Below are 55,456 nucleotides of genomic sequence, written 5' to 3' on the forward strand. Positions count from 1 at the left end.
TTACGGGGTAGTCCAGGTCGACCGGTTCGTCGGTGCCCTCGACGACGGCACGACTGGGTTCGTGGTTCGCTCTGTTGCTCATGCCTCTTCGCCGATGTCTTCGAGCCACAGGTCTGGTCGCTCCGCCAACATGCGTTCCATCAGTCGCACACAGTCGGGGTCGTCGATGACGTCGACCTGAACCCCATACTCGCGTAGCAAGCTTTCCGATTTCTCGAACGAGCGGTTCTCACCGATGACGATCCGAGGAATTTCGTACAGCAGAGCGGTTCCCGCACACATGAAGCACGGAGACAAGGTGGTGTACAGGACGGATTTGCGATAGATCGATGCGCGGAGCCGTCCCGCCTGCTCGATGCAGTCGGTTTCTCCATGACGGATTGCACTGTCCATCTGGACCCGGCGATTCCGACCCACCGCAAGCACTTCACCGTCGTGGACGAGTGCCGCGCCGATCGGAACGCCGCCTTCGTCCCAACCGATCTGTGCTTGCTCTATTGCGAGTCCGAGGAAGTACTCATCGGTGCGTGCGGAATCGGTCACGGTTCCTCCTAGGTGACTACGAACTACGAATGTGGTCCGTGTCGGTCGACCAGGAGTCGAACAGATTGCCAAGGGGCGTGCAGCCTGTTTCAACGCGGATCGAGCGGTGGCACAGGATTTCCAGCCCGAGTGTTCGGCTGTCGACGGCGACAAAACGTCCGGCGACGTCGGCGCGGTCTCGGTATCGCTCGATGGGCTCGAGTCGACGGTCGCCACAGCGGTGCTCGACGCGGCCACAACGGAACAATCGATGCTGTTGGCAGAGATCTACCGCCGGGGGAGCGGTTGGCGCTTTCGACCCATCGGCCAGGGCTACGACGACGGATTGGCCGAACTGGCTGTGCGATACGGCGTGGAGGTCGACGAATAGTCCGAAGCGGGAACCTGTCAGTCTTCGCTCGTCAGATCCACGACCAATCGGATCACGAGTTCACCGTCGACGACTCGTGTTCGTTGCTCGCAGATGGTGTTCATCAACGACGTGCCCTCGTCGATTCCGCGTCGATGGGTGAGAAGTTCATCGATCGAGTCATCGGTTCCGGTCAATGCCGTTGCCGCTGCGGTGAGTTGGCCGTTCGTGACACCCCGGTTACCCGTCAGAGCCACTCGCTGAGAGCCGCGGGTGAACGTCGTGACCGCGGGCGGCGTCGGGCCACCGGTGTTGGCCTGCCGAACTCCGGCGATGTCCACACCGGGGAGCAGGTCGGACGTCGCTTTGGCCGGCACACCACCGATCGGGTGTACCGCCACCACTCGATCGCCGAGACGTCGCAGAGCCGCATCGATGGACGCCACCGTCCCGGCGCGGTGGGTGGCTACCAGCACTGCGACCGATCCGGTGAGGTGCCGCTCCCACTCGTCATCGGTGGAGAAGTTCCTTACCGATGGTAGATGGTTCGCGGTCCATTTCGAGCCCAGTTCGGTACGGTGCACCATCGCGACCTCGACGGTGGGGAAGAGTGCTGACGGCGCGAGCGTGGCGGCGAGATGACCGATCAAGCCGTCACCGAAGATCAGAAGCGTCTCCGGGGTCTCCCGTGCCAGGCACGAGAGCGCATAGCGCACCACTGCATACGGCTCGACGAGAGTCGCTCGGGCACTGGACAGTTGGGGCGGAAGCAGCGACACCAATCCGCCGCTGACAGCGGACGCGCCGATGACGACCCGCTGCTGGAACAACCCCTCGACATTGTGACCGAGTAGAAACGACGAGTCGTGCGGGTGCGTCGGATTGACGACGACACGATCACCGACGGCGAATTCCGACACCCCGGTGCCCACCTCGACTACGCGGGCCGCGCCCTCATGACCGACGATCGGGGACGGATCGTCCCGATCACCGCGCACGATCTGAATATCGGTTCCGCACAGCGAGACCGATTCCGGAGCAATCAGCAACTCACCGGGTGCTGGTGACGGCGTCGGACGCACTTCGACGGTCGAGTGGCTGCCGTGCCGAACTATAGCCCGGTGCGTCGAATATGTTGTCATAGCTCCTCTTTCAGATCTTGGTCACGCGCAGATAACCGTCGGCGATGGCGTCGGCACCGGCCAGGGTGTCGATGTCGCCGGGCTTGCAGAGATAGATGATCTCGGCGACACGCTCCGAGGTGAGGGAATCGGCGTACGAGCGCGTCTCCACGAGTTGCCCCTCGAGCTCACGTCGATAGAACTCGCACAGCCCCTCGGCTACGCCACCTCCGATTCCGATGCGGTCCAACCGTGGGTCGAGCGCGAGCATGGTTCTTATCAACTCGGCGATCGGTTCCACCACTGTGCGCAGCAGCCGGGTCGCGTCTGCATCGTCGGTCGCCAACGACGCGGCGAAGGTATCGACGTCGTAGCGTATGTCGAGCGCGTGCGCCACCGCCTGCACTGCGGGACCGGACGAGATGGACGAGACGTGACCGATTCCTCCGCACGCGCAGCGCAACGTCCGTACTGCTTCTGGAGCGGAGCTCGATGCTCGGAGATGACCGACCTCGCCCTGTAGACCTCGGTGGTCGACCGGGATGGTCCTCTCCGTGAGAAGCGCAGTGCGCGCCGCGATTCCGCTGCTGATCGTGAGGTAGGCGATGTGACGATCGGTAGGTCGAGCGAACCGGAGCGCGAACGACGCCAACCCGGCCGTCACGTCGTTGACCAGCCTCCATCGCACATCGGGTCGACGGGAGGACAGGACGTGGAGCAGTGGAATCTCACCGGTCGGCGCTCCGCCCCACAGAGGCCCGGAACCGAGTGCAATTCCGTTCTGTTCGTCGAGCGCAGCGCCACACGAAATGTTGGCCGCAGCACCCTGTGGCACATGACGATCGAGGGTATCCACCAGTTGTTGCAGTAGGTCGTCGGGCGACGTATCGGGCTGTCTGAGTGCGCTGGGTGACGGCAGCCGCGCGGTCGTGTGACCGTGGCGAATGCGCAACCACGTCCCGCCGAGATCGACCGAGACGATTGTGCTCACGGCACCGGTTCCACATCGACCACCAGCGCCCCGTCGTGCACCGCGACCCGCAACGACTCGAAGTCGTCGACTCGGGCAACCTGCGGACCGGACTCGTTGCCGATCGCGATGCACCGCGCGCCCGCCGCGTGAGCTGCGGCTATACCGGCGTCTGCGTCCTCGAAGACGACGCACGACTCGATGGAGACACCCAACTGCTGTGCGGCAGAGAGAAATCCCTCGGGATCGGGCTTGCCGACGGCCACGTCCTCGGCGCAGACAGCAACGTTCGGCGTCGGAAGGCCGGCCGCGGTGAGACGTCGCACCATCATCGAGCGCGACGCCGACGTCACCACCGCCCACCGGTCCCGAGGCACCGACGCGAGAAACTCCTTTGTACCGGCGATAGGCCGAACCGGCACCGGACTCTGGTGCTCGCGCTCTCGAATCCATCGGAGTGCCGCGCGCAGATCGGCCGTGGGTCCGAGGACACGGAGAATGATGTCGGCGGCCAACCGCCCCGGTAGTGCCTTGGCCATCACCGCCTTGTCGACTCCGTGACGCTCGGCGAACTCGAACCACACCGCCTCGATCGACGCGTGCGAATCGACCAGCGTCCCATCCATGTCGAACAGGAATGCGGTAGCGGTGACTGATCGACGAATCCGACTGGACTGCAGACTCATACCGTTGCCTCCGCACGCATTCCCAGCACGTCGCCGGCGTATCGGACGAGTTCGAGATCGTGATCGGTGGACCGGCGCAGTCTTTGGTCGCCCGGATCGGTGTCGAGAACCACGGTCTCGGTGCCCAATTCGGTGAGAAACTCGATGTCGGCGCGGATCTGTTCCACGGTCCCGTACCCGAGGGGACGGTTGGTCGACTGCACCGGAGTATCGGTGGGGAGGAAGTAGATCCTCGGAACGAACTCCTTGCCTTCGTCGAGTGCGCGGGATCCCGCGACGCACAGTTGCCGCGATGGGTGCAGGGGATGCCAACCGGTACCGAGGGTGTTTGCCCGGTCGAGTGCGGCGGGACCGTTGCCGCCGATCCACAGCGGCGGATGTGGGGCCTGCACCGGCAGCGGTCCGCCGTGTACTCGGCGAGGCGTGCCACTTGCTCCTGCAGTCTCGTACGTCTCCGACAACCATGCCGCACGCAGAGTTTCGAGCGTGGCGTCGGTCAATCGACCCCGACGGTGGAACGGGACGCCCAGCACGTCGAATGCCTGGGCCGTCCAACCGACGCCGACTCCGACGATGAGTCGCCCACCGCTGAGACGGTCGATCGTTGCGGTGGCATGAGCGAGATACGTCGGATGACGGTGGCTGCCGATCAGTACCCCGCTGCCGAGGCGAATCGATTCGGTCTGACCCGCGAGCCACGACAGCGTCGACAGGCATTCGTAGAACGGTGCGGGGGAGCGGACATGGGCGTCGTCGGTGAGCACCACGTGATCCGAGAGCAAGATGTTGTCGAAACCGGCGGATTCGGCAGTCCGTGCCCACGCGAGGATTCCGTCCGGATCGATCTGCGGTCCGAAGTTCGGGAGATTGATTCCGTATTTCACAGCGCACCGGGAAACAGTCGAACGGAACCGGAGTTGTTCTGAGCAGTAGGAAGAGTCAAGAAGTTTCCTCCGTTCGAGGTCAGCGACCGCGCGCCGTGCTTGCGCCCGACGCGGTGCTCGAACAATTCGATGTTGAGTTCACCGACCGACACCATGGCCATCCGGGAGGTTCCGGCCACATCCAGATCGAACTGCGCAAGCATGAACTCGCGGTTCGCTTCGATCTCGGTGCGGAGCACCTCGGTTGCGGAGTGCGAGGACACCAGCCGAGCAATGGTGGCATCGAGATCTGTGACGCTGTATCCGGAGTGGTCGAGTCCTCTGCACGTCGGCAGTAGCGCGGACGGAATATCCTCGCGTCGGTGATGCAAACGGGCGTCGGTGTCGCCGAAATAGGTCGGCGTCTCGGGCCACTGCTGCAACTCGAACAGGGTGCCCCACGGAGATCTGAAGTAGATCCACCTGTTGCCGGCAATCGGACCCTCCGGCACGGTGATCACATCGCCGAGGACCGAAACATCACCGCGCGCACCAAGGTAGCTCGCTGCAGCGTCGATGTCGCCGACTGTGAAGCACAGGTGATTGGTGCCGACGTCCACCAGCCGCGGCGGGGTCTGATCCGCGTCGGCCGAGGACGTGAACTCGACGGTTGTGTGGCCCGAGACCGGCACCGAGGCACCGTCGGTGGCCGTCGCACCCAGGAGCGATGCGACGAAGTCGGCGGCCTCGTGTGCGTCGGGGACGGTGATTCCGATCGTGGCGAGGGATGTGTCGATATTCGAGATGACGGTCATGGGATCAGCAGTACCTTTCCTCGTGTTCCACCGGCTGCGAGCAGGGAATGAGCCTGCGATGCTTCGTCGAATCCGAATTCGTGCGCGACCGGGACGGTGATCGTGCCCGCGGAGACGAGCGAGACGAACTCATCGAGACCCGGTCCGTCCTCGTTCACGTAGCTCTTACCCGGCGTGATGCCGCGCTGAAGTTCCGGTTGATCACCGTCCTCGATCGAGACATAGGCACCGCCGTCGCGCACGGAGTCGATGGTCTCCACTACGCCTGCGGTGTCGACGACGGCGTCGTACCTCCCTTGTTGCAGATCGACAGGCTTGGTGAATACCTGCCCTGCGCCGAGAGCGAGCAAATTCTCGGTGTCGGATTCTCGCGCGACGGCGTCCACTCGATGACCGCGGCTGAGCAAGATCGCTGACGCGATGCGGCCCACCGCTCCTGCAGCGCCGGTCACCAGAACCGTGGATTGTGCTGCGAGGCTGATCTTGTCGAGCTGTTGCACCGCAGTGAGGGCCGCGAGCGGGATTGCTGCCGCATGTTCGAGAGAGATACCGGTGGGTGCATGTGCGAACAACGACTCGTCGGCGACAACGCGCTCGCTGTACGTGCCGAAGCGATGTGCCGGCTGCGCAATCATGCCGATGACGGTGTCGCCCGGTGCAAACCGAGTCACCGACTGTCCGACGTCGATGACCGTTCCCGAGACATCCCAACCGAGAACTGCGGGAAACGTCAAGTCGATGGGCAGGAATCCCGAGCGGGTTTTGAGGTCGACAGGATTGACGGCGGCCGCGGCCACCGAGACGGTGATGTCGCCGGGCCCCGCCGTGGGTTCGTCGATGTCGGCAACAGTCAGTACATCGGGATCACCTTTGGCGGTGATGATCACGGCTTTCATGCAATGTCCTCTCGTCGGGCGGCAGGGACCAGTTCGCCCGCATATCGTGCGTTCTCCTCGGCGGCGGTCAGTACGAGTCCACCGTCCACGGTGATGGTGGTGCCGGTGAGATAGCTCGAAGCCGATCCGGCGAGAAAAACTGCGGCCGCGGCTACTTCGTTCACTCCGGCAGGCCTTCCCATGGGAATGGCCGGACGCGCAATGTTCGCGTACGACGATTCGTCGGCGACGCCGTTCATCGCGGTTGCGGTTTCTCCGGGAGCTACCGAATTGACGCGGACACCGTGCCGCGCGAATTCGAGCGCGAGCACCTTCCCCGACGCCGCCAGTGCTGCCTTGCTGGCGCAGTAGATCGCGCCGCCGGTGATCGGGATCGAATCGTGAACGGAGGTGATGTTGACGATCGACCCCGCGATACCGTCGGAGATCATGCGGCGACCGACCGCCGATGCCAACGCGAGTGGAGTGACGGTGTTGATCGCCAGGACGTCCTCCATCCGTTGGATATCGAGCGCATCGGCCGACGACCGGTCGTTGACCCCGGCATTGTTGATCAGGCATCGGATCTCACCGAGCTCGCTCACCGCGCCCTCGACCGCGGCGACCGTGGCACGCGCGTCACGCAGATCGAGTTGGAGCGCAGTCGCGTCGACGGGATACGAGGCTCGAATGTCGTCCACCAGTCGGCTGATTCGATCTGCACCGTTTCCGTACCCGAGGATCAGATTGTGCCCCTCGTTCGCGAGCGCCAGCGCGATCGCGCGACCTATTCCGCTGCTCGCGCCGGTGACGACGGTGTAGCCGGGCCTACTCAACTGCGATCACCACCTTCGGTCGCGTTCTGCGGCTTTCGAGGCGATCGAATGCCGCTTTGACATCGGACATCGGGACCACACTGTCGATGAGCGCCGCCAGTGCGGGACGAATCAGCGGAAAGAGCGCTGCTGCACGGCGATAGTGATCGACACCGTGACGTATTCCGATGATCGAGATTCCCGCCAGAGCGACCGCTCCGGGATCGATGGACTCCGAGTGTGCGGCGACGCCCACGAGAATGCACTTACCGCCGGGGCGCAGTACGCCGATCGCCGTGCTCAGCGCGCCGACGCCGCCCGATGCCTCCACGACGACGTCGTACGGCCCGCTGAGGTCACCTGCCTCGGTGTAGCTCCGAGTCACTGCGCTCGCGCCGAGGTGTTCGACGCATCGCGGTTCGAGAACGTCGACGGTGACGGGGTATCGAGACAGCATGGCCACCGCGAGACTTCCGATGGTTCCCGCGCCGAGAACGAGGATCCGATCGCCCGGAGACACCGACGCCGCGTCGACGGCCTCGAGCACGGTGACCAGCGGTTCGATCAGGACGTGTTCCGGTGCGGCGGGCACGCGACCGAGCGAGACCACGGCGCGGCGGGGCATGACGAGGAATTGTGCTGCTGCGCCGCCGTGTTCGTACAGTCCTACCTCCCGGAGGTCCGAACACTGGTTACGTTTGCCCGATCCGCAGGCGGTGCAGGACTGGCAGAAGAGCATGGTGCTGCCGGTGACGGAGTCACCTGTCTCGAGGTCGCGCACGCCGCTGCCGGTCCGGTCGACGACTCCGACCCACTCGTGTCCGAAGTGGTGTGGAAAGGTCGTCTTCCCATCGGTCAGGTACGAGGATGTGCCGTGCAGCAGTTCCAGATCCGTGCCGCACAGTCCGACGTAGGAGATTGCGACGACGACGTCGTCCGGGCCGCAGACGGGGGCGTCGAGCTCGACGATCGATACCGAATGCGGCGCGTCGATCACGGCGGCTCTCATCCGGCCACCCGCGACGCGCGACGACTGACGAACAGCAATACCACGGCACCGACGGCGAGAGCAGCTCCGATGGCAGGAAGGACCGAGACACTGGTGCCGCCGGACAGGGCGATGGAGCCGATCCAGGCCCCCGCTGCGTTCGCGAGTTGGAATCCGGCGATGTTGACGGTGGCTGCGAGGTGGGGAGCTTCACTGGCCGCGCCGATCAGTTTCGACGCCAGCGGCGGAATGATGGAGAATCCCGCTGCACCGAGAACGAACATCCACGCGAATGCGAACCACGGTGTGCCACCGAAGAGGAACAGTACGACCAGGGAGACCGCCAGGGCCGTCAATGCCGTGTAGAGCGTCTTGTCCAGAGCTTTGTCCGCGAAGTAGCCGCCGAGCTGATTGCCGACCACCGAGCCGACGCCGAAGACGAACAGCACAATGGTGACGGTGGACGCGGAGATGCCTGCGTGATCTGTGAGGTACGGCGAGATGTAGGTGAACACCACGAACAAGGCAGCCTGGCTCAGGGCGGTGAGACCGATTGCCCACAACACCGGGCCGCGCGTGAACACACTCAGTTCCGAGGCGACACTGCCGGTCTGGTGCGAGGGCGCGGCGTTCCGAGTCGAGGCGATCAACGCAGCGGTGACGAACAACTGGAACAGGGCGACGATGGCGAAAGACCAGCGCCAACCCAGCTGCGAGCCGATCAGCGTGCCCAGCGGAACGCCGAGGACGGTGGCCAGGTTGAGACCGAGCGTCACTCGAGCGATCACGCGGCCCTGAAACTCCGGCTCCACCAACGAGGTTGCCAACACCAGGCAAAGTGCGAAGAACGTGGCGTGGGGGAGGGCGGTGATGACGCGGAATATCACGAGTGTCGCGAAGTTCGGGGCCAGCGCGGTTCCGATGTTGCCGATGACGAACAGGGCCATCAATGCGGCGACGAGAGGTGTTCGAGGAACACGGGTGGTGGCGATGGTGAGCAGTGGTCCGCCGATGACGACTGTGACGGCGTAGATCGTGATCAGCAGTCCTGCAGTCGAATTGCCTACGCCGACATCGGAGGAGATGTCCGGCAGAACTCCGGCGACGAGGTATTCGACGGTTCCCACCCCGAATACTGCGAGCAGCATCCAGATGATGGCCGCGTTCGCGTTGACAGCGGGCGCTTCGTGGCGTGTCTCGGTGACCATTTCACTATCCCTTCGTGGTGTTGTCGTGGCCGGTGTATTCGACTACTGCGCATCCCCAGGTGAACCCGACACCGATGCCGGTGAGCATGATTCGGTCGCCGGGCTGCACTGTTTCGGTGCGGCGAAGCAGGTCGAGGCCGAGCAGTGGGTCTGCGGCACCGGTGTGGCCGATCGTGCGACCGAGCTCGACCAGCGTCTGATCGGGTCTGATCTTGAGAGGCTCGAAGCACTGCTTTCGGAGCAGCACATTGCCGAAGTTGGGCACGATCCACCGGGCTATCTCACCGTGATGGGTCGACGAGTCGCCCAACGCCGTTTCGGCGCAACGACTCAGGGCGGCCGCATTGCGAGACCAGAACTCGTCGATGGTGTGCGTCTGGGTGAACCCGCCGACGCGCGCGCGTAGATCGATGGGACCGTCGGTGCCGTAGACCGGCATGTCCAGTCTGTCGTGGCCGCGGTGCATCTGCTCGAGGTGTGCATCGGTCACCACTGATGTGGACAGCACGCGGAAGGGGCCGGGATCGGGTCCGACGACGGCGGCAGCTGCACCGTCTCCGTAGACCAGTCCACTGTCGGACTTCCACCGGTCGAAGAGCGGCATGCGCCACGCGTCGGACGCGGTCACCAGCCCCTTGCCGCGTCCGTCGAACCAGCGACCGATCATCTCCATGCCCACGATCGCGCCTGCGCATGCGGTGCGAATCTCGATGGGCAGGCAGTCGTCGATGCCGAGTTCGTTCTGGATGTAGGCACCGCAGTTCCAGGCCTCCAGGCCGTTGTGCAGGACGACCGCGTGGACGAGTAGATCGATGTCATCACTGTTGATTCCGCTGTCCTGCAGCGCAGCTCGGCCCGCCAGGATGGCCATGTCCGGTGCGGTCTCGCCGAGTTCCGGGTTCGAGACCGCCGCCGATATCTGCCCGGTCTTCTGATGTTCGACTTCCTCGAACCGCCCTTCCTCGATCATATCGGCTGCCTGCACTCGAGCTTCGGGCAGATAGGAGCCGAAGCCCTCGATGTACAGGCTCTCCCACTTCATGACGCGACCTTCGTCACCGAGACGTCGCCCGTCAGAAGCCCGGTGTTCTTCCGCGCGAGGAGAGACAGCGCGGACGCGATCTCGTCCTGCGTCACGTCGTTGGCGAAATGGTGTCCCCCGATGCCGACAGGGAGCGGCAGTCGCTGACGTCCGTCACGATGGCGAACGGTGTCTGCGAGTGCGACGTCGAGTACGCCCTTTCTGGACAACACCTCGTTCCATACGGGGAGGCCGAGCTGCTTCATCACCGTCAGGATGCGATCGAGGTCGTCACCGCTGAGGCTCCCGCGCAGGAATCCCAGCGCGGAGGTGAGTGCCATGTCGATGCTGACGGCCTCGCCGTGCAGCAGAGCGGGCAGCGCTTCCATCTCGAGTGTCGGTGAGAATGTGTGGCCGTAGTCCACGCACCGCTCGAGGCAGGACTCCCACAGATTGGGTTGCAGCTCTTCGAGCATGAGGTGGATCGACTCGGCAATGACTTGTTTTGCAGCAGTGTCGAGTTCGGCAGAAGAACCCTGAAAGTTGTCGCCGATCAGGCGTTGGCCGTACGTCTCGAGCAGCTCGAACAGATCGATCGACTTGATCAACGCCATCTTCAGGATCTCGGCGAGGCCGTTGGACAGGTGCCGGTCGTCGAGGGTGCGCAGGAATGCACGATCCACATAGGTAGCGATGGCCGGGGCGTACGTTCCGAGGCGGTTCTTGCCCATGCCGTAATTGACGCCCGTCTTGACGCCCACTCCGGCGTCGACGAGACCGATGAGAGTGGTGGGAATTCTGATGTACGGGGTACCGCGCCGATAGACGCTCGCGGCGAATCCGACGACGTCGAGCAACACTCCGCCGCCGATGGCGATGACCGGCTCTCGGCGTCGGTCGATACCGAACCCGTTCATGGCGTCGACAACTCGGATGACCGAGCTCCACTCCTTCACCGCTTCGTCGGCACGCATGGCCACGAACGATGCGGTCACGCCGTGGTGCTCGAAGTATTTTCTGATGCGATCGCCATGTATGCGATCGACATTGGTGTCGATGACGATGAGGCGCCTGTCTCCATGGGTCAACGGTGCTGCGCTGCAACCGTCCAAGAGCTGAGTGTTGTTCGGCGCAAACAGATCCCGCGCGGCAAGGACGTGGTATTCGATCTGCTTGACTGCTTGGACTTTCCACGCCGAGTCGGTGTCTGCACTGTGACTGAGTCCGAGCTTGAATGAAGCGGCACTACGCATGTGTATCCCCCTGGACGGTGATGTGCACTCTCGGGCTGTGTTCACTCTCTGCCGTGCTGTGGCGAACCGAGGTTCTTACTGGAGCGTAGGGTATTCGTTTATCGATCGCTACAGGAGTAGACTAGATCACAACTGCGGGAAACGGTTGTGACGAAACACAGGAGGGTCTATGGCAGGCGTGCCGGGTCAAGGGCGGAAATTCGATGTCGAGACCGCGCTGGATCAGGCAATGCTCGTGTTCTGGCAACACGGGTACGAGGGGACCTCTGTCTCGATGCTGACGAGCGCTATGAGCATCAACCCGCCGAGTCTCTACAGCGCGTTCGGTGGCAAGGAGGGTTTGTTCTTCGCGGCGGTGGATCGCTACCTCGCCACGAGCGGAGACTTCATGGACCGAGCATTCGCCGAGGAACCCCATGCCGCCACGCTCATTTCGAGGCTGCTGTACGACGCGGCGGCGCACTACACCGATGAGTCCTGTCCGGGCGGCTGCCTGATCATCAGCTCGGCCGTCGGTGTCACCGAAGCCAACCAGACCATCGCAGATCGATTGCGCGACATGCGCAATGCCAACGTGTCACTACTGGCGAAGCGGATCTCCGACAACGTTGCCGACGGGGTGTTGCCCGTGTCGTGGGATGCCGTCGATGTAGCCGAATTCATCGGCGTGATCATTCAGGGCATGTCGCAGCGCGCGCGAGACGGGGCATCTCGCGCTCAGTTGGAACGCGTTGCCGACATGACTCTCGCCTCGTTGGGGCCGGCGCACTCGCTCGCGCGCTGACGGTGATGGGTGTCGCGTCACACCAGCTCGATGACGTCCAACGCTCCGTCTGCGTGTGAGCTCCGCAGCCTCTTCTTGTCGTATTTGCCGACGCTGGTTTTCGGGACCTCGTCGATGAAGGTCCAACGCTCCGGCAACTGCCAATGCGCGACGCGACTGTCGAGGAACTCTTTGAGCTCCTCTGCCGTCACCGAAGCACCCTCGCGGACAACGACGGCCACCAGAGGCCGCTCGTCCCACTTCGCGTCCGGCACACCGATCACCGCGGCCTCACGCACGGACGGGTGGCCCATCACCTGGTTCTCGAGTTCCACCGACGAGATCCATTCGCCACCGGATTTGATGATGTCTTTGGTGCGGTCGGTCAGTCTTAGGTAGCCGCCTTCGGAGATGGTGCCCACGTCACCGGTGCGCAGCCAACCGTCGTCGAACTTGTCGTCCGCATCGGCGCGGTAGTAGCTGCCGGTGATCCACGGGCCACGCACTTCGAGTTCGCCGACGGTCTTGCCGTCCCACGGCAACACCTCACCGGCATCGCCGACGAGTCGTGCTCGCACTCCGGCGACGAATCGTCCTTGGGTGCAACGCAAGTCGAACTCGTCCTCCGGGGACAGGTCGGCGTCGGGCTTGCCGGAGGTGCCCAGTGGCGAAGTCTCGGTCATGCCCCATGCCTGGGAGATGTGCACGCCGTACTTGTCGTGGAATGCCCGCATCAGACTCGGCGGGCACGCGCTGCCGCCGACCACCACATCGCGCAGACTCGACAGATCCGCCGGGTGATCCTCCAGATGCACGAGCAGGGCCTGCCAGATCGTCGGAACCGCGGCAGCGGCCGTCGGCCGCAGCGTCGACATCATCTCGGCCAACGGAGCCGGCTGCAGAAATCTGTCCGGCATGATCAGGGACGCACCGACCATCAACGCCGAATAGGGCAGTCCCCACGACATCGCGTGGAACATCGGCACAATGGCCAACACTTTGTCGGACTGCGCAATTGCCATGGCGTCGGTCATGCAGCCCTGCATCGAGTGCAGATAGATCGACCGATGCGAGTACACGACGCCCTTGGGATCGCCGGTGGTGCCCGAGGTGTAACACATTGCGGCAGCGGACCGTTCGTCGAGCTCAGGCCAGTCGAATTCTTCCGGCTGACCCGCCAGCAAGTCCTCGTAGCCCAGTACTTCGATACCGTCGGGCGCAGTGACCTGCGCCGGGTCGACCCCGACCACGATGAGATGACGCAAGGTCTCGAAGGTCGGCAACAGGGGCGTCAGCAGGGGGAGCAGGCTCGCGTCGGCGATGATCACCTGATCCTCGGCATGATTGACGATGTACGTGAGCTGCTCGGGAAAGAGTCGAATGTTCAGCGTGTGCAGCACCGCGCCCATCGCAGGAATCGCCATGTAGGCCTCCATGTGCGGGGCGTTGTTCCACATGAACGTGCCGACGCGCTGATCGTCGTCGATGCCGATCGACCGTAGACCGTGCGCCAGTTGTGCTGCCCGCCTGCCCAATTCTCCGAAGGTCACCGTAGTGGGGCCACTGTCGGTCCAGGTGGTGATCTCGGCCGAGGAGTGAATGGAGGTCCCGAATCGAACCAGCTGGCCGATGGACAGTGGGGTGTCCTGCATGGTGCTCTTCATCGATCTCGCTCCTGAAGTCTCGGCCTACACGTCGTTGTGCTGCGCGTCACACCATGCACGATACGGACTTACTCGGACGCGTGGTCTCGGGTACCTCGGATTCGGGCATCGACCTCGCGAACGGTGTCCCGATAGATGGCCGACGTGGGATCGATGACCGCGAAGTGACCACCCGGTCCTTCGAGGTAGGCAACCGAATCCGGGCCGGCCGCAGCGGCGGCGTAGTACGCCCTACTGATCTCGAGCAAGTTGGGGTCATCGGAAACCGCACTGACCACCAGATGCGGGACACCGAGCGGAAGCCTCGAGATCGGAGAGGATGCCTCGTACGTCTCCTGCGCACCGGCGAATCGCGCACCGATCGCATTCGATACCGCGCCCTCGCCGAGCCAGCGCTCGTCGCCGACCCTCAGATCGAGTACACCGGCGAGGCTGACCGCAAGGGCAGTTGTGACCGGCTGTCCCACGGAATCGGCCGCTACTCGCAGTGCGAGTTGACCGCCCGCCGAATGGCCGAACAGAACGACGCGAGACAGATCCAGATCGCCGGGTGCCGTCGCCAACGCTGCGAGCGCGGATGCGACATCTCCGGTCGTGGCATCCCACTCGTGCTCGTCGGGGCGACGGTATTCGACGTTCCAGGTCGCGAAGCCGCGCTCCGTCAGATCGACGGCCATCGCGTCCATCAGGTCGAACTCCCAGCGCGAACGCCAATACCCACCGTGAACGAGCACGGCAACGGGAAAGGGGCCAGCACCGCCCGGCACGCGCAATTCGGCGCGTTGCTCCGGGTGCTCCCCGTAGTTCACGATCGTGCCGGGATGGAAGCGGTGAAAATACACACTGTCGATCGCGAAGCGCAGCCCGTCGAGTCCGCGGCCGCGAATGTGAGCGCGGATGCCCGGAGATCTGTCCGGTGCGCACTGCCCGAGGTCGACTCGAACCGCACTGCTGTACGACGACGCATCGACGGGGATTCTGTCGCCGGGAACAACGATGACCTCGTCGGATCCGGTTGCGGCGTCGACGATTCCGCCGGACAGCCCGCGTGCGTCGAGAGCCCTGGCCACCAGTTCCTGCGCGGTGGTGGGATCGGCGAACACACCGGGCGCGGCGATGATGTCGATGTGCTTCGAGACGTCGTTCATGGGTTTCACGCTACCCACCTGGCGTCGACCGAGCCCGAACGGCGAGTTCGGGCTCGGTCGAAGGACGCGAATCAGGCGTCGACAGCCTCGTTCAGCTCACGCAGCCGGGGCAGTGCGCGGTTGGTGAGAAGGTCCTCGCGGGTCTCGGCGGAGACAGCCATGCTGTCCTTCCACAGTGACCGGCCTGCCATCGCTCCGCGGGCACCGTTGGCGACGGCGATGCGGACCTGCTCGATGAACGTCTCGTGATCGACGCCTGCCGAGAGCACGGCCCACGGAACACCCTGTGCCGCTTCGGTAACGGCCTTGCAAGCATCGGCCGAGCCGGGGTAGGGGAGCTTGAGTACCTTGGCGCCGCACTCGACCGAGATGCGCGTGGAGTCGGCGATGATCCTGCCGAAGCCGGCCTTGTAGTCCTCGTCGGACTCGCCCTCGAGCTGGTAGGTCAGGATCTCGACGATGAGCAGCAGACCCTCGGCGGAGCATGCCTTGACGAGATCGCGGATCTCCTCGGCCACACGGGAATCGACCCCCTGCTGCTCGGGGCGCATGTAGAAGAGCATCTTGGCGACGTCGCCGCCGAGATCACGCACGACGCGCGGAGTGACACCGTCGACGAAGCGGGTGTAGCGCAGACCGTCGGTCTCCTCGAAGCCCGACGCATCCATACCGACCACCAGTGCGGTGTTGCGCGAGAGCACACCGTCGTCGACGATCTTCGGCAGTGCCACCTCCGGGTCCAGCAGGATCGCCGGTGCGTGATTGCCGAGGTAGCGCACCAGATCGGCCTTGGCTTCGGCGAGCTGCTCGACTGTGATCGAGCCCGGTCCGTCGACGGCGTCCTTCATGACGGCCTTCATGCCGTTGCGCTGATCTCCGGCGACGATGAGCATGTTGCCGTCTGGGGTGGAGATGGCAGCCATTCCGCGACGTTCGAGGGTGGTGAGTTCGTTCATCTTCTTCTCCTGGTGGGTGTTGGGGTCGAGCGCAAGTGGGACAACGTTGTCTCACTGCAGAAATGTGGGCTCAGGTTTCTATGAGCGCCAGTAGGCGGGCAGCGAACAATGCTGCCCCGTAGGCGGTGTCCTGGGAGCGGGTCGAGACCGAGACGCCGGGCAGCACCTGAGCTCGCGCGTCTCGCACGCTGGCCATCCCGGCCCAGCCGCCGGTGAGCAACGTCGTCCTGGCGGGCGGCACCTCGGCGTCGAGTGCCTCGATGAGTCGAGCCACTTCGTCGTTGCCGTGCAACAGAATCGAACGGAACAGCTCGGCCGAATCGATCCCGTCGGTACGGACCGTGATGGACAGAACGCCGTCGTCGTTGCGGGCACCCGCGATGTCGAGACCGCCATCGGTGAACGGCCCACCCGCGGGCAGAGCGCACACTCGCTGATCCAGTAGATCGCGACCGGCTCGATCGTTGATGTCGCACAGCTGCAATGCCCGTCGCATCAGCAAACCGGTCTTGACCCCGGCAACGAGTACGTGTTGACCCGGCACCACGTGGCGAACCGAGTTGATGAGATGCTCGGCGAGCCTGCTTCGCGCGGCTGTGGTCAACGGAGCGTCGAGTACCCGCAGCAGAACCTCGGCGGTGCCCATCGACACGTGGTACCGATCGTGAGGGATCGCTCCGCCGGACACTGCGGACACGAGATGGTCGTGACCGGCCACAGTGAGGCGCGCGCCGGCGATGGACTCGGGAAGAGTTGCCGCGTCGGCGGTTCCGAGGTCGGTTCCTGCATCGACCAAGGGCGGAATGAAATCGGCTCCGACGCCCAAGTGCGCCAACATCTCCGACCAGGGTTCGCCGCTGTCCTGATCGAGTAGTCCGGTGCGCGAACTCAGCGAGTAATCGGCCACCGGCCGACCGCCGAGGGACAGTACGACGAACTCCGGCAGGTTGAACCAGCGAAGCCCGTTCAAGCTCAGTCCGTTGTCGCGAAGGTGTGCGATCTTGACCACCGAGACCTGTACGCCGACGGGAAGCCCGGTCTTGCCTGCGAACTGATCGCGCAATTCGGTCGGCAGGTTGTCGACCTGCTGCTGACCGCGCGGATCGAACCACGCGAAGGCCGGCGCGCGGACAACGTTGTCTCCATCGAGAAGAAAGCCCGTCTCGCCCATCCCGGACACTGCGATGGCGTCGATGCGGGCGGCCGGATCGCCGGTGACGTCGGGCAGCCGACGCGCGACGGCGTCGAGCAACTGCCCGATGGTGGCCAGCAAGTCCTCTGCGGCGAGGTCGGTGGTTCCGCCCGGGCCGTGCCGCCACGGTGTTGGACTCTGCTCGATGAGCAGTTCGGTGCCGGCATCGTCGGTGACGAGTACTTTGACGCCGGTGCTTCCGAGGTCCAGTCCCGCAACAAGTCTGGGGTTCACGGAGTTGGTCTCATTTCTGTACGGGTAGGGGGAGGGCATGCGAGAGTCTTTCCACCAGCGTGGTCGGCGCTACCTGTTGCTCCGGTTCGAGATACGGATCGTCGAAACACTGCACCAGGCGATCGAACGCGAGGGTGCCGATGCGATATGGGTCTTGGTCTATGCACGTCACCGACGGGCTGACGGCGTCGGCGAGCGAGAAATTACCGAACGACACCATCGCGACATCGGTGCGGTCTATTTCGTGCAGCACCGACACCACGGCCGTGGCATGTCGTGCATTGGCGACGAAGAAGGCGGTCGGCGGGTTGCGCAGTGCCAGTAGCTTCTTGACGACGGGCCGCACCGAGTCCGCGGCGTGGGACACCGGGGGAGCGAGAGCGGCCTCGGGCTTCTGTCCGAGGTCTGCGAGAACGTCGAGGTACGCCTGCCGGCGCAACTGGGCGGTCTGCAGTCGATCGTCGAAGCCGAGCAATGCAATTCGAGTGTGTCCGCTTGCCACCAACTTCTCGACGGCGCACTTGGCGGCACCGTAATCGTCCACAATGACCGAATCGAATCCCGAGATCGACCGGTCGATGGTCACCGTGGGCAACGTTCGACGCCGAGGCACGAGGAAGTCGCTGTGATCGCCTACCGGCGCGAGAATGATGCCCCGCACGTGCTGTCCGGCGAGCAGGGCCAGCTGATCCCGCTCGCGCTGGGCATCGAACCCGGTGCTGCCGACGATGACCGCAAGGCCGTGTTCGAGCGCGCGATCCTCGACGGCACTGACCAGGGAGGCGAAGAAGACGTCGTCGATGGAGTCGACGATGATGCCGATCGTGTTGCCGGATCCTGATTTCAGTGACCGAGCAGCGGAGTTGGGAACGTAGTTGAGCGTCTGGACCGCGGCCTCGACGCGCTCGCGCAACTCCGGCAAGACCGTGTCCACGCCGTTGACGACGCGTGAGACGGTCTTGAAGCTGACGCCTGCCAATGCGGCGACGTCTTTGATGCTGGCGCGCTCGGTCACGTGAACTCTCGATCGGAGGAGTGTGCTCGCGGTATCAACTATGCGAGACAACGTTGTCTTGTATGATTCCCTCTATGACTCATGTCTGTCAAGACATCTCCGTGATCGATCGCGAACGGCTGCCGGTGCTTGTCGTCGCGGGTGCTGCGGGAAGCGGCAAGACGACTCTCGGGAGGGAGCTGGCGAGACGGTTCGGTACGGCTCTGCTCGACTTGGACACACTCACCAATCCGCTTCTCGACGAACTGGATTCGTTGCTGGACGGTCCGCATTGGAACAGTGCGGGCCCACACTCGGAACGCATCCGAGTCGGCCGATACGCCGTACTGCTCGCCGCTGCGCGTGACCTCGTGGACATCGGTCAGCGTCCCGTTCTGGTCGCACCGTTCACCCGCGAATTGACGGCAGGCGCGGAGTGGGAGCGACTGGTCTCGCACATGGCCCCCGCTGCAACGTTGGTCGTGCACGTCGACGGGTCGCCGGAGCTGTTGGCGCACAGGCGCGCTGCGCGTGGGGCGGAGCGTGATGCCCATCGGCCGGTGGACGCCCCGGCGGCCAAGCCACTCGTTCCCCATCTGCGGGTCGATGCCGAACTGTCGACCCCACTGCAAGTCGATCTGGTTGCGCACGCGCTCCAGGATCAGTCGCAGCGGTGATCGGTTCCGGGCGTGCAGGATCGACGCTCGATCAGCTCGACGCCGAGAATGTTGCGGCGCTTGTAGCGCTTGCTCGGATTCTCGATCCGTCCCAGTAGTCGCTCGATGGCCAACCGGCCGAGGCGGGCGGGATTCTGATCGATCACCGTCACCGGGGGCATCACTGCGTCGGCAAGGGGAAAATCGCCGAACCCGACGAACGCCAGATGCAGCAAATTCATCTGTTGCAGAACCGGCACACATGCCATCGCCACTCGTGCGTTGGACAGAAACAGTGCGGTAGGCGGACTTTCGAGCGCGGTCAGGTCGGTCAATGCCACGCGGGCATCCTCGCGGTCCAACACACCCAGAGCGACGAGAGCGTCGTCGAAGTCGATTCCGTGTGCGTGCAACGATTCCCGATACCCCTCGAGCCGGTTTCGGCTGGTCGGTATGCCGGCGCTGTCGCCTATGACCGCGATGCGGGTATGTCCCAGATCGAGGAGGTGGTCGGTGGCCAACACCGCCCCGCCGTGATCGTCGTCGACGAAGCTGTCTGCCTTGAGTCCGTCGGGAGCCCGATCGACGAACACCGTGGGGGTCTTGTCGATCCACCGCTCCAGATAGGAGTGGTGTGCACCGGTCGGCGCGATGATCAAGCCACTCAATTGCCTACGCAGCAGCGACTCCACCAGAGCCTGTTCCTGATCGCCGTCGTGACCGAGGCTGGTGACCAGAACGGCCATGTCGTCCTGTCGCGCTCGTTCCTCCACCGCGCGCGCGATGGAGGAGAAGAAAGGATCGTCGATATCGGGTACGGCCACTCCGATGGCTGCCGCCTGACCGTTGCGAAACGACGTGGCCATCGTATTGGGCACGTAGTTCAGCGAATTCAAGGCCTCGGTGACGCGGGCACGAGTATCGGGGTCGACGTGAGGGTCGTTGTTGTAGACCCGTGAGACGGTCTTGGCGCTGACCTTGGCCAGCGCCGCGACGTCTTGCATGGTGGTCATGATCTACCCCCGTCTGCTCGTCATCGTCTCGTCAGCGACTGGTGTAGCCGCCATCGACTGGCAACGACACTCCGGTCACCATGGAAGCATCATCGCTCAGCAGGAACGCAATCGGCGCGGCAATCTCGTCTTCGGTGGCCCACCTTCCCAGCGGCATCTGTGCCAGGAACGGCTCCTCGATCTCGGGGCGACCCCAGTAGAACGCAGACATCTCTGTCATCACGACCGTCGGGTTGACACCGTTGACTCGAATTCCGTGTCGGCCGAGCTCGAGTGCGGAGACTCGAGTGATGTTGTCCAGGGCGGCTTTCGAGGAGCCGTACGAGATGTGGCCGGTGAGGGCGACCAGGCTGGCCTGGCTCGAGACGTTGACGATGGCACCGGTGCCTGCGGCGATCATGGCCGGGACGGTGTACTTGATGACCAACAGTGCGCCGCGCGCGTTGATGGCGATGACCTTGTCGAAGATCGAGATGTCGGTGTCCTGAGGTGTGGCGATCTCGCCGCCGAATCCTGCGCAATTCACCACGCCGTACAGCTCGAGGCCTTCGACAGCCTCGCGGACGCTGTCCTCGGAGGTCAGATCGAAGGCCAGGGGCGTTGCGCCGGTCTCGTCAGCCAGTTTGTTCAGTGCATCGACCGATTGGCCCGCCGCGACGACGTCGGCACCGTCGGCCACCAACCGCCGCACAGTCGCCGAGCCGATGCCTCCGCTGGCACCTGTCACCAAAATCTTCCGGCCGTCGAACTTCGCCATGGGGGTCTACCTTCACTGTCTCCGAATGGTCATGTCATCGATGTCATCGGCTCAACCGAGCCCGCGTATGTCATCGGTGTCATGGACGGTACCCCAGCCCGGTTGCGTCGGCGCAGAAAATCGCGAGATTGCGTATCGACCCAGTTCAGAGACGGTACCTTCCGGTCCGATACGGGCTTCTCGCAGGCGCGGCGCGAAGGGTGTCGCGTATGTCCATGTCACCGGTGACATGAATTTTCGCGAAACACGTGACAAATGCGAGTTGTGTGGGTCACACTCGTAAAACGACGAGCCCCGAAGGGAGCTCGACCTGCTTTGCAGACCACGTCCTCGGACCGTGCTGCAGGCGCCGGTGGGGGTGTCCATCCCGCACTCGAAGCTTCTCGATTCGACCTAGGAGTATCCATGGCCAGCGTTGCACCTGTTGCGACACCGATCCTCGAAGCGAGGGGATTGTCGAGGAGTTTCGGAAACGTGCGCGCCCTCGACGATGCCGACTTCGACATCTACCCGGGTGAGGTCGTCGCGCTCATCGGCGACAACGGCGCAGGCAAGTCGACAATGGTCAAGGCGCTCTCGGGCAGCCTGGCCGTCGACACCGGCGAGATCCTGTTCGACGGAACCGCTGTCGATCTCGACAGCCCAACCGTCGCAGCGGAACTCGGTATCGAGACGGTGTTCCAGGATCTTGCCCTCGCGCCGCACCTCAACGCGCAGCAGAACATGTTTCTCGGACGCGAACTGCCGGCGAAGGGGCTGCTCGGTCATCTCGGTTTTCTCGACGTCTCCACGATGCGCAAGCAGTCGCAGGACGCGTTGAACGAACTCGGTGCCACCGTGCGTAGTCTGACCGTCCCGGTCGGAGCGATGTCGGGTGGGCAGCAACAAGCCATTGCCATCGCGCGAGCCGTCGCCTGGGCCAAGGGCGTCGTCTTTCTCGACGAGCCCACCGCAGCGCTGGGAGTCGTCCAGACCCGCAACGTGCTCGACACCATTCGCCGGGTGGCGGACAGGGGCGTGGCCGTGGTGTTCATCAGCCACTCCATGCCGCACGTGATGGAAGTTGCCGACCGGGTTCAGGTGCTGCGCATGGGCAAGCGCGTCGCCACCCTCGACGCCAAGAACACGACCATGGAAGAACTCGTCGGCGCGATGACCGGCGCAACCACCGGAGCCACACGATGACCAACCAGACCATCAGCCCCTCCCTCGAGCCGATGCCGCCCGGCGACAAGCCGTCTCGCCACTCCTTCGATCTGGTCGAAGCGCTCGGTAAGTTGGCCCGGGTTCAGGTGTTCCAGATCGTGCTCGTCTTGGCTGCGATCTGCCTCGTGTTCTCGATCATGGCTCCCGGCAGCTTCCCCGAGTGGGGCAACATCCGCCAGATCATCCAGAACGTCTCCATCCTGGCCGTTCTCGGAATCGGCATGACGTTCGTCATCGTCACCAGCGGCATCGATCTCTCGGTCGGCTCCGTTCTCGTCTTCTCCGGCGTCGTCTCGGCCAAGACCATGGCCGCGATCGGCGGCGACGGATGGGGAGTCGCCGCCGTCGGAATCGTGGTGGCTCTGGGCTGTGGCCTCTGCTGGGGATTGCTCAACGGCTTCCTGATCGGTAAGGCCAACGTGCCTCCGCTGATCGTGACTCTGGGGACCCTCGGCGGCGCTCTCGGGCTCTCGCAGGTCATCACCGGAGGTGTCGATATCCGCGACGTACCACCGGTTCTGGTCGATACCATCGGCTACGGAAACTTCCCGGCCACCACCATCCCCCTGATTTCGAGCATCGCGTTGGTGCTCGTGGTGATCTTCGGAATCGTGCTGCATCGCACCAAGTTCGGCCTCTACACCTTTGCCGTCGGCTCCAAGGAGCAGTCCGCTCGACGCGTCGGCATCAAGGTGGACATGCACCTGGTCAAGGTCTACGCACTCTCCGGAACTCTTGCCGGGCTCGCGGGCATTCTGTCTCTGTCCCAGTACGGCACCACCGCCATCGCCGGTCAGTCGCAGACCAACCTCAATGTCATTGCGGCAGTGGTCATCGGTGGAACGAGCCTCTTCGGTGGCATCGGAACCATGTTCGGCACCGTCGTCGGACTGTTCATCCCTGCCGTGCTGCAGAACGGTTTCGTCATCGTCGGAGTCCAGCCGTTCTGGCAGCAGGTCGCCGTCGGTGCTGTGCTCATCGCAGCGGTCTACTTCGATCAGCGTCGACGCGACGCAGCGAGCCGAGGTCAGTCGCCCAGCTCCCTCAAGAAACTCTGGTCCCGAAGTCCCTAGTTCCGGCCGGCCTCGAAACTCCCCCTATCGCAATCCCTTTACAAGAAAGTCGACCATGATCACATCACGCACCGCCGTCGTTGCACTGAGTGTCGCTTCGGTCTCCGCCATGTTCCTGGCGGGTTGTTCGTCCGACTCCGGAAGCGGTGGCGGCAGCGGCAACATCGCCTTCATCCAGGGCGTCAGTGGCGACGAGTTCTACATCAGCATGCAGTGCGGAATCGAAGCTGCGGCGAAGGATGCAGGCGTCACCGTCGACACCCAGGGTCCGGTCAAGTTCGATCCCACCCTGCAGAAGCCGATCGTGGACTCGGTTGTCGCATCACGGCCGTCGGCGATCCTCATCGCGCCCACCGACGTCGCTGCCATGCAGGCGCCCCTGGCAGCAGCCTCCAAAGCAGGCATCAAGGTCGTCCTCGTCGACACCACCCTGGAAGACCCGTCCATCGCGGTCTCCTCCATCTCGTCCGACAACAAGGGCGGCGGCGCAGAGGCGTTCAACGCGATCGAGCGGCTCAGCCCGGCCGGCGGCAAGGTGCTCGTCATCTCCACCGATCCCGGTGTATCCACTGCCGACGCCCGAGTGGCGGGCTTCGAGGAAGCCGTCGGCGCGAACCCGGCCTTCGACTACCTCGGCGTGCAGTACAGCCACAACGACCCGGCCGAAGCTGCTCGTCTTGTGTCGGCTGCCCTGGCCAAGGACCCTGACATCACCGGCATCTTCGCCGCGAACACGTTCGCAGCCGAGGGCACCGCAACCGGAGTTCGGCAGGCGGGCAAGCAGGATCAGGTCAAGATCATCGGCTTCGACGCAGGCCCCGCACAGGTGAAGCAGCTTCGTGAGGGAACAGTGCAGGCTCTGATCGCGCAGCAGCCCGACACCATCGGCACCGACGGTGTCGCGCAGGCCATGGCCGCAATCAACGACCAGCCGGTCACCGCCGAGATCTCGACCGGCTTCCACGTCATCACCGCCGACAACATCGACGGCGAGGGCGCGCAGTACGTCTACAAGTCGTCCTGCTGATCCTGACGTGTAACCCCTTGAACTGCGGTGGTGCTCCTGGTGGCAGAACATGCCCGGGAGCGCCACCGCACACCACGTTCGTCCGACCCCGAGGACCTGTCATGATCGAGCTTCGTCGCACCACATTGAACGACCTGCCTGCGGGCGTCGCGAAGCCCGAGTACGACGCGGACGAACTGCACTGTGGCGTGGTGCATTTCGGGGTCGGTGCGTTTCACCGCGCGCACCAGGCAGTCTATTTCGATCGCCTTCTCGCCGCCGGTCATCTCGACTGGGCGTTGTGTGGAGTGGGAGTCCTGCCGGGAGACAGGCGAATCGGAGAGGTCTTCGACGCTCAGGATCATCTCTACACCGTCGTGACCGTGGACCCCGATGGCCGACGCGACGCGCGGGTCGTCGGTTCGGTCGCGGACTTCGTCTACGCACCCGACGATCCGCAGGGAGTGCTCGACGTGCTCAGTTCACCCGCCACGATGATCGTCTCGCTCACCATCACCGAGGCCGGCTACGGCGTCGACGATGTGACCGGGGTTTTCGAGCCGACCGATCCCGCGGTGCTGGCCGACCTCGAGGACCTCTCCACCCCGTCGAGTGTCTTCGGGTTTCTCACCGTTGCTCTCGCCACCCGTCGGTTCCACGGAATTCCGCCGTTCACGGTGATGTCCTGCGACAACATCGTCCACAACGGAACGGTCACTCGCACCGCGCTGACGTCCTTCGCGCGACACCACGACAGCGACCTGGCCGACTGGATCGACGCCACGACCGCGTTCCCCAATTCGATGGTCGACCGCATCACCCCGGCCACGACATCCACCGTCGTCGACGACCTGCGACGCGACTTCGGCATCGACGACCGCTGGCCGGTCCAGTCGGAATCGTTCTCACAGTGGGTACTCGAAGATTCGTTCTCGTTCGGGCGACCACCCTTCGCCGACGTCGGCGTGCAACTCGTGACCGACGTCGCCCCCTACGAGCACATGAAACTGCGCCTGCTCAACGGTTCTCACCAGGCCATGAGCTACCTCGGCATCCTCGCCGGCTACACCCATGTGCACGACGTCATGGCCAGTCCTGACCTGCGCGAATTCGTCGCGTCGTACATGCGTGCGGAGGCTGCCCCGACACTCGCGCCGGTACCGGGAATCGATCTCGATGCCTACATCGAGCAACTGCTGGAACGATTTTCGAGTCTGGCCGTTCGCGACACTCTCGAACGTCAGATCGTCGACGCATCTGCCCGAATCCCGAAATTCGTTCTGCCGGTGATCCGAGACCGACTTGCCGAGGACCGATCCGTCGATCATGCCGCTCTGGTTCTCGCCGCGTGGTGTGCAGTGTACGAGCGCGGGGACATTCGGATGATGGACGCCGATGCCGAACGCCTGCAACGATTGTCGTGGGAAGACCACGACAATCCGGGAGCGTTTCTGACCAACCGGGCGGTGTTCGGGGATCTTGCGGGCAGCCCGAGACTGCGAGGTGCGTATCAGCGAGCCAAGCGTTCGCTGCAGGACAGCGGTGCGCGCGGTGCTGTGCGCCGGGTGCTGGAGCAGTCGGCGGCTGGTCAGACCTTGTAGTAGACCACCTGGTGGCTCGTGGCCAGCAGACTCCCACTCTCGGTCCACAATTCCGCTGTCTGGTCGAAGTAGCCCTGGTGGAAGCGGCGCGCCCGTGCGGTGCCGAGGATGTATCCGTCGGCGTGCTGCTCGAGATCCTCGGGCGTCGCGAAGTAGTGGGTCGTCAGGGAAATGGTGCCCGCCGGAACGTACGTGCCCAGCCGTTGGAAGATACGTGGATAGAACACATCGCTGAGCGAGGTCAGTGCAGCGAAGTCCAGCGGCCGCGGCGGGGTGTCGCGAATCCACAGAGTCTCGGTCGAGTCCGCTGATTCATGGTTACTCAGTGCGCCTGCCACGAAACGCATCTCGTAGTTCCGAGCCCAGGCGATGGCATCGGGAAGCCCGCCCTGCTTCGTGTCGGCGGGGGAGGAGACCGCGGGGGCCGTTGCCTCGATGTTGTCCCAGGTGTCGCGTCGCGTACCGAACACCGCTGTTGCGGTGGTGGCTACTGCACCGTTCTGCGTCAGTTCGAGATACCAGTGCTGGTTGCTTCGGTTGGTCCGCACCGGGCGTGCGGAAACCTCGAAATCACCCTCGGCAACCGGACCGGCGAAATTCACAGTCAGTGAGACCGGCGTTCCCAGGTGTTCCGGGTGCAGTTCGATGGCCCGGATGAACGTCGCCGCGGTGATGCCACCGAACGGGCCAACCATGTTGTTGTACGGTGGCGACGTCTTTCCGTTGTAGGTGCCGTCGCCGACCACGTCGAGCGCGACTGCCTCGTCGAACGGATGCATGGTTCTCCTACTGCCTCGGACGGTGTGTGTCATCCGATCGTAGTGTCGCCTGCATTCAGTCCAGGTCCTGGCCGCGCTTTTCCGGCATCCACACCATCGTCAGGAACGAGATCACAGCGGCTGCCGCGAGATAGTAGAAGAACCAGTCCGCGTGGCCCGCGTCGGACAATGCGTTGACCAGTAGGGGAGCGGTGCCGCCGAAGAGCGCAACGGTGAGGTTGTACCAAGCTCCGATACCGACACCTCGAAGCTCCGCCGGGAAGGCCTCGGCCAGAACGGCAGGGATGATGGCCGAGCACATCGCGAACAGCAGCAGGCCGACGCAGAAGACGATCAGCAATTTGGCGAACGACGGCCCGATCAGCTTGGAGAGCGGGATGATCAGAATCGCGAACAGTGCAGCGTAGGTGAGCAATTGCGGCTTCCGACCGATGCGGTCGGCGAGAGCGCCCATGGGGTACTGCAACGCGACGAACATGGCTGTCGCGATCGACAAGGCCACGAACACGTCGTTGGCGTCCGCTCCGCGTTGCTTGACGGCGTAGGGCGTCATCGCGGAGAAGAACGTGTAGTAGGCGAGCGTAGCGAGGAGGACGAATCCCACGACCTGCAGAACGGCGCGAGGATGGTGTTTCATGGTCATCCACAACGGGTTTCGCACAGCCTTCGCCTTCACTGCGTTGCGCTCCTGATTGTCGGCCTCGGCCATGCCGCGTCGCATCCAGAGCCCCACTACTCCGAGCAGTCCGCCGATGAGGAACGGTACGCGCCAACCCCACGAGTTCAGTTGGGCGTCGTCGAGTGCGAACGTGAGGTACGCGCCGAGCAACGAAGCGAGGAGAATGGCTGTGCCGGTGGAGATGTAGTAGAAGGACGAGTAGCGGCCTCGTCTGTCGTTCGGGGCGATCTCGGCGAGGTAGGCCGACGCATTGGATACCTCGCCGCCCATCGACATGCCCTGCACGATCCGGGCCAGCAACAGCAGAATCGGAGCGATCCACCCTGCGACGGCGAACGTGGGGAGCACGGCGATCGCGAACGACCCACCCGACATCATCGCGATCGTCAGTATCATCGCCTGGCGTCGGCCCTTCAGATCGGAGAAGCGTCCGATCAACAATCCGCCGAGTGGCCGAAAGAAGAATGCCACCGAGTACGTGGCCAAGGTGCTCAGTAGCGCCAGAGCCGGGTTGTCACCGGAGAAGATCTGAGTGGCGAAGTAGATCGAGAACGTGGCGTAGACAGTCCAGTCGTACCACTCCACCGCGTTGCCGATACTGACTGCAAGCAGTTGCTTCTTCGGCATCACGTGCCGAGTGGACGCCGATTCGGACTTCACTGACATGGCGATCTCCTCATCCGGTACCGACACTGGCAGCCTATGCGGCCGGTACCGTCCGGGTGCGGAATCAGGACCGGCGTGTGGTCACGGGATGATGCGTTGTCCCCTCAGATCGGCGACTATTCCGGCGAACATCGCCTCGGTGTCGACGAAACGATGAAAGCCCATGCGGCGCGCCTTGGAACCGTCGGAGATGACGTCGTAGTCCCAGGAGAACACGAAATCGCCGAAACTCCAGGAAGATACATCGCCGTAGGGAGTGGGCTTCAGATCGTGCTCGGCGACGATCGAATTCCATAGCGACTCTTTGTCGGCCATCGCATCGGCCAACGACATCGGCAGTGGAGTGGCGGTATCCACACCGAACAGGCCAGCGATGCGAGGCCACATGTCGTTCCAGCGGAAAAGGTCTCCGTTGGTGATGTTGAACGCCTGGTTCGCGCAATCGGGAGTGGTTGCAGCCCAGACCGTCGCTTCGGCGAGCAACGATGCATCGGTCATTTCCAACAGCGATCCGAACGCACCGGGTTTGCCCGGGAATCGCATCGGTACGCCGAGTTTCTTGCACATGGTTGCGTAGACTGCAATGACGGTTGCCAGATTCATCGGATTTCCGAGCGCCACACCGCACACCACAGAAGGCCGGATGGCCGACCAGGTCCATCTCTTACCCACCTGACGGGTTTCGAGGAAGTGCTGTTGGTCGACGTTGAACTCGGGTGGCATGTGCGGTGGATCGGATTCGCGGGCAGGCGTTTTGAACGGACCCAGATGCGCGCCGTACACCTTGTATCCCTGCATCAGGCTGACGTGTTCCAGATTCGGAGAACTGTCCTCGATCGCCGTGACGACGTTGACGAGCATCTCCAGATTGGGAGGAACGAGCTCGGCCCACGTGGGGCGTTCCTGATACGCAGCGTAGAAGATGTGCGTGACGTCCGTCAGGTGCGAGAGCTGGCGTCGAGTCTCTTCTGTGTCGAGTAGATCTACCGAAATGTGCTGAAGGCATTCGCTGTCGATACCTCCGCGGCGCGACAGGCCGATGATGTCCCAAACCCCGCTTCGCTGCAGGTGGGCGACGAGATTTCCGCCGATCACTCCGTTGGCCCCCACGACTACTGCTCTCTGCATGAGCTATTCCTATCTGGATATCGCGATATTGCGATGTCTGAACCAGTAGAACACAGATCGGGATATTGCGATATTGGAGTACGCTTCGAGGGTGGCTGACGAACTGGACCCCGCGGAGCTTGCGGCAGTGTTCGGTGCCCTGAGCAACCCGGCGCGACTGGCGATCATGCAATGGCTCAAGGACCCGAGCGATTTTCCGCCGCAGCTCGAACCGGCCGAACAGGTAGGGGTGTGCCTCAAGCACATTCAATCCAGAGCGGGTGTCTCACAATCGACGGCCTCGCAATACATGGCGGTTCTTCAACGCGCCCACCTGGTGACGAGCACCAAAATCGGGCCCTGGGTGCACTACAAACGCAACGGTGACTTCCTGGACCGATTGGCCGAAACGATCAGGACCGACCTGTGAAGGCATCGATGGCCTGATCGACCGCGCTGCCGTTCGGATGCACAGCCAGAGCTCGCAATCGCAGTGTGTCCTGGCCGGTTTCGCGAGCGATGGCCGCGAGATCGATGCGTTGCAGGAGCTTCTTCGTCACCGGCCGTTTGCTGTCCCAGAATGCCAGGGCCGCAATGAGATCAGTCGCTTCCGGTCCGGTCAACAGCGCATGGGCGACTGCACATGATGCGGGATCCTCGAAAGGAAGCAAGTACGTGGCATCGTCGAACACGGCTGGTTTGCCGTCGTAAGGGCCGACCATTCTGAACTGTGGAATCTTGTGGAACCCGGAGATCGCAATCTTGTAGGGAGCGAACGTGTACGGACCGACACCGAAGATGCAGAAGCGGGCCCTGTTGCGGTAGATCGACGACTTCCGCCCGTCGAGCGCAGCGGCGTTGTCGGTCAGGTACTTCCACAGCTTCGGTGCAGTCGACGCAAGTAGCTCGGTGTCGTCGCCGGTATGCGATTGCGGCACGATCATCCACCTGGACACCGAGTCCAGCTTGTCGCGGTAGACATCGGTGCACTTGAACAGTGGGAACAGGTAGTCGGGTTCGACGTCGACGCCGATTCCCGGTTTGTTTCGCGGACCGTTGTTTTCGATCAGCTCCATGACGCCGGCGGCGTCATGCTTGATGCCCTGCCGCCAGGTGAGTGGGCTGGCACCATCGAATTGCATGCTGCGCTGGTACGCATCGACGTTCGCGACGAGTTGACCGTCGACGACCCCGATTCTGTTGGTTGGTTGTGACGCGTCGACGCTCGGGTATGTCTGCGCGGTGTAGTCGGTCTTGCCCGGCCCGAGTTCCACGGTGAACCAGCAGGCATCGACCCCTGCGTCGAACCATTTCTTCGCATCGATGATTCGTAGACTCGAACCGGTCACGGGAAGCTGCTGCTGCGCGCTGTGCAGCAGAACGTTGCGCGCGACCTGGGTCTTGCTGATCATCGCGATGGTCACTGGCCTATCGCTGAACTCGGTGAGGAGTTTGATCCAGATGTATTCTGCGATATCGAAATTCGAGCTGCCGGTGATCGCGTCGATTCCGCGGGCATTCTTGCTGTTCGCGCGGGAAGGGCGATTGGCGGAATCGAGTACCGACAGTTGCGAGTTGGTCACCCACGGTGGGTTTCCGATGACGAGAGTCGGGCCTGGCTCCGACGTCCAGTCGACATCAGACGCCAGGTCGAAGTCGAAAATCGACGCAGTGACAACCCTGCCGAATTGTGATGCAAACGGGGCATACTCGGGCTGCACCTCGATCCCGACGCGCTCTGCTTCGGGGTGACTCCGGGCCATCACCGACAGGAAGTTCCCGACACCGCAGGTGGGTTCGAGAACACGGGTCCATTTGCGACGGGGCAGAGTGTTGACCAACGCGCGCGCCAACTCGATCGGGGTCTGGAAGTCCCCGAACTCGTTGTTGGGCATGGGTGCCTCCGGCAGTGGTGCTGATAGGTGCGTTCTGTGGCACAGGAGCATAGCCTGCGGAGCGACCCAGAGGCTCAGCATCACACCACTGCCTGAGGCATTAAAGTGAACTGGGATGAAGCTTTCGCGCGTTGCCTTACTGCTGTCCAGTCTCGTCTTCATCGGTAGCCTCGTGTGGGTCGCCGTCACCGCGGGCGACGAGATACCCGCGCACTTCGACGGATCCGGTCAGGTGGATCGGATGGACTCGAAGCTGTCGTTCCTCCTGACGATGGGCGGCACTGGGTTCGTCATGATCGGGTTGTTCGTCAGCGTCGGTTGGTGGCTGCCGAAGCTTCCGGCTCAGATGGTGAATCTGCCGACTCGACGACTGCACGAGTACTGGACTTCCGCCGAGAATCGACCCGAACTGAATCGCAAGATGTCCGAGGACCTCGATTGGATCGGAGTCGTCACCGCAGTGCTGTTCGCGTGGATATGCGTCGTTGCTGGCACGACCACTGGTGCGTCGGTGAGCGTCTGGGTCTTCGTGGTGCCGACGGTGCTTTATGTGGTGGCGATTCTGGGATATGCGGCCTTTGTGTTCATGGGCAGTCGTTACCGTATTCCGAAGGACTGACTGCGTGGGGAGTGGACATGGGATGGAATCCGTTCGATCGGCGGTCGAAGGATCAGCGCGCGATCGACGGCGCATTGGTCGATCTCGGCAAGCCGGCGTGGCGCGGTGCGCATGGCCACTTCGTCCGAGATGCACTCACCTCCTGGCGTCTTGCTGCCACCTCGACTCTGCATGATCCCCCGACTGCGACCAGGCTCGACAGAGTGCGCAAGGTCGTAGATCGGGAGCCGGCAAGTCGAGGACAGGCCGACATCGCCGAACTCGAGAGCCTCCGTAAGACGGTCACCGGCAGTGTCGTCTACGTCGTCGCCGCTCTGGCCACTGCTATCGAAGGCCTGGCGGCGTGGACGGCGGATGACGTAGCGCATCGGATAGTGCGCATCGACCTGTCTGCGGAAGTGGCCTCGGTAGCGCGCAGTGCAGGGCTGCTCCAGGCTGCCTTCGATCGTCTCGGTGGCCCACCGTCGGGTCATCTCGCCAAAGATGCCGAGGTGCAAGCGATGTACGCCCGACGCACCGAAGCACTCGCCGATCGCCAGCGCACCCTGATACTGCGATTGACTGCCCTGCGCTCGTATCTGGACGGACTGATGGATATCGAGAAGGAACTCGAGAAGATGCGGTAGAGCATCACGGGTCTCCGGACTTCGCCGAACTCGAGGAGCGCGAGAGCGATGAGCTGGCGTCCTTGAATCTCAGTGCAGCGCGTGACCTGTTCGACGAGGCGACCGATCGCATCGGAGTGCAATTGCGCGAGGCGGCAGAAAAGCTCGGGGATTCCGGGCAGCGCTGACGTTGGTATCGACTTCCATACCAAACTTTAGATCAGTAAGGTTTGGTATGGTCCATCGATGACGGATGTTCAGGTCGCGAGCCGATGGCCTGCGGTCGAATTCGAGCGTCGACCATGGCAGGTGTCCGATACCTACACCTCGCGCGCCCAGCGTCGGCTGCATCAGGGTGACTATCGCGCGTGCGTGCCGGCGCGTATCGCGGATGCGGATTTGGCGTTGCCTGCGCAGCTGCTTGCGGAATCGGAGGACGCTCTCCGTGAAATCGTCCGCTTCGACCAGTACGCCTCGGTGCAACTCGGTCCATCGGTCGAGCTTGCACCGATGAGTTCGATTCTGCTGCGAACGGAAAGCTCAGCGTCCTCGCAGATCTAGAATCTGACCGTGGGAGCCAGGGCGCTCGCACTCGCCGAATTGGGTTCGCCCACAACACGGAATGCATCGATCGTGTCGGGAAACGTCCGCGCGATGGAGGCTGCTCTCGAGGTGGGTACGTCCATCGACGCATCGAGTGTTCTAGCCATGCACCATGTGCTGATTGAGCCGAGTGGCGACCCTCAGCCCGGCCGATGGCGCACACAACAGGTGTGGATCGGCGGATCGGACATCGGCCCGCACCGCGCGGCATTCGTACCGCCGCATCACGATCGGTTGCCGGACGCGCTGGACGATCTCTTCCATTTCGCGGCTCGCTCGGACCTTCCGGTCATCCCTCAAGTCGCAGTCACACATGCGCAATTCGAGACGCTCCACCCGTTCACGGACGGAAACGGTCGCACCGGCCGCGCGATCATTCACGGAATGCTCCGTAGGGCCGAGGTGACCGAGCGAGTGACGGTTCCGCTGTCGGCCGGATTGCTGACCGATACTGCCGGCTATTTCGAGAGCCTCGACGCCTATCGGAGGGGAGATGTGGAGGCAATCGTTCGGAGTCTCACCGCGGCGACCTTTCATGCCGTCACCGGTGGGCGACGGTTGGTCGACGACCTGGCCGCCGCTCGGGCCGAGTACATCGAGCGCATCGTGGCTCGCAGCGACTCGGTCGTCTGGAAGCTCGTCGACGCGCTGGTGGCGCAGCCGGTTGTCGACAACGCCTATGTGCGAAGCACATTCGGAGTCAGCGAGATCGCGGCTCAGCGAGCGATCGACAAGCTGGTCGAGGCGGACATACTTCACCAGACATCGAAGGGGCGACGAAACAGGGTCTGGCAGGCGGATGAGATTCTCGCTGCGCTGGACCGCTTCGCCGGCGGAATCCGGCGCGTCCGGTGAGATCGGGCGTGGCCGCCGTGCCGAGCTGTGGACGTCACTGCACCTCGGCGCGCTTGGACTTCACTTTCTTGATTACGAACCACGCGATCAACGACACAACGATGCCGATGACGATGTACTGGAACACCGAGGCGTAGTTCTCGACGTAGTGCCAGTTCTCGCCGAGGAAGTAGCCGGCGAGCACGAAGATCGAGTTCCAGATCAGGCTGCCGAGGGTGGTGTAGAGCAAGAATTGCAGAATCGGCATCCTCGATACTCCGGCCGGTATGGATATGCCCGAGCGGACCACCGGGATCATGCGGCCGAAGAACACCGCCGACCGACCATGACGGGTGAACCAGTCTTCCGCTTTCGTCAGATCCCCGGTTCCGACGAACGGCATCTTCTCGACGATGGCGTACATCCGGTCGCGACCGAGCTTGATGCCGAGCCAGTACAGAACCAACGCGCCGACGACCGAGCCTGCCGTCGTCCAGAACAATGCGCTGAACAAAGTCATCCCGCCCTGCGAAGCGGTGAATCCCGCCAGCGGCAGGATGATCTCGCTGGGTAGCGGCGGGAAGAAGTTCTCGGCGGCCACCGCGATTCCGGCCCCGGGGCCACCGATGGCCTCCATCAGACCCACTGCCCATCCGGCGATCCCTCCGAGGTCGCTGTCGGCTGCGGCAAGGGAGGAAAGGTCACTCATGCCAACGACTGTACGAAACTGACGGACCAGAAATCTGCTCACCAGGCAATATGCCCGAAAATTGAGACATATGGAACACTCGTCTATGTGAACCGAGTCTCCCGAGTAGTCCCTGCTGTTGCCGCCGCCACACTGCTGCTGAGTGCCTGTGGGTCCTCGGATTCGCCAGAACCGGCACCGAGCACCACGGGCGATTCCACCGCGTCGGCGTCGACGTCACCGAGTTCGAGCACTGCGACGATCTACAACCTGCCCGGTAGCGGCGTGTTCCCCGAAGGCATCACCGCCGCGGACGACACGTTCTACGTGACGTCCACCTCGGACGGCGCAGTGTTCCGCGGAACCGTCGGATCCCCGGATGTCTCTGTGTTCTTGCCCGGCGGTGCCGACGGACGCACCGGCGCTGCCGGGATCGATGTCACCGATGACGACGATCGGCCCGACTACTTGGTGATCGCCGGTGGAGCGACAGGCAAGGTGTGGGTGTACGACGCCAACTCCGGTTCGCTGGTGGCCACGTTCACCAACGGACTCGGCACCGACGCGACGTTCCTCAACGATGTTGCGATTGCCGACAACGGCGATGTCTTCGTGACTGATTCACGTAGCCCGGCGTTGTATCGCATTGCCGTTGGGCAGATCGTAGCTGGGACGCAGGACGCTCCGTTGGAGACGTTCGTGAATTTCGACGGCAGCCCGTTCGTCTACGGCGAGGGTTTCAACGCCAACGGCATCGTCGAGAACGACAATGAGACAGCGTTGATCGTCGTGCAATCGAGTACCGGCAACCTGTATCGGATCGACAAGACCTCGAAAGAGGTCACCCAGGTCGACCTCGGTGGAGCGACGCTGATGAACGGCGATGGGATGGAGATGGACGACGACACGCTGTATGTCGTTCGTAATCGCGACGGCCTGATCGCAAAGGTCGATCTCGACGATGACGGCCGAACCGGCGCGGTCACCGGTGAGGTTACCGACGTATCGTTCGCCTACCCCACAACCGTTGCAGCAGTGGATGATCGGCTGCTCGTGGTGAACAGTCAGTTCGACAAGCGTGGGGCAGAACCCGTCGAGCCGTTCACGGTCAGCTCGGTTCCGGAGTAGAGCGGCTTCGCCGCATGTGCACGGAAATTCGGTGCAGGGACCGAAGTTCTGTGCACCACGATCAGTCGGCGACGATGGCGTCGATCTGGCCCAGCGCCAAGGCCATACCCTCGTCCATACCCATCTCGACGAGTTCCTCGAGTTGCTGTACGGAGTCGAATCGCGTCCGAATCGTCATACGCGTTCTGCCGTCGACATCCTCGAGTGTGGCGACTGCGTGAGTGACCGGCAATGTCGACGACGGATTGCCGGTGTCGTCGGCGAACCCGTCGTCGAACGTGAGCGTCGTCGGGGCGGAGATATCGGTGAAAAGCCACCAGCCGGCGGCCTTCTCGCCGTCCGGCCCGGTCATATAGTACGACGCCCTGCCACCTGGAACGAAGTCGTGGCTGTCGAATGTCGCGGGCCACGTCGGTGGTCCCCACCATTTTTCGAGCTGGCGTGGGTCCTCCCAAATCTGCCAGACGCGTTCGACTTTCGCGTCGAACTCGGCGACCATGGTCATGGTCAAGTTCTCTGCGTCCTTGTGTGAGCTGATGAACGGCATGGTGTTACCCCTTCTTGTCCTCACCGAGTAGGTCGTCGATCCGGTCGACACGGTGTCGCCAGATCTCCTCGTAGGCTCCGAGCAATGAGCGTGCGTGTTCGATGGTGTCCAATCGAACACGCACGATCTGCTCCCTGCCACGCTTGTGTTTCGTGATCACGGCGGCGCGCTCGAGAACCGCGACGTGTTTTTGTACTGCGGCAAAACTCATGGCGTAGTGAGATGCCAACTCCGAGACCGACTGTTCGCCGACGGTGACCTTCGCGACGATGTCACGACGTGTCGTGTCCGCGAAGGCGTGAAATAGGCGATCGACCTCGGCGTCACTCATCTCATCTACAACCATGCGGTTGTACGTTAGGCGTCCGTACTGGAGCAGTCAAGACCTGGCTCGTCCGCATGCTCGGCATCGGTTGGTGGACTCTGTCCTCGCGATGGTTCTCCTTGTGGAATTTCTGGTTCAAAATTGGGTCATCGATCCAGCTCGGGTTATATAATTGGACTTGACAGTCCAGTAAAATTGGTGGCACTGTGATGCATTGTGTCCCAGAACCCGTATTCGGCCCCCACCTCGACTGCCGGTATGCGGTGCGCCCAGGCGCAGCAGCTCGGCTGCGCCGATCTGGTGGATGCTTTGGGTCGTCGCCATCGTCACCGTGCCCACATTCTCGGCTTGAAAAGTCCCACTCCCGGCCGGATTCTTTTCGGTCCGGCCGCGACGATCGCGTATTTCCCCAGTTGCGCAGCACGTTCGGGCGTCACCGTGTCGAATTTTCGATCGTTGTTCCGTGAGGCCGTCGGCGATGAGCCCGGTGGAAAGGTGCTGGTGCTCGGTGCCAACGGTTACCCGGACGTGTCCGTCGGGGGTGGAACGAAACTCGGTCGCGTGCATCACTATGGGCTCGCCGGAGTGCTGACCGACGGAAGACTCCGAGACTTCGCGGAGCTTCGTTCGTACGATTTCGCGGCGTACTGCGCAGGTGAGGCAGTGGAGGCCGGTGGTGCTCTGATCACTCCCCGCCACTCGAACGTGCCCGTAGTCCTCCACGGCGTCGGCATCATGCCGGGCGACTACGTCTTCGCCGACGGGTCGGGTGCGGTGGTCATTCCCGGTACCGAAATCGACGAGATCCTCTGCGGTGCAGTAGAAGTGAAGCGGGAGGACGCAGAATTTCGCAAGCAGATCGCACAAGAACGTGACACTGCGGGCGATAGTACCCGCGGACGGCTCGAACGATGAGTGATCTCCGGCCAGAGGAACATCGAGGGCGGTCGCCGGAAACACACGACACTGCGGGTTCCGGCCCGTCTCATGGCCACGGACCCGACGAGATAGCCAGGCGCTCAGGCGATGTGGAGGGCCGCGAGATGTTCGCGTGTCCGCACTGTGGGCATCGACTCAGTATGTTCAGAGAGGCGCGGTCCAGTCCAGGCGACAAGGCGGCAGCGTGGGTGGCCGGCGTTGCTGGATCCTGGCCATTTTTGCTGATCATGTTGCTGGCTATTCTCGCGTGGTTCGTGATCAATGCAATTTCGCCACTGTTCGATCCACGGTCGTCAGCAATGCTCGACTACCTCGGAACAGTCCTCGCGATCACTGCGGCATTGCAGGGGCCGTTGATTCTGCTCTCTCAGCGACGTGAGTCCGATCGTGACCGTGCACGGGATATCGAGACTTTCGTGATTTCACAGAACACCGAGGCAGACCTGCACTCGATCAGCCTTGCCGTCAACACCGTTCTCGAGCAGTGGGGGCGAGATCGGGCCGCGCATTCTTCGGACGAGCCTGGAAGCAATCGCGAGGGCGATGAGCGAATGTAGGAACCGCTCTGCTCGGGGTTGTCACGAGTAGCGCTCCTCCCGCCATGGGTCGCCGCGCAGGTGATAGCCATTCTGTTCCCAGAAGCCGGGGTCGTCCGCAACCATCATCTCCATACCGAGAACCCACTTCGCGCTTTTCCAGAAGTAGAGGTGGGGCACGAGCAGTCGGGCGGGACCCCCATGCTCCGGGGTGAGGGGTTCGCCTTCCGCCTCGGTGGCTATCCAGGCTTGGCCATCGAGGAGATCTTCGAGAGGGAGATTGGTGGTGTAACCACCGGCGCTACTGACCATGACAAAGTCGCAACTGGTCTCGACACCGTCGAACAGACGGTCCAGAGACACTCCACGCCAAGTCATGTCCAGCTTGGACCAGTGAGTGACGCAGTGAATATCGGTGACGATGTCCTCGACACCGACTTCGAGAAGCTCACTCCAGTTCCACCGGTGCGCGACCTCGTCCTCGGTCCTGATGGTGAAATTCCATCGGTTCTCGTCCACCACGGGCGTCGGTCCGACCGAGAGCACCGGCCAGTCGTGGGCGAGGGTCTGCCCGGGAGGCAGTCGAGTGTCGATGGACTGTCGCCGTTCTCCGAAACCGCTGTTGACAATTCCCACGACTGAACCTTCCATAGGGCCTTCACTGCCGCGGTTTGCGCGAACGGGAACCGTACCGCGGCATCCAGCACAACGGTTCCAGAAGGGTTGAGAGTTGGACCTATAAGACCAAAGTGTTATGAGTGAATCGAACAGGAGTAGCTATAATAACCCATCGGCCAGGAATATTTGGACCATGGAGTCCGTTCTTGTATTCGATGGCGCGGCCGCCGCGTCAGGTAAGAGGAGGAGTCCACGTGACGACCAATGAGTACCGCAAGACCCCCGAGTCGCTCAATCGGTTGACGGAGATCCAGCATCGAGTCACCCAGCAGGACGGCACCGAGCCAGCATTCCGCAACGAGTACTGGGACACTCACGAACCGGGAATCTATGTCGATGTCGTCTCTGGTCAACCGCTGTTCTCGTCCACCCGAAAGTTCGACAGCGGCACTGGATGGCCGAGCTTCACGGCCCCCATCGACGCCGATGCCGTCGCGACCGAGACCGACCGGACTCTTGGAACGGTTCGCATCGAGGTGCGTTCGACTGGAGCCGACAGTCACCTCGGGCACGTGTTCCACGACGGACCCGCGCCCGACGGCACGAGGTACTGCATGAACTCGGCCGCACTGCGCTTCGTACCCGTAGCGGCGCTCGTGGAGGAGGGGTACGGCCAATTCGCAGCGTTGTTCGACACCGTTCAGCATTCCGAGAAGGGAGCCACCTCATGACAACCGAGATCGGTAACGCCGGGGACATCACGCGCATCTCGGGAGCGGAGACGGCCATCTTGGCCGGAGGGTGCTTCTGGGGTATGCAAGACCTCATCCGGCGCCGGCCCGGCGTTCTCGCAACCCGCGTTGGATATACCGGCGGAGACAACGTGCGTCCGACCTATCGCAACCACCCGGGGCACGCCGAGGCCATCGAGGTCGTGTTCGATCCCTCGCAGACCACGTACCGCGAACTTCTGGCGCTGTTCTTTCAGATCCACGATCCCACGACGCTCAACCGGCAGAGGGGCGACCGCGGAACCAGCTACCGTTCTGCGATTTTCCCGGTCACACCGGAGCAGAAGGCCATCGCTCGCGACACTGTCGCCGATGTCGACGCGTCGGGTCTGTGGCCCGGTCAAGCGGTCACCGCGATCGAAACGGTCGGCCCGTTCTGGGAGGCGGAGCCTGAGCATCAGGACTACCTGAGGAAGTATCCGGACGGGTACACCTGCCATTTCCCCCGCGCAGGCTGGGTGCTGCCCGGCCGGAGCTCGTCGGGCGCGGAAGCGGAGTGAGTCTTTTGGGTGGGCACGGGCATGTTTCGGGCCGGCCCACCCGGAGGCACCGACCGTGATGCCGATGCCACTAACCTGGCGACATGACCGACAGCGTTAGCGGCTCCCGCCCGCGCCGCGTGACTGCTCGCGGTGCCGCGACGAAAGCGCGGATCGTAGAGGCGGCCGACCAGTTGATGTACGAGCGCGGTGTCGTCTCGACGACTCTGTCCGACGTCCGTGCTGCGAGTGGCACCTCGAAGTCTCAGTTGTACCAGCACTTCGCCGAGAAGAGTGACCTCGTGTCAGCGGTCATCGAGGTACGCGCCGACGCGGTGCTGTCGCAGCAGCGGCGTCGTCTCAACAGGATCGAGTCGTTTCGCGGACTCGAACTGTGGCGTGACGAGCTGGTCGAGCGTAATGCCATCCGAAACGGTGCCTTCGGGTGCCCACTCGGCGCGCTGGCCAACGAGATCGCCGATCACGACGGAGACACACGCAAAGCCATTGCTGCCCACTTCGATGCCTGGCTGCAGCTTTTGATCGACGCAATCGACGAGTTGAAGGCGCGCGACCAGCTGACTGCGCGCGCCGACTCGCACGCATTGGCGACCGGTTTGTTGGCCGCACTGCAGGGTGGATATCTACTCGCCAAAACGGCCCGAGACGTCCGCCCTATGCGTGTGGCGCTGGATATGGCGATTTCTCAGGTTCGGGTGTACTCGACGGAAACAACCCCGGCCGAGCAATAGCGCGGGGGGCCTCTGCGGATCGGCTGCCCTCGGCTCTCGTCCGTACTCTCGAGTGAGCGGCGTTTCGCAGTCTCACAGATTCAGCGCAGCGGAAGATCGAGGATCGAAGGGATCATTGTGATATTGCGACCGGCCATGCTCGGGACCATGTCGATACTGCTGGGCGCGCTCATAGTTGTGGTTCTCGATATTCACACCGCGTGGCAGACGCCATCGCATCTGCGTCGCACGATCAGTGAATACGGACTCGGCGCGCAGCAGTGGGTGTTCTCGATCGGGGTCGTCCTGCTCGCGTTCGGCTCAGCACTCATTCTTGCGTCCGCGCTTCGGTATCGCCTCACTCGGCCCGCATCGGCCGGGTCGATCTGTTTGACGCTGTGGACAGTAGGGCTCGTGGCCGTCGTCGCTGTGCCGAAACAGGATTGGTCGAACAACGCGTCACTGAGCCTCGGCGGGTCGATCCACCGGCTCGGTGCCGCTGTGGCGTTTGTCAGCGTTCCTGTTGCGGTCTTTGCGTTTTCTCGGCCCTGGATTCGCGACGGCGTGTGGGCAGCCCGCGCGCGAATCACTCTGGGCCTGAGCATGCTGTCGGTCGTGACGCTGCTGCCCATCGTGTACGCACTCGCGGTCGGTGCCACCGGCTCGCGACCTTGGTATCGGGTGGTCACCCTCGGATACGTGGAGCGTGTGCTCGTCGTCGCCGAAGTGATCGCGTTGATCTCGCTCGCGCTTTGGGTGTGGGCAGCCGAACGTAGGAGTCTCGCTTCTGTCGAGTCGCAGGAGATCAGGGCCTCGCAGCCCGTCTAGGGAACCGATCGGGCTCCTGTCGCGTCTATCTGTTCAGTGACGTCGGTGGCGAGAGGGCGAACGTATGCGGTCAACGGGTAGGCATCTGCTTGCGGCAGCCTGCGCTTCGGCGCTGTTGCTGACGGGGTGCGCCGCCTCGACGCAAGGGAGCGCTGTCGCGAGCGGGGACTCGTCGACTGAACCGACGACGGTGGCTTCGGGACCGAAAGAGCCATTCGATCCGTGCACTATCCCCAAACCTGCGGTGACAGCAAGTGGGCTGGACGTGAGCACGGAGAGGCCGGATTTCGCGGGCATTACGACGTACCCCGGTTGGAAGAACTGTGCGTGGGATGGGCCGACCGAAACGCCGTGGTACTTCTTCATCGCCCAGTCATCGATCAACTCGCTCGGCCAATTCTTGCGCAGTCCGCAGAATGTAAATCAGGTTCCAGTCCACATAGGCCCCCGCGCTGCGGTTCAGTACAACCTCTCCGAGGACGGTGATCCGCCGGAGGGGTGCAGGATTGCGCTCGAAGCAGGCGGCAACCTCTTGATCTTCATCCTTCACAAAATTGGGTCGAAAGACTTGTTGGGTGACCCCTGCGCCGAAGTCAACAAGCATGCCGAGGACCTTCAGTCCTACTTGCCGAAGTGAAGGGCACGCCCCAGTGACCGACAAGACGCTAGGTCTGGCCGACAACCTTACCTATTGGCGATCGTTGCGCGATCAGGCCGATGTCGGCGAACTCCACATCGAGGCTGATGTTGCGGTGGCCTGCGACAAGGCGTGTTCTGACTACCTTGAAAAACTGGACAAAATGTTCGAGATGACCGTCGGCCTGTCGTCGCCCGAATCGTTCGGCGACTTGCCGTCAGCCCAGATGCTCGGTGCCAAATTCCATCGGCTTGCAGTCGGCGAACAAGGCTCCGCTCGCTTCGCGATCAAGCAGCAGATCGAGATCATCAAGACGATGCGGGAGTTTTTTCAACAGTACTTCACGAGTGTCGAGGCTACGGATGCCGATACTGCGGCAACAGTCGAAGCGCTGTCGCCACCGCGATAGACGAAAAATCCCGACGACCCAGTTGCTCGGTCGTCGGGATCGATCGTTCGAAACGTGCTGCTAGCGGGCCAGTTCCACTTCGTTTTCCTCGTCGACGAAGGGATCGCCGTTTCGCGGAGCGTTGTAGCGCTCCAGGTCGAGGATTCCCTCGCGCTTGGCCACGATGGTCGGCACCAGCGCTTGGCCGGTCACGTTGACCGCGGTGCGGCCCATGTCGACGATCGGCTCCACCGCGAGCAGCAGACCGACACCGGCGAGAGGCAACCCGAGTGTCGACAGCGTGAGGGTGAGCATCACCGTCGCGCCTGTCGTGCCTGCTGTTGCCGCCGAACCGATGACGGATACCACGATGATCAGCAGGTAGTCGGTGATGGTGAGGTCGATGCCGTAGAACTGCGCGACGAACAGAGCTGCGATTGCGGGATAGATTGCCGCGCAACCATCCATTTTGGTCGTCGCCCCGAGCGGCACCGCGAACGATGCGTACTCACGCGGCACGCCGAGGTTGCGTTCGGTCACACGCTCGGTGAGCGGCAGGGTTCCGATCGACGAGCGTGACACGAAGCCGAGCTGCGTCGCCGGCCACACTCCCGAGTAGAAGTTGCGCACCGAAAGGCCATGGGCGCGAACGATCAACGGGTACACCACAAAGAAGACCACAGCCAGGCCGATGTAGATCGACACGGTGAACACGCCCAGCGAACCGATCGCGTCCCAGCCATAGGTGGCCACGGCGTTACCGATCAGAGCAGCAGTGCCGATCGGTGCCAGACGGATGATCCACCACAGCACCTTCTGCACGATGGCCAGCAACGAGGCGTTGAACGCGAGGAAGGGCTCCGCCTTCTTGCCGACTTTCAGCGCAGCAATTCCGATGGCTGCGGCAATGACCAGCAGCTGCAGGATGTTGAAGCTCAGCGATGTGGTCGCAGCACCGTCGGTGACCGTGGTCTTCGCACCGAGGGCGAGGAAGTTGTTCGGTACCAATCCTGTGAGGAACGACCACCACGACCCGACACTCGACGGATCTCCCGCCGAGTCGGCTCCCGCGCTGGTTCGCGAGCCGGGCTGGGCGACCAAGCCGATCACGATCCCGATGATGACGGCGATGAACGCCGTGATGGCGAACCACCACAGCGTCTGAATCGCCAGACGGGCAGCATTCGTGACCTCGCGCAGATTGGCGATCGAACTGACGATTGCGGTGAACACCAGCGGGATCACCGCGACGGTGAGGAGCTTGACGTAGCTCGAACCGATGGTCGACAGCGTGCCGACCAACCAGTTCTCGTTGCCGTCGGCCGCGTCGGGCATCGATCGGGCGATCAACCCGAACACGACACCCAGGATGAGACCGGCGACGATTTGTGGACCGAACGCGGTTGCCCAGGTAGGGACACGGCGCGTACGGGTAGCGCTGGGCGCAGACATGGTTATGCCTTTCGAAAACGAAGAGGTGCCGACATCAGGTGTGCGACAGAATGCTCATCGGGCCGACATGCCCGACGGAAAGGTTGAGGTCTGGAGGACCGTCAACAGGTAGCGCTGGCCTGCAGACGCAAGTCGACGTAGCGTCGAGAGGTCAGCAGCGGATTCACTGATAAGACGGTACTCGTCGTACATCCGGGGCGGCGGGGCAGGGTTCTTCTGAGGGTTCACTGTGGAATCGATGTGGGTGCGCCGCGGTGCCGATGATGCGCCGTTTTCATCGGCTACGTTGAGTTCTCCGCCGCCGACGAAACGAGATCATGAGTACGAAAGCAAAACCCCGAGGACTGGTCCGGCGACTCCTGCAAACGGCGTCTGCCCTCGTTGCAGCACTGGTAGCGGTCGTTCTGGCGTCGGCCGGTTGGGTTGCCTATGCGACGGCGGGCAAGGTCCACGACGTGGACGATGCACCGGATGCGCCCGTGGCGATCGTTCTCGGCGCGCAGGTGCGCGACGGCAAACCGATGCGGTTTCTCGCCGGGCGACTCGACACCGCCATCCAGTTGATGGCGGCGGGAAAGATCAAGGCGATTCTGGTCTCGGGCGACGCAGACGGTAACTCCGGCAACGAGATTCAGGCCATGACCGACTACCTGATCGAGCACGGCATCGACCCCGCCGTGATCATCGGCGACGATCACGGCATCGATACATACGACACGTGCGCTCGGGCAAAGGAGACCTTCGGCGTCGAACGTGGCCTGATCATCAGCCAGCCCCTCCACGTCTCGCGCGCCGTGGCGCTGTGCGAGGACATGGACCTGGAGGTCGACGGCGTGACCGCCGATTGCATCGACTGCAATACGCTGGCTGTGGTGCGGAACTACGCGCGAGAGTTGTTGGCTCGCCCCAAAGCAGTTCTCGATCTGTGGTCCGGACGTGATCCCGTCGTCGTGTCCCCGCCCGTCGATTCGCTCGCGACCATCACCGGCACATGAGCGTGCCCGACGGCGATGTCGCCGTCCCGGCCGTGGTGAGAGAGTTGGCAGGGTACGACGGAATCGAACCCGTGTGGTCGAATGTGTTGGGCGGTATGACATTCCGCCTCGGCGAGGCACGGTACATCAAGTGGACACCGGCCGAGAGCTCGGTGGACCTGGAAAACGAGCGGCGCCGTCTGGCGTGGGTGATTCGATACAGCCCGGTTCCGAAGGTCATCGACACCGGTTCGGACGCCACGGGCTCCTGGATGGTGACAGAGGCTCTGCCGTGGGAGAGCGCCGTGGCCGATCGCTGGATGGGGGACCCGGCCACCGCGGTCCGTGCGGCGGCGACCGGCCTTCGCGCCTTCCACGATGCGCTTCCCGTCGAGCAGTGCCCGTTCGATTGGTCGGTGGTCTCTCGTATCGGCGATCGCGAGTTACCGGTGCAATCGCCGTCGGTCGATCGACTCGTGGTGTGCCACGGCGACGCCTGCATGCCGAACACCCTGATCGCCGACGACGGATCCTGGGCAGCACACGTCGACATGGGCAGCATGGGCGTCGCCGATCGTTGGGCAGACCTGGCACCGGCAATCTGGAGCACCGAGTACAACTACGGCCGGAGTTACTGTGATGCATTCTTGGACGCGTACGGCGTCGACCTCGACCGTGAACGACTCGATTACTACCTGTGGTTGTGGGAGTCGACCTGAGCAGCAAATCGGACGGTGCTGCGCGCGGCTAGAGTGAGCGAGCCCGGTTCGACGACTCAGCGGACCCGTGTTTCAGGAGAAGTGAACGCTTGAGCTGGATCCGCTTGAACGACGTTGCCAAGGGATACGACCAGAAGGTGATGCTGCGCGAGGTGTTCTTTCGTCTCGCCGACGGTGATCGCATCGGACTGATCGGCCGCAACGGAACGGGCAAGACCACCCTGCTGCAGCTTCTTCTCGGGCGTGAGACACCCGATTCCGGAACCGTCGACGTCACCGAGGGCGCACGAATCGGTTACTTCTCGCAGTTCTCCGAGCTGGATGGCGATCGCAGCATTCAAGCGGAGCTCGAATCGCTGTTCGGCGCCGTCCACGACATCGAGACCGAATTGGCCGAGGTCGAGGCCGCATTGGGCGGCGATCTCGACGAGAAGCAGATGTACAAGCTCGTCGACCGCCAAGCCGAACTGCTCGACGCCATGGAGAACAGCGGCGGTTGGACCTACCACCAGCAGATCGACACGGTGCTGTCGATGCTCGGATTCAACGCCGAACGACGTGAGCTCCCCGTCGATCGACTGTCCGGTGGTTGGCGCAACCGCGCAGCGTTGGCCAAGATCCTGATCGAGGCCCCGGACGTCTTGCTCCTCGACGAACCGACGAACTTCCTCGATGTTGCCGGAATCGCGTGGCTCGAACGTTGGCTACGAGATTTCCGCGGTGCGCTTCTCGTTGTCTCGCACGACCGCGCGTTCCTCGAGCAGGTGGTGACCAGCATCGTCGAGATCGAGAACCACCACCTGCAGACGTACGATGGTAGCTACTCGGAATACGTTCAGCAGAAGCAGTTTCGACTCAAGAACCTCGAACGCGAGTTCAGCAACGAACAACAGCTACTGGCCTACGAGCAAGAAGCGATCAGTGATCGCAAGGAAGCAGTGAAGAACCCCAGCGGGGTGCTCAAACGTCGATTGGCGAACATCAAGAAGAGCAAGAGTCCACGACCGGTCGACACGGTGGTCACCGCGATCTACGGCGGTCTGCATGTGCACGACAACCTGGCGGAGATCAACGGGCTCGCCAAAAGCTATGGCGAGCAACGACTCTTCGAGAACATCTCCTTCACCGTGCACCGTGGTGACCGCATCGCCATCACTGGACCCAATGGATGTGGAAAGACGACTCTCGTCGACATTCTCGTCGGTGCCGAGCAACCGGACAGCGGCAAGATCAAATGGAAGACCAAAGCGCCGTCGTTCATCTACTACAACCAGGTGCTGGCCGATCTCGATCTCGACGACACGGTGTCGCATTCGGTGAACGCGATGCCGGGCAGTCTCGCTCTGACGGCGACGAAGAAGGAAGTCCACCGCTTTCTCACGTTGTTGCAGTTCTCCGAGATGGATCTCAAGTCGAAGATCGGCGTGCTGTCCGGAGGGCAAAAGGCACGAGTTGCATTGGCGCAGTGCCTTTTGTTCGGCGCAGGCGTCATCGTGCTCGACGAGCCCACCAACCACCTCGACTTGCAGAGCACCCAGGTGCTCGAACGCGCGCTGATGGCCTTTCCCGGCGCGGTGATCCTGGTGAGCCACGACCGGTTCTTCGTCGAAAAAGTCGCGTTCAGGCAGTTGTCGTTCGACGGTAAGGGCGGCGTCACCGAGATCGCCGGTGTCCAGATGGCATGACCAGAGTGGGCTAGCCGTTGATCTTGGACGCGGACGTACCCCACTCGGCGTCGCGCAGCTCCTTCTTCCTGATCTTGCCGGTCGATGTCTTCGGCAGCTCGACGATGAATTCGACGTTGCGAGGGGCTTTGTACGACGCGATGGCCGATTTCACGTGCGCTACGAGCTCGGCTTCCGAGGCGTCCGCGCCGGGCACCAGCACCACGAACGCCTTCGGTCGCTCTCCCCACTTGTCGTCGGGCACCCCGATGACCGCAACATCGGCGACGGCAGGATGGCTCGCCAGCGCCTGCTCCACCTCGATGGTCGAGATGTTCTCGCCGCCGGAAATGACGACGTCCTTGGCGCGATCGAGTAGCTGAACGTAGCCGTCGGGATGCATCACCCCGAGGTCACCGGAATGGAACCAGCCGCCCGCGAAAGCCTGTGTCGTTCCGGCGGTGTCGTTGTAATACCCCTTCATGACGTTGTTGCCGCGCATGACGATCTCGCCCATCTCGCCGCCGTCGGGTTCGACGTCGATCAACACTCCACCGGGACCGGGCTTGTCGCGTACCACGCGCAGACGGTCTGCAGTGAGCATGCCGACTCCCTGTCTGGCCAAACGACGAGCCTGTTCGTCGGCGTCCAGTTCGAGCCACTCCTGCTTTGCCTCGCACACCGAATAGGGACCGTAGGTTTCGGTGAGGCCGTAGACGTGTACGAGCGTTGCTCCCAATGCTCGAATCTTGGCGATGATCGTGGGGCTCGGAGGAGCTCCCGCTGTGACGATGGTCAGCGGTCGATCGAGCGAATGTGCCTCTGCAGCAGTGGCGAGAGTAGTCAACACGGTCGGCGCGCCGGCAAGGTGATCGACGCCGTTGTCTATTGCCGACCAGATGGCGTCGCCGCGCACTCCGCGAAGGCATACGTGTGTGCCGGATGCGGCCGTGACCGCCCACGTGGTGCACCACCCGTTGCAGTGAAACATCGGCAGTGTCCATAAATAGCGGGTGTCGACGCCGAATCCCTGATGGTGCAGTTCTCCCAGGGAATTGAGGTAGGCACCGCGGTGGGTGTACATCACGCCCTTGGGTCGACCGGTGGTGCCCGAGGTGTAGTTGATCGTGATGGTCGACGTCTCGTCGTCGACCTCCCACTCCATCGGTTCGTCCGTGCCCCGTTCGAGGAATGCGTCGTATCGAGTGGTGTGCGGCAGCTTCTCGTACGCGCCGTCCACCGAGGGAGTCTCTACGATCTCGGTGACCGAATCTGCGATGGGATCTGTTCCGAGGCCGGACAGTAATGCCGAATCACCCACCAACAGAACGGAACCGGAGTGATCGCAGATGTAGCGAACTTCGTCCGGTGAGAGCCTGGTGTTGATCGCGACCAGAACGGCACCGGCCAGCGGCACCGCGTAGTGCGCGAACAGCAGCTCCGCCGAGTTCGACGCCATGTAGGCCACCCGATCGCCGTGGCCGACCCCCGACGCGCGCAGTGCATGCGCGAGCCGGGTGACAGCGGCGGCGAATTGTTCGTAGGTGATGGATCGCGGACCATCCTCCACGGCGGTCTTGTGGGGATGAACCTCCGCAGCGCGTTCGAGGAAGCGAAGTGGCGTCAGTGGAGTATCCAGACCGGTCATGTCAGCCAATGTAGCGCGCACTACGAGGCCAGATCGGATTTGTCGATACGTTCGCGCCCACCGGTAAGGTCGGCGCGTTCGGCGGCGGCCCGGCCTGCAAGCCACCCCTGAGCGTTGTCGCTGCCGAACGTGATCGTTTTCGTCGATGGGTACCGGGCAGCGTACGCGCGGTCCACGGCGTCGGATCGCTTCGCCATGATCGGCACCAGAGCCGATCCGTGTTGTTGCGTCGCCGCTGCAGTAGCTCGCGAGCGTGCGTCGTGCAGTCGTTCGCCGATTCGGTGGGCATAGGCGATCAAGAATGCGTGACGAAAGCTGCGAGTCCGCGAGGTCGGCGACTCGCCGACTTCGTCGAGTGCGCGTGCCGATTGGACCAGTAACGAGGTGTACAGAAGCTCGCAGAGATCGAGATCGACGGGCAGACCGATCACGGTGGCCAAGAGATACTTCTTCTTCCATACCGTTCTGGCACCGTTGGCCTTGCACACACTGTGCAGCAGAAGAAGTTTGGCCTTCGAGTACGGATTGCTCACCATGATGCGGCGACTGATTACGTCGTCGACCATGCTGCCAGGGTTTCCTGCATCGAGAAGTGCGCTGTCGATCGCATGTCGCGTCATCAGGTCCTGGGCCTTGGCCGACAATGCCTCGGCTTCAGCGGGGAATTGTGTCGACTCGGCCTTCGCCAAGAGCCCTCGTATCCTGCCGAGCATCTTCGAGTCCGCCACCCGCCGGGGACCGGAAGGCGTGGTGCGTAAGGTCCATTCAGCCGGAGGGGGCAGCAGTGTCTCGAGGGGTAACAACCATGTCGCGCAGCCGAGTACGAGCAACAGGGTGTACCACGACTGCGTCGACGATCGCCGGTTGTACGAACGCCACCGCCGAAGACGGTCGGCAGAGGTGCCGCCTGCGGAGTCGACGTTCAGCTCGGACAACTGATCTCGCCAGGATTCCGGAGCAATGCTGTCGGCGGAACTTCGCGCCGCGTGAGCGCCGATAGCCTCGATCATGACCACCGCGCCGTCGCCTCCGGCGCTCTGACGCGTCACGTGTACCAGTTCGGTGGGCTGCCAGCCGTTCTCGAATGCCGTGTCGAGAGCATCGTCGAGTATTTTCGCTGCGCGATCGTGCACCGAACAAGCTCCGTTGGTTTCGTCCGCAGCGGACAGGCGTTCCGCGATCAACTGGGTCATGTCCTTCGCCGACGACCCCAATTGGGCGAAACCGATTCCGCTGTCGAGCAATTCGTTCGGATCAGCACCGTCTCGCACATTGTTTGTGCGTGAATACTTGAAAAAACTGTTCAAATCGATACGACTCATCGTCGTCCCCTCCACGTCCCCCGGTGTGGTCGCCGAACTTTTCGGTGAATCGCAGAGTAGGGGAGGGGTCCGACAAGTTATTCGAACATGTCAGCGAGGAGCGAGCATCTGCAACAGTTCTTCGACCGACGGCAGGCCGGGAATCACGGGAAGGTTCGGAACAGGAGCGGCGGCGGGCGGCGCCGTCAACTCGACGCCTCCGAGCGTTGTCAACACGTCGTCGGTATTGGACCGGGTCGATCCGTATGTATTGGATGCAATGACGAAATCATCGCCGATCGACGCCGATGCGACCACACTCGATCGGTCGTCGGCCCATCCCCATTTGGTCCCGATCACGCCGGGCAACTGCTCGGTGCCCCAGTCCTGAACCATTCCGTCGCGTGCCACAGGTGCCGCCGTGGTCATCCAGGCCAGTACCGGGCTGGCCGGATCGGTGCGTTTCTTTGCCGCCAGGAATCGGACGGTGTCGGCTGTACTGGTGTACGAACTGCCCCAGAATCCGCCACGCGAGGTGGAGGTGAGCCCGAACTCCGCCGCAGTCGCGTCGATGGCCTGGGGATATTTGTTGTCGAGGACCGAGGCGGCACCGTCGTCACTGACCTGGACCATGCGTGCGGCCAGGTCGCGATCTCGCGGCGAACCGTCTCCGAAGCGAACGACGTAGTCGGCCATGTAGAGCTTGACCGTCGACAGCCCGGGACGTGCGGAATTGTCCTCGGCACTGCCGACGTACGTGCCCGTCGGCACGTGTTCGTACGAGATCGAGGTTCGGGATGGCACGTCGGCGAAGTCAGCGGGTGTGGGCAGAGCCTGTGCCGGTGCGGCGCAGGTCAAGGCCAATGCAATGCCGACAATTGGGACAGCGGCTCTGAGGACGTTGCGTCGTAGGCCCGGCATCTCGGTCTCCTCGAGGTGTAGGCCCGCCGCTGTTCGGTGGCCGATGCGTGAAACTACCCCGATGGTAGACGGTTCAACCTCGCGCCGCCTTCCCCGGTTCTGCGGCCTTCGTCACCTGGATGAATGTGGCTCTGTTGCAGTTGGAGTGACTGGCGGGCGCATTGATCCAGTCAGCGGGCGTGATACCGCCGGACACAAAGGGCTGGTAGTCAGGACCGGCGCAGCGTCGACAGCATCTCTCGCGAGCGCTGAAGTGGCCCACGACTCGATTCGGCGGGCCAGGTGCTGGGCAACTCGATCGGATCGGTGAGACGACCTGCGTTGAAGTCGTCGACCAGATGTCCGACGGTTTCCTGGGCGCAGGATTTGTTGGTGCCGATGAATCCCGAGGGGCCGCGTTTGATCCAACCGGTGACGTAGCTGCCGACCGACGTCTGCCCGCCTGTTTCCTCCAGCACGCGACCGCCGGTGTTGGGAATGATGCCGCCGAGATCGTCGAAGGGAACCCCGGGCAACGCAACTCCGCGGTAGCCGATGGATGTGAGGACCAGTCCGGCGTCGAGGGTGTCGACTTCACCGGTCGGAGTGCTGCGCACCACGTCGTCACCGTCAGCGGTCAGACCCATCCGCTCGAACTCGATGCCCGTCACTCGATCGGTGCCGAGGATGCGGGTGGGGGAGAGCAGGTATCGCAGCGTGATTCGCTTCCGGCCGTCGCTGTGCTCGGGGGTTTCGTCGACGTGGCGAAGAAGTTGAAGCTTCTGCGCCACAGCGTGAGGTAGGTCTTCGGTAGCGGCGAGGCGGACCGTCACCGGGTCGAGTGCGAGTTCGCTGCGGTCGATTGCCAGATCGATATCGGAGACGGTGAGCAATCCGGCGAACTCGGGAACGGTGAATGCAGACTGGGCAACGCCTCGGCGGCCGACGACGACTACCTCACGAATAGAGCTGTGGCGCAGGGCGTCCAGGGCGTGGGGTGCGATGTCGGTCTGGGCGAGCGATTCCGGATCCATGGTCAGGACGCGGGCGACGTCCAGTGCCACGTTGCCGTTCCCGATGATGACGGCGCGCTCGTGTGAAAGATCGAACGTGCGGTGTGCGTGATCGGGGTGGCCGTTGTACCAGGCGACGAAGTCGGTTGCCGAACTGCGGCCCGGCAATTCGGCACCGGGAATGCGGAGTTCCCGGTCCGACGATGCCCCGACTGCGTAGATCACGGCGTGGTGGGTGTCCATCAACTCGTCGTGGGTGATGTCCTTGCCGACCTCGACGCCGAGGTGGAAGGTGAATCCCTCCTGCGCAGAGATGGTCTCGAACAGGCGTGACACCTGACGTGTCTTCTGATGGTCGGGTGCGACGCCGAGGCGAGCGAGGCCGTGTGGCAGCGGGAGTTTGTCGTAGACATCGACTGTCACACCCGGTTGCGTGAGCAGCTCGTCCGCCGCGTACATCGCCGACGGTCCGGATCCGACGATCGCGACTCGAAGGGGTTGACGATCGCGCGAGACCGATGCTGCCGGCGTGACCGGTGCCAAGATCGGCCGAGGCGGGCGCTCCTGCTTGTAGAAGTCCGCATTGATCGTCAGGAACGGCAGTTGAGCCTCGGTCAGTTTTGCTTGCGGCACGATGGCGTCGACCGGGCAGGCCGAGACACATGCGCCGCAGTCGACACACGATTGCGGGTCGATGTGCAGCATCTCTGCCGTCAGGAAGTCAGGCTCGTCGGGGGTGGGATGAATGCAGTTGACGGGGCACGCGTAGACGCACGACGCGTCGCTGCAACATGACTGGGTGACGACGTGGGGCATGAGGGGTTCCTGACGGCAGTGGCAAGAATGGCTGAGCGGCGAGGGGCTATGCGGCGAACTGGCTCGAGCTGCGATCGGGCTCGCTACGGAAACGCGAGGCCTTGCCGTCGATTCCGCACATCTTCCACATCAGGCGAGCGGCACGATTCATCATGCCGGTGTCGGTGGCCAGCATGCGGACGTCGCCGAAGTAGTCCTGCAGTGCGTGCTGCGATTCCGGGGTACCCCAGAACAGGTCCTTCTTCACCTGCTTCGGGATATCGAATTTCGTCCAGAACTTTTTCGGCGGAATGACGATGACGTCGCACAGGATGCGCATCGTGATCGGGAAGGCGAGTGAAAGCAAGAACCGTCCGGCCTTGGACATCTTGGGGACTCGACGACGAAGCAGTTGGTGTGCGAACGAGATGTGTCGCGCTTCCTCGGCAACGTGGATGGCCATGACGCTCTGCATGATCGGGTGGATGTCTTCACCGGACCGCAGGACCGACTTCTGAATGTGGTCGATGGGCTCTTCGCCTGCGAGAACGCCGACGAAGAACAGTTCCGGCAGCAGTGTGGCGAACAGCGGGATGAAGGGAGACAGCATCTTCATCGGCCGACTCATGCCGGGGGCATCGGAACCGACGCGGTTGACCATCTCCTGGAACATCAGGGTGTGATTGCACTCTTCGATCGACTCGTGGGTGCAGTAGCGCGCCTCAGCGGAGCCGTTGGGCAGCGAAAAGACGTACTGCATCATGCCGCGGATCAGGATGTTCTCGAATTGCAGACCGACCTTCGCGACATTGGCCTGACGCCACATGCCGATCTCGATCTGCCTGTCCAGCGGAAGCGCTCGGTACCAGGCGTGGCCGCCGATCGGATCGGTTTTGGCCGGCAGCACCCATCGAGGATCGTTCGCGGGAACTGCGAACTTCTCGGACTCCCAGTCGATGTCCACGTAGGGGTCGAAGTGCTTGTGCACCGAGCCCTCGGACAGCAACGTGAGCGTCTCGACGTACTGCTGCTCGTCCGCAGCGTCGGCGTCGACCGAAACGGACGTATTGCTTGTCGTCAGTGTCATGGCTTCTCCAAACGAAGTGCGAACATTAGGGTTAATGTAACCCGAGTTAACACAAAAGGGAAGCGTGTTGGAAAGACTCTGATCAGCAGTTGTCTACTGGTCGTCCGAACGCTCTTCGGACACCTCGGCCACTTCATCGGTCTCGAACAGCTGTAGCTGGATCGCCGAAGGATCTACCACCGGCGTGACCTGCTCGGGAGTGCTGCGCAGCACATCGCGGAGGGCAGAGACTGCCCGGCTCCAGTTGGCCGCTTCTCGATCTGCCTCGTCCACGTCGCAGTGTTCGTCGCCCAGATCCGCGGCAACCGCCATCCCACGCCACGACGCCTCTTGTTCGGCGCTGATCCGCAGGTACGACACGACGACATCGCGATCCGACGAGCAACACTCCAGAACGGCATGCAGATCGAGCGGTTCCTCGTCGGACCGGGCGAGCAGATCGACCAATTCGAGTAGACCGTCGGGAAAATCGTCCGCGTCGACCGTGGGCGGCGTCGGCTCCCCGAGCACGCCTCCGAAATCCTCGGCGAACTTGTCGTCGACCTGCTCCCACACGTGACTGAGCATGCGCACCGCCCACAGCAGGTGATCGGCGACGAAGGGCGACCCGCTCACTCGCACCTGAGCGACGATGCAGTCCTGAACCAGGTGCAGCATCACATCCGGCAGTTGCAGGTTCAGGTCGACCAACAATTCCGCCGCGCGAGTGCGGCCGGACACCGCATGGACCAGCGTCGAATTGATCTCGACCACCGGTTCGGTGGGTTTGACCGACACGTACGCGGTGCCACCCACGAACCGCAGCGGAATGTCACCGTCGGGGTCATGATCCGGTGGGAAGCCGAACCACGGCTCGAGAGCGCGATCGACGAGCTGCTGCAGATGTTCCTTCCCCTTGGGCTGAACGCACAGCGGTACTACGGAGACGTCGGGCTCGGTGATGGCGATGTCGAAACTCGGTACGTCGTAGCGCCCGGTGGCGCGTGAGCTCAGAAACGACGGGTGTGGCAGGCCCCAGATGTCACGGAACACCGCGACGGTCTTCTTCGCCAGATCATCGGACCACGAACGATTGCGATCCACGTGTGGCGCCGTCGGCTCGTCGTTGCGCGAAATGTGAAATCCCAATGCACTCAACGCATCTCGCTGGTCGCCGGTGATGGCTCGGCTGCTGTGCAGGTGTTCGTTCGCCGGTATCTCGCAGCGGACCATATCGAGATCCCAGGCATAGAACTGCACGCAGGCGGCGGTGTCGGGGACACCGTCGGTGGTGTCGTATCGCGATTCGATCACCAACGCATCGCCGTCGCGCATGGCGTTGACGTAGTCGCCGAGCGTGCGCTGGAACTGCATCCAAGCGGCATCGACGTCGAAGTCGAACTCGAGTGAATCGCTCATGTCGGCTCCTTACCCAGATCGCGCTGACGTAACGCGGACTCGATCACGCTAGCGGCGACCACCGACACGATCTCGGCGATCGCGGGGGCGATCACGACGATGCCGAATCCTCGGGCGATTGCACCAGTGGGTCGTCGAGAGAATCGTCGTCGAGCGCACCGAAGGGCTGTGCCTCGGCCACGCCGTCCAACACCGCCGGACGTAGGGCGTGCGGAACGGCCAGCACTTCTTCGATCCTGACGAGAATGCCCTGTTCGATCAGCGATCGAACACGGTGATCGATCAACTGGGCCGTGCGCAGATCCTCGCCTTC

Annotated in this window: 60 protein-coding genes (2 of these 60 only partly in view); 24 read left to right on the forward strand and 36 right to left on the reverse strand. The window is 63.0% G+C overall.

Annotated features, from left to right (window positions below; translation table 11 throughout):
• Both codB and O4220_RS21070 read right to left on the reverse strand, forming a co-directional pair.
• Positions 1-82, reverse strand: partial view of a cytosine permease gene (gene codB, locus O4220_RS21065; protein ID WP_269607426.1) — the 5' portion only. Its footprint begins 1,232 nt before the window's first position; only the first 82 of its 1,314 coding nucleotides appear in the window; the start codon lies at positions 80-82; the stop codon falls past the left edge of the window.
• Positions 79-543 (reverse strand): nucleoside deaminase, encoded by a 465-nt coding sequence (locus tag O4220_RS21070; protein ID WP_269607427.1) that lies wholly within the window; start codon positions 541-543, stop codon positions 79-81. The genes codB and O4220_RS21070 overlap by 4 nt, the downstream gene beginning before the upstream one ends.
• A 106-nt stretch (positions 544-649) precedes the next feature.
• Here O4220_RS21070 and O4220_RS21075 point away from each other — a divergent pair, with 106 nt between their 5' ends.
• Entirely contained in the window at positions 650-913 is a 264-nt protein-coding gene (locus O4220_RS21075) for a TerD family protein (protein WP_420030440.1), read from the forward strand.
• Positions 914-930: 17 nt separating this feature from the next.
• On the opposite strand, the gene O4220_RS21080 is transcribed toward O4220_RS21075, so the two are convergent.
• The 11 genes from O4220_RS21080 to O4220_RS21130 are packed head-to-tail and all read right to left on the reverse strand — an operon-like array spanning position 931 to position 11,507.
• A complete protein-coding gene (locus tag O4220_RS21080; protein ID WP_269607428.1) occupies positions 931-2,034 on the reverse strand; it encodes an alcohol dehydrogenase catalytic domain-containing protein in 1,104 nt (367 codons plus the stop codon).
• Between the two features lie 10 nt (positions 2,035-2,044).
• Complete coding sequence (locus tag O4220_RS21085) at positions 2,045-3,004, reverse strand: ROK family protein (protein ID WP_269607429.1); 960 nt, start codon at positions 3,002-3,004, stop codon at positions 2,045-2,047.
• On the reverse strand, positions 3,001-3,669 hold the full coding sequence (locus O4220_RS21090; RefSeq protein ID WP_269607430.1) for an HAD-IA family hydrolase: 669 nt from the start codon (positions 3,667-3,669) through the stop codon (positions 3,001-3,003). The genes O4220_RS21085 and O4220_RS21090 overlap by 4 nt, the downstream gene beginning before the upstream one ends.
• The gene (locus tag O4220_RS21095) at positions 3,666-4,553 is read right to left on the reverse strand and encodes a TIGR03619 family F420-dependent LLM class oxidoreductase (protein WP_269607431.1); all 888 of its coding nucleotides are present in this window, start codon (positions 4,551-4,553) and stop codon (positions 3,666-3,668) included. The genes O4220_RS21090 and O4220_RS21095 overlap by 4 nt, the downstream gene beginning before the upstream one ends.
• Positions 4,550-5,347: a VOC family protein gene (locus tag O4220_RS21100; protein ID WP_269607432.1), complete on the reverse strand. Its 798-nt coding sequence runs from the start codon at positions 5,345-5,347 to the stop codon at positions 4,550-4,552. The genes O4220_RS21095 and O4220_RS21100 overlap by 4 nt, the downstream gene beginning before the upstream one ends.
• Positions 5,344-6,243, reverse strand: a complete 900-nt coding sequence (locus O4220_RS21105) for an NADP-dependent oxidoreductase (protein WP_269607433.1) — start codon at positions 6,241-6,243, stop codon at positions 5,344-5,346. The genes O4220_RS21100 and O4220_RS21105 overlap by 4 nt, the downstream gene beginning before the upstream one ends.
• The gene (locus O4220_RS21110; RefSeq protein WP_269607434.1) at positions 6,240-7,058 is read right to left on the reverse strand and encodes an SDR family NAD(P)-dependent oxidoreductase; all 819 of its coding nucleotides are present in this window, start codon (positions 7,056-7,058) and stop codon (positions 6,240-6,242) included. Before O4220_RS21110 ends, O4220_RS21105 begins: the two co-directional genes overlap by 4 nt.
• Complete coding sequence (locus O4220_RS21115) at positions 7,051-8,046, reverse strand: zinc-dependent alcohol dehydrogenase (RefSeq protein ID WP_269607437.1); 996 nt, start codon at positions 8,044-8,046, stop codon at positions 7,051-7,053. The genes O4220_RS21110 and O4220_RS21115 overlap by 8 nt, the downstream gene beginning before the upstream one ends.
• Positions 8,043-9,233 (reverse strand): MFS transporter, encoded by a 1,191-nt coding sequence (locus tag O4220_RS21120; protein WP_269607438.1) that lies wholly within the window; start codon positions 9,231-9,233, stop codon positions 8,043-8,045. Before O4220_RS21120 ends, O4220_RS21115 begins: the two co-directional genes overlap by 4 nt.
• Positions 9,234-9,237: 4 nt before the next feature.
• Positions 9,238-10,275: a 3-oxoacyl-ACP synthase III family protein gene (locus tag O4220_RS21125; protein WP_269607439.1), complete on the reverse strand. Its 1,038-nt coding sequence runs from the start codon at positions 10,273-10,275 to the stop codon at positions 9,238-9,240.
• Entirely contained in the window at positions 10,272-11,507 is a 1,236-nt protein-coding gene (locus O4220_RS21130) for a sedoheptulose 7-phosphate cyclase (protein ID WP_269607440.1), read from the reverse strand. The genes O4220_RS21125 and O4220_RS21130 overlap by 4 nt, the downstream gene beginning before the upstream one ends.
• Before the next feature lie 169 nt (positions 11,508-11,676).
• Here O4220_RS21130 and O4220_RS21135 point away from each other — a divergent pair, with 169 nt between their 5' ends.
• Positions 11,677-12,291: a TetR/AcrR family transcriptional regulator gene (locus O4220_RS21135; RefSeq protein ID WP_269607441.1), complete on the forward strand. Its 615-nt coding sequence runs from the start codon at positions 11,677-11,679 to the stop codon at positions 12,289-12,291.
• A 17-nt stretch (positions 12,292-12,308) separates the two neighbouring features.
• Here O4220_RS21135 and O4220_RS21140 read toward each other — a convergent pair whose 3' ends face one another.
• From O4220_RS21140 to O4220_RS21160, 5 genes are all read right to left on the reverse strand, one after another.
• The gene (locus O4220_RS21140; RefSeq protein WP_269607442.1) at positions 12,309-13,934 is read right to left on the reverse strand and encodes a long-chain fatty acid--CoA ligase; all 1,626 of its coding nucleotides are present in this window, start codon (positions 13,932-13,934) and stop codon (positions 12,309-12,311) included.
• 68 nt (positions 13,935-14,002) lie between these two features.
• Entirely contained in the window at positions 14,003-15,082 is a 1,080-nt protein-coding gene (locus O4220_RS21145) for an alpha/beta hydrolase (protein WP_269607443.1), read from the reverse strand.
• Positions 15,083-15,153: 71 nt separating this feature from the next.
• On the reverse strand, positions 15,154-16,038 hold the full coding sequence (locus O4220_RS21150; RefSeq protein ID WP_269607444.1) for a hypothetical protein: 885 nt from the start codon (positions 16,036-16,038) through the stop codon (positions 15,154-15,156).
• 70 nt (positions 16,039-16,108) lie between these two features.
• Entirely contained in the window at positions 16,109-17,464 is a 1,356-nt protein-coding gene (locus tag O4220_RS21155; protein WP_269607445.1) for an FGGY-family carbohydrate kinase, read from the reverse strand.
• A 10-nt stretch (positions 17,465-17,474) separates the two neighbouring features.
• Complete coding sequence (locus O4220_RS21160) at positions 17,475-18,479, reverse strand: LacI family DNA-binding transcriptional regulator (RefSeq protein WP_269607446.1); 1,005 nt, start codon at positions 18,477-18,479, stop codon at positions 17,475-17,477.
• A gap of 74 nt (positions 18,480-18,553) precedes the next feature.
• On the opposite strand from O4220_RS21160, the gene O4220_RS21165 reads away from it, so the two are divergent.
• Positions 18,554-19,135 carry an AAA family ATPase gene (locus O4220_RS21165; protein WP_269607447.1) on the forward strand — a complete coding sequence of 194 codons (582 nt, stop codon included), beginning with the start codon at positions 18,554-18,556 and terminating at the stop codon, positions 19,133-19,135.
• On the opposite strand, the gene O4220_RS21170 is transcribed toward O4220_RS21165, so the two are convergent.
• Together O4220_RS21170 and O4220_RS21175 are read right to left on the reverse strand one after the other, a co-directional pair.
• Entirely contained in the window at positions 19,120-20,127 is a 1,008-nt protein-coding gene (locus O4220_RS21170) for a LacI family DNA-binding transcriptional regulator (RefSeq protein WP_269607448.1), read from the reverse strand. The two genes, O4220_RS21165 and O4220_RS21170, sit on opposite strands and share 16 nt — an antisense overlap.
• 31 nt (positions 20,128-20,158) lie before the next feature.
• A complete protein-coding gene (locus O4220_RS21175) occupies positions 20,159-20,884 on the reverse strand; it encodes an SDR family oxidoreductase (RefSeq protein ID WP_269607450.1) in 726 nt (241 codons plus the stop codon).
• Positions 20,885-21,289: 405 nt separating this feature from the next.
• Between O4220_RS21175 and O4220_RS21180 the strand changes: the two genes are divergently transcribed.
• The 4 genes from O4220_RS21180 (at position 21,290) to O4220_RS21195 (ending at position 25,770) form a co-directional block, all read left to right on the forward strand.
• Complete coding sequence (locus tag O4220_RS21180; RefSeq protein WP_037148364.1) at positions 21,290-22,069, forward strand: ATP-binding cassette domain-containing protein; 780 nt, start codon at positions 21,290-21,292, stop codon at positions 22,067-22,069.
• A complete protein-coding gene (locus O4220_RS21185) occupies positions 22,066-23,163 on the forward strand; it encodes an ABC transporter permease (protein WP_080730678.1) in 1,098 nt (365 codons plus the stop codon). Before O4220_RS21180 ends, O4220_RS21185 begins: the two co-directional genes overlap by 4 nt.
• A gap of 55 nt (positions 23,164-23,218) precedes the next feature.
• The gene (locus O4220_RS21190) at positions 23,219-24,190 is read left to right on the forward strand and encodes an ABC transporter substrate-binding protein (protein WP_269607452.1); all 972 of its coding nucleotides are present in this window, start codon (positions 23,219-23,221) and stop codon (positions 24,188-24,190) included.
• A gap of 101 nt (positions 24,191-24,291) precedes the next feature.
• A complete protein-coding gene (locus tag O4220_RS21195) occupies positions 24,292-25,770 on the forward strand; it encodes a mannitol dehydrogenase family protein (RefSeq protein ID WP_269607453.1) in 1,479 nt (492 codons plus the stop codon).
• On the opposite strand, the gene O4220_RS21200 is transcribed toward O4220_RS21195, so the two are convergent.
• The 3 genes from O4220_RS21200 to O4220_RS21210 form a co-directional block, all read right to left on the reverse strand.
• The gene (locus tag O4220_RS21200; protein WP_269607454.1) at positions 25,758-26,549 is read right to left on the reverse strand and encodes an acyl-CoA thioesterase; all 792 of its coding nucleotides are present in this window, start codon (positions 26,547-26,549) and stop codon (positions 25,758-25,760) included. The genes O4220_RS21195 and O4220_RS21200 overlap by 13 nt on opposite strands.
• Before the next feature lie 55 nt (positions 26,550-26,604).
• Complete coding sequence (locus O4220_RS21205; RefSeq protein WP_269607455.1) at positions 26,605-27,894, reverse strand: MFS transporter; 1,290 nt, start codon at positions 27,892-27,894, stop codon at positions 26,605-26,607.
• A gap of 81 nt (positions 27,895-27,975) precedes the next feature.
• Positions 27,976-29,022, reverse strand: a complete 1,047-nt coding sequence (locus tag O4220_RS21210) for an SDR family oxidoreductase (protein ID WP_269607456.1) — start codon at positions 29,020-29,022, stop codon at positions 27,976-27,978.
• A gap of 166 nt (positions 29,023-29,188) precedes the next feature.
• Here O4220_RS21210 and O4220_RS21215 point away from each other — a divergent pair, with 166 nt between their 5' ends.
• Complete coding sequence (locus O4220_RS21215; RefSeq protein ID WP_420030442.1) at positions 29,189-29,431, forward strand: ArsR/SmtB family transcription factor; 243 nt, start codon at positions 29,189-29,191, stop codon at positions 29,429-29,431.
• On the opposite strand, the gene O4220_RS21220 is transcribed toward O4220_RS21215, so the two are convergent.
• Complete coding sequence (locus O4220_RS21220) at positions 29,415-30,896, reverse strand: SAM-dependent methyltransferase (RefSeq protein ID WP_269607458.1); 1,482 nt, start codon at positions 30,894-30,896, stop codon at positions 29,415-29,417. The two genes, O4220_RS21215 and O4220_RS21220, sit on opposite strands and share 17 nt — an antisense overlap.
• Before the next feature lie 115 nt (positions 30,897-31,011).
• Here O4220_RS21220 and O4220_RS21225 point away from each other — a divergent pair, with 115 nt between their 5' ends.
• The 4 genes from O4220_RS21225 (at position 31,012) to O4220_RS21240 (ending at position 33,578) form a co-directional block, all read left to right on the forward strand.
• On the forward strand, positions 31,012-31,515 hold the full coding sequence (locus O4220_RS21225; protein ID WP_269607459.1) for a DUF1648 domain-containing protein: 504 nt from the start codon (positions 31,012-31,014) through the stop codon (positions 31,513-31,515).
• 17 nt (positions 31,516-31,532) lie between these two features.
• Positions 31,533-32,141, forward strand: a complete 609-nt coding sequence (locus O4220_RS21230) for a hypothetical protein (RefSeq protein WP_269607461.1) — start codon at positions 31,533-31,535, stop codon at positions 32,139-32,141.
• 225 nt (positions 32,142-32,366) lie between these two features.
• Positions 32,367-32,681 (forward strand): hypothetical protein, encoded by a 315-nt coding sequence (locus O4220_RS21235; protein ID WP_269607462.1) that lies wholly within the window; start codon positions 32,367-32,369, stop codon positions 32,679-32,681.
• A gap of 9 nt (positions 32,682-32,690) precedes the next feature.
• Positions 32,691-33,578, forward strand: coding sequence for a Fic family protein (locus O4220_RS21240; RefSeq protein ID WP_269607463.1), 888 nt, complete (start codon positions 32,691-32,693; stop codon positions 33,576-33,578).
• A gap of 34 nt (positions 33,579-33,612) precedes the next feature.
• Here the strand turns inward: O4220_RS21240 and O4220_RS21245 are convergent, their stop codons facing one another.
• Complete coding sequence (locus O4220_RS21245) at positions 33,613-34,266, reverse strand: DedA family protein (protein WP_269607464.1); 654 nt, start codon at positions 34,264-34,266, stop codon at positions 33,613-33,615.
• An 87-nt stretch (positions 34,267-34,353) separates the two neighbouring features.
• On the opposite strand from O4220_RS21245, the gene O4220_RS21250 reads away from it, so the two are divergent.
• Positions 34,354-35,373, forward strand: coding sequence for a superoxide dismutase (locus tag O4220_RS21250; protein ID WP_269607466.1), 1,020 nt, complete (start codon positions 34,354-34,356; stop codon positions 35,371-35,373).
• Positions 35,374-35,434: 61 nt separating this feature from the next.
• Here the strand turns inward: O4220_RS21250 and O4220_RS21255 are convergent, their stop codons facing one another.
• Together O4220_RS21255 and O4220_RS21260 are read right to left on the reverse strand one after the other, a co-directional pair.
• Positions 35,435-35,920, reverse strand: coding sequence for an SRPBCC family protein (locus tag O4220_RS21255; RefSeq protein ID WP_269607467.1), 486 nt, complete (start codon positions 35,918-35,920; stop codon positions 35,435-35,437).
• Positions 35,921-35,924: 4 nt separating this feature from the next.
• Positions 35,925-36,266, reverse strand: a complete 342-nt coding sequence (locus tag O4220_RS21260) for an ArsR/SmtB family transcription factor (protein ID WP_269607469.1) — start codon at positions 36,264-36,266, stop codon at positions 35,925-35,927.
• Positions 36,267-36,461: 195 nt separating this feature from the next.
• Here O4220_RS21260 and O4220_RS21265 point away from each other — a divergent pair, with 195 nt between their 5' ends.
• Both O4220_RS21265 and O4220_RS21270 read left to right on the forward strand, forming a co-directional pair.
• Positions 36,462-37,160 (forward strand): RraA family protein, encoded by a 699-nt coding sequence (locus O4220_RS21265; RefSeq protein WP_269607470.1) that lies wholly within the window; start codon positions 36,462-36,464, stop codon positions 37,158-37,160.
• 164 nt (positions 37,161-37,324) lie between these two features.
• A complete protein-coding gene (locus O4220_RS21270; RefSeq protein WP_269607471.1) occupies positions 37,325-37,741 on the forward strand; it encodes a DUF1003 domain-containing protein in 417 nt (138 codons plus the stop codon).
• Positions 37,742-37,762: 21 nt separating this feature from the next.
• On the opposite strand, the gene O4220_RS21275 is transcribed toward O4220_RS21270, so the two are convergent.
• Positions 37,763-38,356, reverse strand: coding sequence for a molybdopterin-dependent oxidoreductase (locus O4220_RS21275; RefSeq protein WP_269607472.1), 594 nt, complete (start codon positions 38,354-38,356; stop codon positions 37,763-37,765).
• Between the two features lie 197 nt (positions 38,357-38,553).
• Between O4220_RS21275 and msrB the strand changes: the two genes are divergently transcribed.
• The 6 genes from msrB (at position 38,554) to O4220_RS21305 (ending at position 42,213) form a co-directional block, all read left to right on the forward strand.
• The gene (gene msrB, locus O4220_RS21280; protein ID WP_420030443.1) at positions 38,554-39,069 is read left to right on the forward strand and encodes a peptide-methionine (R)-S-oxide reductase MsrB; all 516 of its coding nucleotides are present in this window, start codon (positions 38,554-38,556) and stop codon (positions 39,067-39,069) included.
• Positions 39,066-39,629: a peptide-methionine (S)-S-oxide reductase MsrA gene (msrA, locus tag O4220_RS21285; protein WP_269607474.1), complete on the forward strand. Its 564-nt coding sequence runs from the start codon at positions 39,066-39,068 to the stop codon at positions 39,627-39,629. Before msrB ends, msrA begins: the two co-directional genes overlap by 4 nt.
• Positions 39,630-39,712: 83 nt before the next feature.
• Complete coding sequence (locus O4220_RS21290) at positions 39,713-40,360, forward strand: TetR/AcrR family transcriptional regulator (protein ID WP_269607475.1); 648 nt, start codon at positions 39,713-39,715, stop codon at positions 40,358-40,360.
• Between the two features lie 147 nt (positions 40,361-40,507).
• Complete coding sequence (locus O4220_RS21295) at positions 40,508-41,167, forward strand: DUF998 domain-containing protein (RefSeq protein WP_269607476.1); 660 nt, start codon at positions 40,508-40,510, stop codon at positions 41,165-41,167.
• A gap of 64 nt (positions 41,168-41,231) precedes the next feature.
• Positions 41,232-41,804, forward strand: coding sequence for a DUF3558 domain-containing protein (locus O4220_RS27950; protein WP_420030441.1), 573 nt, complete (start codon positions 41,232-41,234; stop codon positions 41,802-41,804).
• Between the two features lie 13 nt (positions 41,805-41,817).
• On the forward strand, positions 41,818-42,213 hold the full coding sequence (locus tag O4220_RS21305; RefSeq protein ID WP_269607479.1) for a hypothetical protein: 396 nt from the start codon (positions 41,818-41,820) through the stop codon (positions 42,211-42,213).
• A gap of 60 nt (positions 42,214-42,273) precedes the next feature.
• Here the strand turns inward: O4220_RS21305 and O4220_RS21310 are convergent, their stop codons facing one another.
• Entirely contained in the window at positions 42,274-43,644 is a 1,371-nt protein-coding gene (locus O4220_RS21310) for a dicarboxylate/amino acid:cation symporter (RefSeq protein WP_269607480.1), read from the reverse strand.
• A 317-nt stretch (positions 43,645-43,961) separates the two neighbouring features.
• On the opposite strand from O4220_RS21310, the gene O4220_RS21315 reads away from it, so the two are divergent.
• The 3 genes from O4220_RS21315 to O4220_RS21325 all read left to right on the forward strand — a co-directional run bounded on the left by O4220_RS21315 (position 43,962) and on the right by O4220_RS21325 (position 47,022).
• The gene (locus O4220_RS21315) at positions 43,962-44,639 is read left to right on the forward strand and encodes a SanA/YdcF family protein (RefSeq protein WP_269607481.1); all 678 of its coding nucleotides are present in this window, start codon (positions 43,962-43,964) and stop codon (positions 44,637-44,639) included.
• Complete coding sequence (locus O4220_RS21320; protein WP_269607483.1) at positions 44,636-45,337, forward strand: aminoglycoside 3'-phosphotransferase; 702 nt, start codon at positions 44,636-44,638, stop codon at positions 45,335-45,337. The genes O4220_RS21315 and O4220_RS21320 overlap by 4 nt, the downstream gene beginning before the upstream one ends.
• Before the next feature lie 89 nt (positions 45,338-45,426).
• Entirely contained in the window at positions 45,427-47,022 is a 1,596-nt protein-coding gene (locus tag O4220_RS21325) for an ABC-F family ATP-binding cassette domain-containing protein (protein ID WP_269607484.1), read from the forward strand.
• A gap of 10 nt (positions 47,023-47,032) precedes the next feature.
• On the opposite strand, the gene O4220_RS21330 is transcribed toward O4220_RS21325, so the two are convergent.
• The 7 genes from O4220_RS21330 to O4220_RS21360 all read right to left on the reverse strand — a co-directional run.
• A complete protein-coding gene (locus O4220_RS21330; protein ID WP_269607485.1) occupies positions 47,033-48,649 on the reverse strand; it encodes an AMP-binding protein in 1,617 nt (538 codons plus the stop codon).
• Between the two features lie 20 nt (positions 48,650-48,669).
• Positions 48,670-49,971, reverse strand: a complete 1,302-nt coding sequence (locus tag O4220_RS21335; RefSeq protein WP_269607486.1) for a DUF2786 domain-containing protein — start codon at positions 49,969-49,971, stop codon at positions 48,670-48,672.
• Between the two features lie 90 nt (positions 49,972-50,061).
• Positions 50,062-50,871: a hypothetical protein gene (locus O4220_RS21340; protein WP_269607487.1), complete on the reverse strand. Its 810-nt coding sequence runs from the start codon at positions 50,869-50,871 to the stop codon at positions 50,062-50,064.
• 209 nt (positions 50,872-51,080) lie between these two features.
• Positions 51,081-52,679 (reverse strand): FAD-dependent oxidoreductase, encoded by a 1,599-nt coding sequence (locus O4220_RS21345; protein WP_269607488.1) that lies wholly within the window; start codon positions 52,677-52,679, stop codon positions 51,081-51,083.
• A gap of 46 nt (positions 52,680-52,725) precedes the next feature.
• Positions 52,726-53,745 (reverse strand): AurF N-oxygenase family protein, encoded by a 1,020-nt coding sequence (locus tag O4220_RS21350; protein ID WP_269607490.1) that lies wholly within the window; start codon positions 53,743-53,745, stop codon positions 52,726-52,728.
• Positions 53,746-53,838: 93 nt separating this feature from the next.
• The gene (locus O4220_RS21355; RefSeq protein WP_269607491.1) at positions 53,839-55,143 is read right to left on the reverse strand and encodes a T3SS (YopN, CesT) and YbjN peptide-binding chaperone 1; all 1,305 of its coding nucleotides are present in this window, start codon (positions 55,141-55,143) and stop codon (positions 53,839-53,841) included.
• Between the two features lie 91 nt (positions 55,144-55,234).
• Positions 55,235-55,456, reverse strand: partial view of a hypothetical protein gene (locus tag O4220_RS21360; protein WP_269607492.1) — the 3' end only. Its footprint extends 948 nt past the window's final position; 222 of the gene's 1,170 nt are visible here — the last part of the coding sequence; the start codon falls outside the window, past its right edge; its stop codon occupies positions 55,235-55,237.

Source organism: Rhodococcus ruber, from assembly GCF_027270735.1.
GTDB classification, from domain to species: Bacteria; Actinomycetota; Actinomycetes; order Mycobacteriales; family Mycobacteriaceae; genus Rhodococcoides; species Rhodococcoides rubrum_A.

What these genes read in the sequence shown, in the direction of transcription:
- O4220_RS21080 (WP_269607428.1), bottom strand. Translation starts at nt 2,034, where the DNA reads ATGACAACATATTCGACGCACCGGGCTATAGTTCGGCACGGCAGCCAC.
- O4220_RS21090 (WP_269607430.1), bottom strand. Translation starts at nt 3,669, where the DNA reads ATGAGTCTGCAGTCCAGTCGGATTCGTCGATCAGTCACCGCTACCGCA.
- O4220_RS21100 (WP_269607432.1), bottom strand. Translation starts at nt 5,347, where the DNA reads ATGACCGTCATCTCGAATATCGACACATCCCTCGCCACGATCGGAATC.
- O4220_RS21105 (WP_269607433.1), bottom strand. Translation starts at nt 6,243, where the DNA reads ATGAAAGCCGTGATCATCACCGCCAAAGGTGATCCCGATGTACTGACT.
- O4220_RS21115 (WP_269607437.1), bottom strand. Translation starts at nt 8,046, where the DNA reads ATGAGAGCCGCCGTGATCGACGCGCCGCATTCGGTATCGATCGTCGAG.
- O4220_RS21120 (WP_269607438.1), bottom strand. Translation starts at nt 9,233, where the DNA reads ATGGTCACCGAGACACGCCACGAAGCGCCCGCTGTCAACGCGAACGCG.
- O4220_RS21125 (WP_269607439.1), bottom strand. Translation starts at nt 10,275, where the DNA reads ATGAAGTGGGAGAGCCTGTACATCGAGGGCTTCGGCTCCTATCTGCCC.
- O4220_RS21130 (WP_269607440.1), bottom strand. Translation starts at nt 11,507, where the DNA reads ATGCGTAGTGCCGCTTCATTCAAGCTCGGACTCAGTCACAGTGCAGAC.
- O4220_RS21135 (WP_269607441.1), top strand. Translation starts at nt 11,677, where the DNA reads ATGGCAGGCGTGCCGGGTCAAGGGCGGAAATTCGATGTCGAGACCGCG.
- O4220_RS21140 (WP_269607442.1), bottom strand. Translation starts at nt 13,934, where the DNA reads ATGAAGAGCACCATGCAGGACACCCCACTGTCCATCGGCCAGCTGGTT.
- O4220_RS21145 (WP_269607443.1), bottom strand. Translation starts at nt 15,082, where the DNA reads ATGAACGACGTCTCGAAGCACATCGACATCATCGCCGCGCCCGGTGTG.
- O4220_RS21150 (WP_269607444.1), bottom strand. Translation starts at nt 16,038, where the DNA reads ATGAACGAACTCACCACCCTCGAACGTCGCGGAATGGCTGCCATCTCC.
- O4220_RS21165 (WP_269607447.1), top strand. Translation starts at nt 18,554, where the DNA reads ATGACTCATGTCTGTCAAGACATCTCCGTGATCGATCGCGAACGGCTG.
- O4220_RS21170 (WP_269607448.1), bottom strand. Translation starts at nt 20,127, where the DNA reads ATGACCACCATGCAAGACGTCGCGGCGCTGGCCAAGGTCAGCGCCAAG.
- O4220_RS21175 (WP_269607450.1), bottom strand. Translation starts at nt 20,884, where the DNA reads ATGGCGAAGTTCGACGGCCGGAAGATTTTGGTGACAGGTGCCAGCGGA.
- O4220_RS21180 (WP_037148364.1), top strand. Translation starts at nt 21,290, where the DNA reads ATGGCCAGCGTTGCACCTGTTGCGACACCGATCCTCGAAGCGAGGGGA.
- O4220_RS21185 (WP_080730678.1), top strand. Translation starts at nt 22,066, where the DNA reads ATGACCAACCAGACCATCAGCCCCTCCCTCGAGCCGATGCCGCCCGGC.
- O4220_RS21190 (WP_269607452.1), top strand. Translation starts at nt 23,219, where the DNA reads ATGATCACATCACGCACCGCCGTCGTTGCACTGAGTGTCGCTTCGGTC.
- O4220_RS21195 (WP_269607453.1), top strand. Translation starts at nt 24,292, where the DNA reads ATGATCGAGCTTCGTCGCACCACATTGAACGACCTGCCTGCGGGCGTC.
- O4220_RS21200 (WP_269607454.1), bottom strand. Translation starts at nt 26,549, where the DNA reads ATGCATCCGTTCGACGAGGCAGTCGCGCTCGACGTGGTCGGCGACGGC.
- O4220_RS21205 (WP_269607455.1), bottom strand. Translation starts at nt 27,894, where the DNA reads ATGTCAGTGAAGTCCGAATCGGCGTCCACTCGGCACGTGATGCCGAAG.
- O4220_RS21210 (WP_269607456.1), bottom strand. Translation starts at nt 29,022, where the DNA reads ATGCAGAGAGCAGTAGTCGTGGGGGCCAACGGAGTGATCGGCGGAAAT.
- O4220_RS21215 (WP_420030442.1), top strand. Translation starts at nt 29,189, where the DNA reads ATGCAATGGCTCAAGGACCCGAGCGATTTTCCGCCGCAGCTCGAACCG.
- O4220_RS21220 (WP_269607458.1), bottom strand. Translation starts at nt 30,896, where the DNA reads ATGCCCAACAACGAGTTCGGGGACTTCCAGACCCCGATCGAGTTGGCG.
- O4220_RS21225 (WP_269607459.1), top strand. Translation starts at nt 31,012, where the DNA reads ATGAAGCTTTCGCGCGTTGCCTTACTGCTGTCCAGTCTCGTCTTCATC.
- O4220_RS21230 (WP_269607461.1), top strand. Translation starts at nt 31,533, where the DNA reads ATGGGATGGAATCCGTTCGATCGGCGGTCGAAGGATCAGCGCGCGATC.
- O4220_RS21235 (WP_269607462.1), top strand. Translation starts at nt 32,367, where the DNA reads ATGACGGATGTTCAGGTCGCGAGCCGATGGCCTGCGGTCGAATTCGAG.
- O4220_RS21245 (WP_269607464.1), bottom strand. Translation starts at nt 34,266, where the DNA reads ATGAGTGACCTTTCCTCCCTTGCCGCAGCCGACAGCGACCTCGGAGGG.
- O4220_RS21255 (WP_269607467.1), bottom strand. Translation starts at nt 35,920, where the DNA reads ATGCCGTTCATCAGCTCACACAAGGACGCAGAGAACTTGACCATGACC.
- O4220_RS21260 (WP_269607469.1), bottom strand. Translation starts at nt 36,266, where the DNA reads ATGGTTGTAGATGAGATGAGTGACGCCGAGGTCGATCGCCTATTTCAC.
- O4220_RS21270 (WP_269607471.1), top strand. Translation starts at nt 37,325, where the DNA reads ATGTTCAGAGAGGCGCGGTCCAGTCCAGGCGACAAGGCGGCAGCGTGG.
- msrB (WP_420030443.1), top strand. Translation starts at nt 38,554, where the DNA reads ATGGCGCGGCCGCCGCGTCAGGTAAGAGGAGGAGTCCACGTGACGACC.
- msrA (WP_269607474.1), top strand. Translation starts at nt 39,066, where the DNA reads ATGACAACCGAGATCGGTAACGCCGGGGACATCACGCGCATCTCGGGA.
- O4220_RS21290 (WP_269607475.1), top strand. Translation starts at nt 39,713, where the DNA reads ATGACCGACAGCGTTAGCGGCTCCCGCCCGCGCCGCGTGACTGCTCGC.
- O4220_RS21295 (WP_269607476.1), top strand. Translation starts at nt 40,508, where the DNA reads ATGTCGATACTGCTGGGCGCGCTCATAGTTGTGGTTCTCGATATTCAC.
- O4220_RS27950 (WP_420030441.1), top strand. Translation starts at nt 41,232, where the DNA reads ATGCGGTCAACGGGTAGGCATCTGCTTGCGGCAGCCTGCGCTTCGGCG.
- O4220_RS21310 (WP_269607480.1), bottom strand. Translation starts at nt 43,644, where the DNA reads ATGTCTGCGCCCAGCGCTACCCGTACGCGCCGTGTCCCTACCTGGGCA.
- O4220_RS21315 (WP_269607481.1), top strand. Translation starts at nt 43,962, where the DNA reads ATGAGTACGAAAGCAAAACCCCGAGGACTGGTCCGGCGACTCCTGCAA.
- O4220_RS21320 (WP_269607483.1), top strand. Translation starts at nt 44,636, where the DNA reads ATGAGCGTGCCCGACGGCGATGTCGCCGTCCCGGCCGTGGTGAGAGAG.
- O4220_RS21330 (WP_269607485.1), bottom strand. Translation starts at nt 48,649, where the DNA reads ATGACCGGTCTGGATACTCCACTGACGCCACTTCGCTTCCTCGAACGC.
- O4220_RS21335 (WP_269607486.1), bottom strand. Translation starts at nt 49,971, where the DNA reads ATGAGTCGTATCGATTTGAACAGTTTTTTCAAGTATTCACGCACAAAC.
- O4220_RS21340 (WP_269607487.1), bottom strand. Translation starts at nt 50,871, where the DNA reads ATGCCGGGCCTACGACGCAACGTCCTCAGAGCCGCTGTCCCAATTGTC.
- O4220_RS21345 (WP_269607488.1), bottom strand. Translation starts at nt 52,679, where the DNA reads ATGCCCCACGTCGTCACCCAGTCATGTTGCAGCGACGCGTCGTGCGTC.
- O4220_RS21350 (WP_269607490.1), bottom strand. Translation starts at nt 53,745, where the DNA reads ATGACACTGACGACAAGCAATACGTCCGTTTCGGTCGACGCCGACGCT.
- O4220_RS21355 (WP_269607491.1), bottom strand. Translation starts at nt 55,143, where the DNA reads ATGAGCGATTCACTCGAGTTCGACTTCGACGTCGATGCCGCTTGGATG.